General features: G+C 70.4%; 56 protein-coding genes and 1 tRNA gene (1 of these 57 cut by a window edge). 30 read left to right on the top strand and 27 right to left on the bottom strand.

Going from position 1 to position 54375, the window contains the following annotated elements; genetic code table 11:
- Positions 1 to 238 precede the first annotated feature (238 nt).
- The 6 genes from AC4D2C_RS04395 (at position 239) to AC4D2C_RS04370 (ending at position 4400) form a co-directional block, all read left to right on the top strand.
- Complete coding sequence (locus AC4D2C_RS04395) at positions 239 to 673, top strand: DUF2243 domain-containing protein (protein WP_490912895.1); 435 nt, start codon at positions 239 to 241, stop codon at positions 671 to 673.
- A complete protein-coding gene (locus AC4D2C_RS04390; RefSeq protein WP_490912894.1) occupies positions 666 to 1499 on the top strand; it encodes a cytochrome c oxidase assembly protein in 834 nt (277 codons plus the stop codon). The genes AC4D2C_RS04395 and AC4D2C_RS04390 overlap by 8 nt, the downstream gene beginning before the upstream one ends.
- Positions 1500 to 1637: 138 nt before the next feature.
- Positions 1638 to 2072 (top strand): hypothetical protein, encoded by a 435-nt coding sequence (locus AC4D2C_RS04385; protein ID WP_490912892.1) that lies wholly within the window; start codon positions 1638 to 1640, stop codon positions 2070 to 2072.
- Between the two features lie 72 nt (positions 2073 to 2144).
- Positions 2145 to 3482, top strand: coding sequence for an alpha-amylase family protein (locus AC4D2C_RS04380; RefSeq protein ID WP_490912891.1), 1338 nt, complete (start codon positions 2145 to 2147; stop codon positions 3480 to 3482).
- Positions 3483 to 3576: 94 nt separating this feature from the next.
- Positions 3577 to 3837 carry a hypothetical protein gene (locus tag AC4D2C_RS04375; RefSeq protein ID WP_490908399.1) on the top strand — a complete coding sequence of 87 codons (261 nt, stop codon included), beginning with the start codon at positions 3577 to 3579 and terminating at the stop codon, positions 3835 to 3837.
- 104 nt (positions 3838 to 3941) lie between these two features.
- A complete protein-coding gene (locus AC4D2C_RS04370; RefSeq protein ID WP_490912889.1) occupies positions 3942 to 4400 on the top strand; it encodes a DUF5684 domain-containing protein in 459 nt (152 codons plus the stop codon).
- Positions 4401 to 4464: 64 nt separating this feature from the next.
- Here the strand turns inward: AC4D2C_RS04370 and AC4D2C_RS04365 are convergent.
- Positions 4465 to 4537 (bottom strand) — tRNA-Ala (locus AC4D2C_RS04365).
- A gap of 112 nt (positions 4538 to 4649) precedes the next feature.
- Between AC4D2C_RS04365 and AC4D2C_RS04360 the strand changes: the two genes are divergently transcribed.
- Genes AC4D2C_RS04360 through AC4D2C_RS04345 form a run of 4 tightly spaced genes read left to right on the top strand, consistent with a single transcriptional unit; the run spans position 4650 to position 9712 of the window.
- Positions 4650 to 6203 (top strand): DHA2 family efflux MFS transporter permease subunit, encoded by a 1554-nt coding sequence (locus AC4D2C_RS04360; protein WP_490912888.1) that lies wholly within the window; start codon positions 4650 to 4652, stop codon positions 6201 to 6203.
- Positions 6204 to 6239: 36 nt separating this feature from the next.
- Positions 6240 to 7727 carry a S10 family peptidase gene (locus AC4D2C_RS04355; protein ID WP_490912886.1) on the top strand — a complete coding sequence of 496 codons (1488 nt, stop codon included), beginning with the start codon at positions 6240 to 6242 and terminating at the stop codon, positions 7725 to 7727.
- A gap of 58 nt (positions 7728 to 7785) precedes the next feature.
- On the top strand, positions 7786 to 7908 hold the full coding sequence (locus AC4D2C_RS04350; RefSeq protein ID WP_490908403.1) for a hypothetical protein: 123 nt from the start codon (positions 7786 to 7788) through the stop codon (positions 7906 to 7908).
- A 28-nt stretch (positions 7909 to 7936) separates the two neighbouring features.
- A complete protein-coding gene (locus AC4D2C_RS04345) occupies positions 7937 to 9712 on the top strand; it encodes a glycoside hydrolase family 15 protein (protein WP_490912884.1) in 1776 nt (591 codons plus the stop codon).
- Positions 9713 to 9726: 14 nt separating this feature from the next.
- Here AC4D2C_RS04345 and AC4D2C_RS04340 read toward each other — a convergent pair whose 3' ends face one another.
- A complete protein-coding gene (locus AC4D2C_RS04340) occupies positions 9727 to 10227 on the bottom strand; it encodes a DUF456 domain-containing protein (protein ID WP_490912882.1) in 501 nt (166 codons plus the stop codon).
- Between the two features lie 129 nt (positions 10228 to 10356).
- On the opposite strand from AC4D2C_RS04340, the gene AC4D2C_RS04335 reads away from it, so the two are divergent.
- On the top strand, positions 10357 to 11394 hold the full coding sequence (locus AC4D2C_RS04335) for a YrzE family protein (protein WP_490912880.1): 1038 nt from the start codon (positions 10357 to 10359) through the stop codon (positions 11392 to 11394).
- Positions 11395 to 11496: 102 nt separating this feature from the next.
- Here the strand turns inward: AC4D2C_RS04335 and AC4D2C_RS04330 are convergent, their stop codons facing one another.
- The gene (locus tag AC4D2C_RS04330; protein WP_490912878.1) at positions 11497 to 12414 is read right to left on the bottom strand and encodes an SDR family oxidoreductase; all 918 of its coding nucleotides are present in this window, start codon (positions 12412 to 12414) and stop codon (positions 11497 to 11499) included.
- Between the two features lie 334 nt (positions 12415 to 12748).
- The gene (locus AC4D2C_RS04325; protein WP_490912876.1) at positions 12749 to 13552 is read right to left on the bottom strand and encodes an SGNH/GDSL hydrolase family protein; all 804 of its coding nucleotides are present in this window, start codon (positions 13550 to 13552) and stop codon (positions 12749 to 12751) included.
- Positions 13553 to 13652: 100 nt separating this feature from the next.
- On the opposite strand from AC4D2C_RS04325, the gene AC4D2C_RS04320 reads away from it, so the two are divergent.
- The 3 genes from AC4D2C_RS04320 to AC4D2C_RS04310 all read left to right on the top strand — a co-directional run bounded on the left by AC4D2C_RS04320 (position 13653) and on the right by AC4D2C_RS04310 (position 16345).
- Positions 13653 to 14525, top strand: a complete 873-nt coding sequence (locus AC4D2C_RS04320; protein ID WP_490912874.1) for an SDR family oxidoreductase — start codon at positions 13653 to 13655, stop codon at positions 14523 to 14525.
- Positions 14526 to 14529: 4 nt separating this feature from the next.
- Complete coding sequence (locus AC4D2C_RS04315; protein WP_490912872.1) at positions 14530 to 15147, top strand: flavin reductase family protein; 618 nt, start codon at positions 14530 to 14532, stop codon at positions 15145 to 15147.
- Positions 15148 to 15262: 115 nt separating this feature from the next.
- Positions 15263 to 16345: a fatty acid desaturase family protein gene (locus tag AC4D2C_RS04310; protein WP_490912871.1), complete on the top strand. Its 1083-nt coding sequence runs from the start codon at positions 15263 to 15265 to the stop codon at positions 16343 to 16345.
- Between the two features lie 51 nt (positions 16346 to 16396).
- Here the strand turns inward: AC4D2C_RS04310 and AC4D2C_RS04305 are convergent, their stop codons facing one another.
- From AC4D2C_RS04305 to AC4D2C_RS04290, 4 genes are all read right to left on the bottom strand, one after another.
- Positions 16397 to 17194 (bottom strand): anti-sigma factor, encoded by a 798-nt coding sequence (locus AC4D2C_RS04305; protein WP_490912869.1) that lies wholly within the window; start codon positions 17192 to 17194, stop codon positions 16397 to 16399.
- Positions 17181 to 17750: an RNA polymerase sigma factor gene (locus AC4D2C_RS04300; RefSeq protein WP_490912867.1), complete on the bottom strand. Its 570-nt coding sequence runs from the start codon at positions 17748 to 17750 to the stop codon at positions 17181 to 17183. The genes AC4D2C_RS04305 and AC4D2C_RS04300 overlap by 14 nt, the downstream gene beginning before the upstream one ends.
- A gap of 134 nt (positions 17751 to 17884) precedes the next feature.
- Entirely contained in the window at positions 17885 to 18598 is a 714-nt protein-coding gene (locus AC4D2C_RS04295; protein WP_490912866.1) for a class F sortase, read from the bottom strand.
- A 91-nt stretch (positions 18599 to 18689) separates the two neighbouring features.
- Positions 18690 to 19508: a DUF4397 domain-containing protein gene (locus AC4D2C_RS04290; RefSeq protein ID WP_490912865.1), complete on the bottom strand. Its 819-nt coding sequence runs from the start codon at positions 19506 to 19508 to the stop codon at positions 18690 to 18692.
- Between the two features lie 224 nt (positions 19509 to 19732).
- On the opposite strand from AC4D2C_RS04290, the gene AC4D2C_RS04285 reads away from it, so the two are divergent.
- Positions 19733 to 19963 (top strand): zinc-ribbon domain-containing protein, encoded by a 231-nt coding sequence (locus AC4D2C_RS04285; protein WP_490908416.1) that lies wholly within the window; start codon positions 19733 to 19735, stop codon positions 19961 to 19963.
- A gap of 18 nt (positions 19964 to 19981) precedes the next feature.
- Here AC4D2C_RS04285 and AC4D2C_RS04280 read toward each other — a convergent pair whose 3' ends face one another.
- On the bottom strand, positions 19982 to 20830 hold the full coding sequence (locus AC4D2C_RS04280) for an HpcH/HpaI aldolase/citrate lyase family protein (protein WP_490908417.1): 849 nt from the start codon (positions 20828 to 20830) through the stop codon (positions 19982 to 19984).
- 230 nt (positions 20831 to 21060) lie between these two features.
- Between AC4D2C_RS04280 and AC4D2C_RS04275 the strand changes: the two genes are divergently transcribed.
- The 3 genes from AC4D2C_RS04275 (at position 21061) to AC4D2C_RS04265 (ending at position 25622) form a co-directional block, all read left to right on the top strand.
- A complete protein-coding gene (locus AC4D2C_RS04275; RefSeq protein ID WP_490912864.1) occupies positions 21061 to 22425 on the top strand; it encodes an MFS transporter in 1365 nt (454 codons plus the stop codon).
- Between the two features lie 291 nt (positions 22426 to 22716).
- Positions 22717 to 24363 carry a thiamine pyrophosphate-binding protein gene (locus AC4D2C_RS04270; protein WP_490912863.1) on the top strand — a complete coding sequence of 549 codons (1647 nt, stop codon included), beginning with the start codon at positions 22717 to 22719 and terminating at the stop codon, positions 24361 to 24363.
- Between the two features lie 149 nt (positions 24364 to 24512).
- Positions 24513 to 25622: an SDR family oxidoreductase gene (locus AC4D2C_RS04265; protein WP_490912862.1), complete on the top strand. Its 1110-nt coding sequence runs from the start codon at positions 24513 to 24515 to the stop codon at positions 25620 to 25622.
- Positions 25623 to 25722: 100 nt separating this feature from the next.
- Here AC4D2C_RS04265 and AC4D2C_RS04260 read toward each other — a convergent pair whose 3' ends face one another.
- A complete protein-coding gene (locus tag AC4D2C_RS04260; protein ID WP_490912861.1) occupies positions 25723 to 26676 on the bottom strand; it encodes a helix-turn-helix transcriptional regulator in 954 nt (317 codons plus the stop codon).
- Between the two features lie 108 nt (positions 26677 to 26784).
- Here AC4D2C_RS04260 and AC4D2C_RS04255 point away from each other — a divergent pair, with 108 nt between their 5' ends.
- On the top strand, positions 26785 to 27261 hold the full coding sequence (locus AC4D2C_RS04255; RefSeq protein ID WP_490912860.1) for a VOC family protein: 477 nt from the start codon (positions 26785 to 26787) through the stop codon (positions 27259 to 27261).
- On the opposite strand, the gene AC4D2C_RS04250 is transcribed toward AC4D2C_RS04255, so the two are convergent.
- Positions 27245 to 27928, bottom strand: coding sequence for an LmeA family phospholipid-binding protein (locus AC4D2C_RS04250; protein WP_490912858.1), 684 nt, complete (start codon positions 27926 to 27928; stop codon positions 27245 to 27247). The genes AC4D2C_RS04255 and AC4D2C_RS04250 overlap by 17 nt on opposite strands.
- A gap of 169 nt (positions 27929 to 28097) precedes the next feature.
- On the opposite strand from AC4D2C_RS04250, the gene AC4D2C_RS04245 reads away from it, so the two are divergent.
- On the top strand, positions 28098 to 29288 hold the full coding sequence (locus AC4D2C_RS04245) for a glycosyltransferase (protein WP_490912856.1): 1191 nt from the start codon (positions 28098 to 28100) through the stop codon (positions 29286 to 29288).
- Positions 29289 to 29307: 19 nt separating this feature from the next.
- Here AC4D2C_RS04245 and AC4D2C_RS04240 read toward each other — a convergent pair whose 3' ends face one another.
- The 4 genes from AC4D2C_RS04240 to AC4D2C_RS04225 all read right to left on the bottom strand — a co-directional run bounded on the left by AC4D2C_RS04240 (position 29308) and on the right by AC4D2C_RS04225 (position 35156).
- The gene (locus AC4D2C_RS04240; protein ID WP_490912854.1) at positions 29308 to 30639 is read right to left on the bottom strand and encodes an AMP-binding protein; all 1332 of its coding nucleotides are present in this window, start codon (positions 30637 to 30639) and stop codon (positions 29308 to 29310) included.
- A gap of 52 nt (positions 30640 to 30691) precedes the next feature.
- Positions 30692 to 31408 (bottom strand): IclR family transcriptional regulator, encoded by a 717-nt coding sequence (locus AC4D2C_RS04235; protein WP_490912852.1) that lies wholly within the window; start codon positions 31406 to 31408, stop codon positions 30692 to 30694.
- 1 nt (position 31409) lies between these two features.
- Positions 31410 to 33323 carry an FAD-binding monooxygenase gene (locus AC4D2C_RS04230; protein ID WP_490912850.1) on the bottom strand — a complete coding sequence of 638 codons (1914 nt, stop codon included), beginning with the start codon at positions 33321 to 33323 and terminating at the stop codon, positions 31410 to 31412.
- Positions 33324 to 33557: 234 nt separating this feature from the next.
- Entirely contained in the window at positions 33558 to 35156 is a 1599-nt protein-coding gene (locus tag AC4D2C_RS04225; RefSeq protein ID WP_490912848.1) for an HNH endonuclease, read from the bottom strand.
- Between the two features lie 268 nt (positions 35157 to 35424).
- On the opposite strand from AC4D2C_RS04225, the gene AC4D2C_RS04220 reads away from it, so the two are divergent.
- The gene (locus AC4D2C_RS04220) at positions 35425 to 37086 is read left to right on the top strand and encodes a catalase (protein WP_490912846.1); all 1662 of its coding nucleotides are present in this window, start codon (positions 35425 to 35427) and stop codon (positions 37084 to 37086) included.
- Here the strand turns inward: AC4D2C_RS04220 and AC4D2C_RS04215 are convergent.
- Complete coding sequence (locus tag AC4D2C_RS04215) at positions 37076 to 37201, bottom strand: hypothetical protein (RefSeq protein WP_490913047.1); 126 nt, start codon at positions 37199 to 37201, stop codon at positions 37076 to 37078. The genes AC4D2C_RS04220 and AC4D2C_RS04215 overlap by 11 nt on opposite strands.
- A 421-nt stretch (positions 37202 to 37622) precedes the next feature.
- On the opposite strand from AC4D2C_RS04215, the gene AC4D2C_RS04210 reads away from it, so the two are divergent.
- The 8 genes from AC4D2C_RS04210 to AC4D2C_RS04175 all read left to right on the top strand — a co-directional run bounded on the left by AC4D2C_RS04210 (position 37623) and on the right by AC4D2C_RS04175 (position 45415).
- Positions 37623 to 39089: a fumarylacetoacetate hydrolase family protein gene (locus tag AC4D2C_RS04210; RefSeq protein ID WP_490912844.1), complete on the top strand. Its 1467-nt coding sequence runs from the start codon at positions 37623 to 37625 to the stop codon at positions 39087 to 39089.
- The gene (locus AC4D2C_RS04205) at positions 39082 to 39771 is read left to right on the top strand and encodes a GntR family transcriptional regulator (RefSeq protein ID WP_490912842.1); all 690 of its coding nucleotides are present in this window, start codon (positions 39082 to 39084) and stop codon (positions 39769 to 39771) included. The genes AC4D2C_RS04210 and AC4D2C_RS04205 overlap by 8 nt, the downstream gene beginning before the upstream one ends.
- A gap of 46 nt (positions 39772 to 39817) precedes the next feature.
- On the top strand, positions 39818 to 41356 hold the full coding sequence (gene hpaE, locus AC4D2C_RS04200; protein ID WP_490912840.1) for a 5-carboxymethyl-2-hydroxymuconate semialdehyde dehydrogenase: 1539 nt from the start codon (positions 39818 to 39820) through the stop codon (positions 41354 to 41356).
- Positions 41357 to 41388: 32 nt separating this feature from the next.
- Positions 41389 to 42468: a 3,4-dihydroxyphenylacetate 2,3-dioxygenase gene (hpaD, locus tag AC4D2C_RS04195; RefSeq protein ID WP_490912839.1), complete on the top strand. Its 1080-nt coding sequence runs from the start codon at positions 41389 to 41391 to the stop codon at positions 42466 to 42468.
- 19 nt (positions 42469 to 42487) lie between these two features.
- Positions 42488 to 43273 (top strand): 2-oxo-hept-4-ene-1,7-dioate hydratase, encoded by a 786-nt coding sequence (gene hpaH / locus AC4D2C_RS04190; protein ID WP_490912837.1) that lies wholly within the window; start codon positions 42488 to 42490, stop codon positions 43271 to 43273.
- Complete coding sequence (locus tag AC4D2C_RS04185; RefSeq protein WP_490912836.1) at positions 43258 to 44061, top strand: HpcH/HpaI aldolase family protein; 804 nt, start codon at positions 43258 to 43260, stop codon at positions 44059 to 44061. The genes hpaH and AC4D2C_RS04185 overlap by 16 nt, the downstream gene beginning before the upstream one ends.
- Positions 44062 to 44192: 131 nt before the next feature.
- On the top strand, positions 44193 to 44807 hold the full coding sequence (locus AC4D2C_RS04180) for a ClpP family protease (protein WP_490912834.1): 615 nt from the start codon (positions 44193 to 44195) through the stop codon (positions 44805 to 44807).
- The gene (locus AC4D2C_RS04175; RefSeq protein WP_490912832.1) at positions 44804 to 45415 is read left to right on the top strand and encodes a ClpP family protease; all 612 of its coding nucleotides are present in this window, start codon (positions 44804 to 44806) and stop codon (positions 45413 to 45415) included. The genes AC4D2C_RS04180 and AC4D2C_RS04175 overlap by 4 nt, the downstream gene beginning before the upstream one ends.
- Positions 45416 to 45441: 26 nt before the next feature.
- Here the strand turns inward: AC4D2C_RS04175 and AC4D2C_RS04170 are convergent, their stop codons facing one another.
- From AC4D2C_RS04170 to AC4D2C_RS04150, 5 genes are all read right to left on the bottom strand, one after another.
- The gene (locus tag AC4D2C_RS04170) at positions 45442 to 45813 is read right to left on the bottom strand and encodes a helix-turn-helix domain-containing protein (RefSeq protein ID WP_490912830.1); all 372 of its coding nucleotides are present in this window, start codon (positions 45811 to 45813) and stop codon (positions 45442 to 45444) included.
- A gap of 68 nt (positions 45814 to 45881) precedes the next feature.
- Complete coding sequence (locus AC4D2C_RS04165) at positions 45882 to 46643, bottom strand: ABC transporter permease (protein WP_490912828.1); 762 nt, start codon at positions 46641 to 46643, stop codon at positions 45882 to 45884.
- Positions 46640 to 47437: an ABC transporter ATP-binding protein gene (locus tag AC4D2C_RS04160; protein WP_490912826.1), complete on the bottom strand. Its 798-nt coding sequence runs from the start codon at positions 47435 to 47437 to the stop codon at positions 46640 to 46642. Before AC4D2C_RS04160 ends, AC4D2C_RS04165 begins: the two co-directional genes overlap by 4 nt.
- Positions 47434 to 47793: a DUF1048 domain-containing protein gene (locus tag AC4D2C_RS04155; protein WP_490913039.1), complete on the bottom strand. Its 360-nt coding sequence runs from the start codon at positions 47791 to 47793 to the stop codon at positions 47434 to 47436. Before AC4D2C_RS04155 ends, AC4D2C_RS04160 begins: the two co-directional genes overlap by 4 nt.
- A gap of 2 nt (positions 47794 to 47795) precedes the next feature.
- Positions 47796 to 48125 (bottom strand): PadR family transcriptional regulator, encoded by a 330-nt coding sequence (locus tag AC4D2C_RS04150; protein ID WP_490908442.1) that lies wholly within the window; start codon positions 48123 to 48125, stop codon positions 47796 to 47798.
- 208 nt (positions 48126 to 48333) lie between these two features.
- On the opposite strand from AC4D2C_RS04150, the gene AC4D2C_RS04145 reads away from it, so the two are divergent.
- Positions 48334 to 48786 (top strand): hypothetical protein, encoded by a 453-nt coding sequence (locus AC4D2C_RS04145; RefSeq protein ID WP_490912824.1) that lies wholly within the window; start codon positions 48334 to 48336, stop codon positions 48784 to 48786.
- On the opposite strand, the gene AC4D2C_RS04140 is transcribed toward AC4D2C_RS04145, so the two are convergent.
- The 6 genes from AC4D2C_RS04140 to AC4D2C_RS04115 form a co-directional block, all read right to left on the bottom strand.
- Entirely contained in the window at positions 48746 to 49072 is a 327-nt protein-coding gene (locus AC4D2C_RS04140; protein WP_490912822.1) for an L-rhamnose mutarotase, read from the bottom strand. The two genes, AC4D2C_RS04145 and AC4D2C_RS04140, sit on opposite strands and share 41 nt — an antisense overlap.
- Before the next feature lie 25 nt (positions 49073 to 49097).
- Positions 49098 to 50564: an arabinose isomerase gene (locus tag AC4D2C_RS04135; RefSeq protein WP_490912820.1), complete on the bottom strand. Its 1467-nt coding sequence runs from the start codon at positions 50562 to 50564 to the stop codon at positions 49098 to 49100.
- 110 nt (positions 50565 to 50674) lie between these two features.
- Complete coding sequence (rhaS, locus tag AC4D2C_RS04130; RefSeq protein WP_490912818.1) at positions 50675 to 51742, bottom strand: rhamnose ABC transporter substrate-binding protein; 1068 nt, start codon at positions 51740 to 51742, stop codon at positions 50675 to 50677.
- 60 nt (positions 51743 to 51802) lie between these two features.
- Complete coding sequence (locus AC4D2C_RS04125; protein WP_490912816.1) at positions 51803 to 52891, bottom strand: ABC transporter permease; 1089 nt, start codon at positions 52889 to 52891, stop codon at positions 51803 to 51805.
- 100 nt (positions 52892 to 52991) lie between these two features.
- The gene (locus AC4D2C_RS04120; RefSeq protein ID WP_490912814.1) at positions 52992 to 54038 is read right to left on the bottom strand and encodes an ABC transporter permease; all 1047 of its coding nucleotides are present in this window, start codon (positions 54036 to 54038) and stop codon (positions 52992 to 52994) included.
- Positions 54035 to 54375, bottom strand: the 3' portion of a protein-coding gene (locus AC4D2C_RS04115) for a sugar ABC transporter ATP-binding protein (RefSeq protein ID WP_490913038.1). The gene runs 1180 nt beyond the window's last position; 341 of the gene's 1521 nt are visible here — the last part of the coding sequence; its start codon lies beyond the right edge, outside the window; the stop codon is at positions 54035 to 54037. The genes AC4D2C_RS04120 and AC4D2C_RS04115 overlap by 4 nt, the downstream gene beginning before the upstream one ends.

Genomic DNA, 54375 nt, shown 5'->3' with positions numbered 1-54375 from the left:
GGCTGGATCCGGTGCGGATGCCGGTTCTCGGGCTCTTCGTCGTGATGCTCCTCATACCTCCCGGCACGCGCCGCGGAACCGGTGCCCGCCCCGCGAAAGAGGTGGACGGCGTGGGCGCACCGCTGGCAGGCTGGGAGCGTCCCACCCTCCGACGACGGGGAACCCCATCGCTTCGTCCACCAGACCACCGGCCCCTGCCGAGCAGCACGGCGCCCCGCTCCGGCGGCGCAACGTGCTGGTGGGGGTCCTCTTCGGGTGCGGCATCATCGCCTTCGTCGACGAGGCCGTGTTCCACCAGCTCCTCCACTGGCACCACTTCTACGACCGCTCCACGCAGGCCGCGGGGCTCGTGTCCGACGGCGTGTTCCACGCCTTCAGCTGGTTCGCCACGGTGGCCTCGCTCTTCCTCTTCGCGGACCTGAGACGGCGCGGCGCCCTCTCCACCCGGCGGTGGCTGGCAGGGATCCTGATGGGTATCGGTGCGTTCCAGCTGTACGACGGCCTGGTGCAGCACAAGCTCCTCGACCTCCACCAGATCCGCTACGGGGTGGACCTCCTCCCCTACGACCTTGCGTGGAACGGCGCGGCCGTCGTGATCCTGGTCGCGGGGGTACTCCTGCTCCTCGCCGTCCGGAGGGCCGAACGCCGGGGTGTCCGCGCCGGCGATGGCTGAGGTCCCCCACCACCCGGGCGCCGCGGCGGCCGCGGACACTCTCGGCGCCTTCGCGCTGGACACCGCCGTCGTGCTCGTGTGGCTCGGGCTCGCCGTCGCCTACCTGCTCGCCGGGCGCGCGGCCGCCCTGCGCGGACGCATCGACTGGCCGGCCCGGCGGAACGCCGTCTGGCTGGCCGGCTGCGGACTGGGCCTCGCCGCCGGCGCCGGCCCCCTCTCCCGGGCGGCCGAGAGCAGTTTCACCGCGCATACGGCGGTCCACCTCCTTCTCGGGATGCTCGTACCCCTGCTGCTGGTCCTCGGCGCACCCGGGACCCTCCTGCTCCGGTCCGTACCGGCACGGACCGGACGGCGCTTCACGCGGCTCGCGCGGTCGGCACCTCTGCGGCTGGCCGCCCATCCGGTGGTCGCCGCGCTGATCGTCACGGTGCCCATGGCCCTGTACTGGGATGCCGATGCTCTCGCCCTGCTCCATCACCCCGTGATCGGCCCCCTGCTGCACGTCCACTTCGTGGCGGCGGGCGCCCTCTTCGCCTACGCCGTCGTGGGCGTGGACCCGAATCCGCACCGAGCCGCGGCATGGGTCAGGGGTGGCGCGATCGCCGGGACCATCGCGGTGCACGCCGTGGTGGCGAAACACCTCTATGCCGCAGCGGGCTCCGGCTCCTGGCCGGCCGGCGCGGAGCAGGCGGCGCAGCTCATGTACTACGGCGGGGACGCCGTGCACGTCCTGCTGCTCGGCGTGTTCTGCGCCCAGGTCTACCGGGAGGCCGGGCGAGGCCTGCGGCGCACGGCCCCGTCCGGCTCGCCTGGGCGCAGTGCGTAGCCCTGCGGGTAGGGCCCGTCCCGACCAGGGATCCGGCGCCCCGATCCGGAGTGGACAGAGGAAGCTCAGTCCGCATATAACTAGTTTACCGAACTAATCAGGTGTGGTTCCTGTTTCTGATCGAAAGGTGAGACAGCCATGACGCAGACCATCAGTGATGCTATCGGCGCCGGAGATGTCGCCATCGGGTCACCCCTCCACTGCGGCGAACCGATGACACTGCGCGAGACCTCCTACCGGGGATCGTCGTACGGCCTGGTACCGCAGCCGGCCTCCGGGTTCGACGTCGAACTCGTCTGGGCCTGCGCGTGCGGGTTCCAGCTCTCCCCCGAGGAGCCGAAGGAACTCGCCCACCCCCTCTCCCCCGTCCTGCTCCGCGTCGCCGCGGCTGCAGCGGATGTCGAATACCTCCAGTGGCAGCTCGACCAGCGGACGGACGTGCTGGAGTCCGCGGTGCTGCAGGCCGCCGACGCCGGCGCGGCGATCATCGACATCGCCGAGGCAGCGCAGCTCCGTCCGGCCGACGTCCAGCAGCTCGCTGCAGGCGGTCACCTGCTCGCCGACGTAGGCTAGACGGCACGCAGGCCCCCGCGGGCCGGTCTCGTGCCCGCAACGGGCCCCGTGCGAGGGAAGGGCAGCATCGTCATGAACGAACCCCGATGGGTGGAGCACGCCCTCTGGTGGCAGGTGTATCCCCTGGGTTTCACCGGTGCCGAGAAGACCGCCACCCCCGACCCGGCCGACACCCACCGGCTGATGGCACTGGTGCCGTGGCTGGACTACGCGGTGGACCTCGGGGCGTCCGGGCTCGCCCTGGGCCCCGTCTTCGCCTCGGAGACACACGGGTACGACACCACGGACTACTTCCGGATCGACCCCCGCCTCGGGACCCTCGCGGATTTCGACACGCTCGTCGCGGAGGCGCACCGGCGCGGGCTGCGCGTCCTGCTCGACGGCGTCTTCAACCACGCCGGGCGCTCGTTCGGCCCGTTCCAGGACGTGCTGGCGCACGGGCCCGGTGCCGCTACGGCGCCCTGGTTCTCGCTGGAGTGGCCCCCGGGTGCGGGCGCCGGCGCCGAACCGGCGTACCGCGACTTCGAGGGCCATCACCATCTGGTGGCGCTCAACCACGAAGAGCCCGCCGTGGCGGACTTCGTCGTCGACGTCATGGAGTACTGGCTCGGCCGGGGCGCCGACGGCTGGCGTCTCGATGCCGCCTACGCCGTGCCGTCGCCGTTCTGGGCCGCCGTGACGGCACGGGTGCGTGCCTCGTACCCCGACGCCTACTTCGTGGGCGAGTACATCCACGGCGACTACGCCGCGGCGGTCCGCGACGGCGGGCTCGATTCCGTGACCCAGTACGAGCTGTGGAAGGCGGTGTGGAGCTCGCTGAACGACGCCAACCTCTTCGAGCTCGCCGCCGCACTCGAACGGCACACTACGCTTTTGGAATCCTTCGCCCCGCTCACCTTCATCGGGAACCACGACGTCACGCGGATCGCGAGCAGGCTCGCCGATCCCGGCCTGCTGGCGCACGCCGTCGTCGTCCTGCTGACGGTCGGCGGCACCCCGTCCGTCTACTACGGGGACGAGCAGGGCTACCGCGGCGTCAAGGAGGACCGGGCCGGGGGCGACGACGACGTGCGGCCGCTCTTCCCGGCCGGGCCCGGGGAGCTCTCCGGGGTGGGACGGCCCGCGTACGAGGTGCACCAGGAGCTCATCGGCGTCCGACGGCGCCACCCGTGGCTGCACCGCGCCACCACGGAGGTGCTGCACCTGTCCAACGACGCCCTCGTCTACCGCGTCTCCGACACCACTGACACCACCGACGCGCTCGTCGTGGCGCTCAACCTCGCGCACGAACCCCGATCCCTGGACGTCGCCGCCGGCTCGGTCCTCGCGGGGCAAGCCGCGGTGGACGCCGCGGCGGGCCGGATCCGACTGCCCGCACGGGGCTGGGCAGTCCTGGCCGCCCAGGGGTGAAGCCGTGACCCGGCTCCGGGATCCACAGCCCCTGACCTGACAGTGGGGGACGAGCGGAGGGATAATGGTGCCGGGCACAGCGGAGGAGGACGGCATGCACGCACAGGACCAGGACACCACGACGGTCGACTTCACGCCCTGGCCGCGGCCCGTGCCGTCGCACGTGCTCGGCGGCGTCAAGAAGCTGCTGCTCGTCACCGCGATCCTCGTGGGCCTGCACCAGCTGTTCCCTGCAACGAGCCTCGGCTCCTCCCTGAGCAGCACCTTCACCCTCCTCGTGGTGATGTCCTGGCTCAGTCCCCTCGCGCGGATCCTCGCGGCGCGGCCATGGGTGCGCAAGGCCCCCGAGGAGTAGGGAACGCGTCCCGGTCCGCGCGGTTCGTCCCGAATTCATTAAACAGCGGTACTGTTCGCATCATGACACTTACAAGCGTGCTTGCCTCCGGGATGCTCCCCGCAATGACCAGCACGACCACCACCACCGACCCCGCGGCCGCCGCGGGCGCCATGGCGGGCAGCCTCCTCGTCTTCGTGATCGGCTTCCTGATTATGGGCTTCGCCCTGATGGGAATGTTCAGGAAGGCCGGGGAACCCAAGTGGGCCGCCTTCGTCCCGCTCTACAACATCATCGTCCTGCTGAGGATCTCCGGCCTCTCGCCGTGGCTGGTCCTCCTCGCGTTCATCCCCGTCGCGAACATCGTGCTCGCCGTCCTGCTGTCCATCAACACGGCGAAGGTCTTCGGCAAGGGTGTAGGCACGGCTGTGCTGCTCTTCTTCTTCAGCACCATCGTGTACTTCGTCCTCTCGTACGGGGACGCGCGCTACCTCGGCCGCGACGCCGCCCGCCACCCGCTCGGCCAGGCCCCGCAGCAGGCCGGCGTCGACCAGTCCTTGAAGGCGGGTCAGTACCAGTCCTGATCCCTCCGACAACGAAGAAGCGAGGCCCCGGCGACGGGGGCCTCGCTTCTTCTTCCGGAAACCGTGGAGCTTAGGGGAATCGAACCCCTGACCTTTTCATTGCGAACGAAACGCTCTACCAACTGAGCTAAAGCCCCGTACACCACTTCCGAACACCAACACTGTACCTGCGGGAGCCCGCTTGGCCCAAAGCGATCCGGTGCGGACCTCCGGACCGGGAGCGTCAGGAGCCCGGCGTAGTCTTTCCCCATGTCCACCGACCCCTCCAAGGCAGCCGCTGCCCTGCCCCGGAACGACGACGTGAGGCCCTGGCCGGCGCTGTGGTCGCTCGTCATCGGCTTCTTCATGATCCTCGTCGATTCGACGATCGTCTCGGTCGCCACCCCCGCCATCATGGAGGGCCTCGGGGCCGGCATCGACAGCGTGATCTGGGTGACCAGTGCGTATCTGCTGGCCTACGCCGTGCCGCTGCTCGTGGCAGGGCGGCTCGGCGACCGGTTCGGGCCGAAGCGCGTCTACCTGGTCGGCCTCGTGGTCTTCACCCTCTCCAGCGCCTGGTGCGGCCTGTCCGGCACGGTGGAGGCGCTCATCGTCGCCCGCGTCCTGCAGGGCCTGGGCGCCGCGCTCATGACGCCGCAGACCATGTCCGTCATCACCCGCATCTTCCCGCCCGAGCGCCGCGGCGCCGCGATGGGCCTGTGGGGATCCGTCGCCGGCATCGCCACCCTCGTGGGACCGGTCCTCGGCGGCGTGCTCGTCGACACCGCCGGGTGGGAGTGGATCTTCTTCATCAACGTGCCGGTCGGCGTCGTGGGGTTCATCCTCGCCTCCCGCCTCGTCCCCACCCTGCCGACGACGTCGCACCGCTTCGACATGCTCGGCGTGTTCCTCAGCGCGGCCGGCCTGTTCTGCCTGGTGTTCGGCATCCAGGAGGCTGAGAGCTACGACTGGGGCATCATCGCCGGGCCCCTGTCCGTGTGGTCGCTGATCATCACCGGCCTCGTGCTGCTCGTGGCCTTCGTGGTGTGGCAGAAGGTCAACCGCGGTGAGCCGCTGGTGCCGCTGAAGCTCTTCCGCGACCGCAACTTCTCGCTCGCCAACATCTCGATCACCGCCATGGGCTTCGCGATCACCACCATGACGCTGCCTCTGATGCTCTACGCGCAGACCGTCCGCGGGCTCTCACCGACCCAGGCCGCGCTCCTGCTGACCCCCATGGCCGTCATCTCTGGCGTCCTCGCTCCGTTCGTCGGCAGGTACGTGCAGCGCAGCAACCCGAAGTACATCGCGATCGCCGGGTTCGCCGGCCTGTCGGTGTCCCTGTTCTGGCTGGGCTCCATCCTCACCCCCGACGTCCCGATCTGGCAGCTCCTGCTGCCGGTCTCGCTGCTCGGCCTCTCCAGCGCCGGCATCTGGGCACCGGTGTCGCTGACGGCTACCCGCAACCTCGCCCCGTCGCTCGCCGGGGCAGGCTCCGGCGTCTACAACACCACGCGCCAGATGGGCGCGGTCCTCGGCAGCGCCGCCATCGCGGCCATGATGCAGTCACGCCTGACGGCCAACCTCGATGGCGGCGGGATGAGCGCCACCCCGTCCGCAGCCCTGCCGGACGAGGCGAAGGCCGGGTACGCCCTGTCGATGGGCCAGTCGCTCTACCTGCCCGCGATCGTCATCGTCATCGGCTTCGCCGCAGCCCTGTTCTTCGCACGGCCCCAGCAGAACCGCGTGTGGGACCGGGATACGGGCGCCGTGGGCGTGGCGCCGTCGGACCGCCGGGAAGCAGCGACACCCGCCGATACGTAAGCCGTTGCCCCGGTGAACCGCCGGTAGTCTCGTGCCATGGCCGATGAGATGAAGGACACGCCCGAGGATGCCCCGAAGGACGCCGGGAAGGACCCGGTGAAGGACGCGTCGGACGACTTCGCCGTCCGTCACCACACCTCCCCGTCCGGCCTGGAGTACACGACCACCACCGGGCGGCTGGTCCTCCGGCGCGAGGAGACGAAGGACGGCAGGTCCGACGGCTTCAAGCCGAAGGCCGAGATCTTCATCGTCGCCTACACGAAGCAGGACGCCGAGCCGGGCCGTCCCGTGACCTTCGCCTTCAACGGCGGCCCGGGGTCGGCCTCGGTGTGGCTGCACCTGGGGCTTCTCGGCCCCCGCCTCGTCGATTCCGGTGACGTGGGGGCCATGACCACCGCACCGTTCGGGCTCGTCGACAACCCCGAGTCGCTGCTCGAGTCCAGCGACCTGGTGATGATCGATCCCGTCAGCACCGGGTACTCCCGTGTGGTGGAGGGCGAGAAGACCGACGAGTTCCACGCCTTCGTCCAGGACAGGGACCTGGTGGCGGAGGTCATCCGCCTCTGGACAACGCGCAACAACCGCTGGCTCTCCCCCAAGTACATCGTCGGGGAGTCCTACGGGACGCTACGCGCCGTCGCGGTGGCCGGGCGCCTTTTCGACGCGTACGGGATGGCGGTCAACGGGCTCGGGCTCATCTCGACGGTCCTCAACATGTCCACCCTTCGCTTCTTCCCCGGCAGCGATCTCCCCTACGCCCTGCACCTGCCCACCTACGCGGCGATCGCGCACTACCACGGCCGCCACGGTGACCGGGAGCTCGCCGAGGTGGTCCGCGAGGCGGAGGAGTACGCGGCGCGGGACTTCGGTTACGCCCTGACGCAGGGCAACCGGCTGACTCCCCGGGAGCGGGCGGACGCCGTCGCGCGGCTGCACGCCATCACCACACTGGACGAGGCATTCATCCGCCGCACCGATCTCCGCTGGGCGTACCACGAGTTCGCCGCGGAGCTCCTGCGCGCGGAAGGACTCGCCGTCGGGCGCATCGACGGGCGGTTCGCCGCACGGCCCGAGCACCTGCAGTCCTCGGACTCCACCGACGATCCGAGCATCAGGGCCATCACGGGACCGTACTCCGCAGCCATGAACCACTATGTCCGCGCCGAGCTCGGGTACGAGAACGATCTCCCCTACGAGATCCTCACCGCCCGCGTGCAGCCATGGAGCTACCGCACCTTCGAGGGTGCGCCCGTGGACGTCTCGGGAGTCCTCGAGCGGCTCCTCGTCCACAACCCCGCCCTCCGCGTGCACGTCGACTACGGCTACCACGACGGCGCCACACCCCACTTCGCGGCCGAGTACGTATGGGCCCACATGGACCTCGACGACGCCGCCCGTGCCCGCTTCACGCACCACTACCACGAGGCCGGCCACATGATGTACCTCAACCCGATAGCACGGACGACGCAGCTGCGCGCGCTGAGGGCCTTCGTCCGCGAGGGACGGGACGGCCAGGAACAGTAAGTAGGATGATGAATATGTCCGGCAGTGACTGCCGCCGGCCCGACCGTAAGGACGCATCATGCTGAAGAAGATCCTCTGGGCTTTGGTCCCTGTCATCGCAGCCCGTCTGATGAACAGGAACCGTTCCGGGCAGCCGCCCCGCGCCAACAAGACCCACTACAACAGCAAGTACGGCAGGTAGCAGACCCCGGCACCGGGGACAGGGCCCGATGACCACCGAGTTCAGGGACGAGGACGGCTTCGCCGACATCCGTTCCTACGCTGCGATCGGTGACGGCCGGACCGTCGCCCTGGTGGCGCTCGACGGTTCCATCGACTGGTACCCGACGCCGGACCTCGACTCGACGCCGGCCTTCGCGCGGCTGCTGGATGTGGACGAGGGCTTCATGTCCCTCGCTCCTACCGACGGGTTCTCCGTGGAGCGGCGCTACGTGGACGGCACGAACGTGCTCGAGACGACGTACACCACGGCCTCCGGCAGTGTCCGCGTGACGGATTCCCTCAACACGGGCGTCGCAGGGAGGCTGCCGTGGGGGGAACTCGCCCGCCGTGTCGACGGCCTCACCGGATCCGTGGACATGGCGTGGTCGATCATGCCCGGCACGTGCTTCGGTTCCGCATCGCCGTGGCTCGACAACGGGCCGGATGACCCGGTGCTGCGGATCGACGCCGTCGGGCTCGGCATCCGCGGGCTCAATCATGGACCGATCCCGCCGCAGGGACAGTCGGTTGACGGCGCGTTCACCACGTCGGCGGGGTCCCGCCACCTCGTGGCCGTCATCTCGACGCACGGCGAGCCGCTCCCCCTGCAGGACCCCCGGACCATCGACGACGGCGTGGACCGCACCATCCGCAACTGGCAGTCGTGGTCCGACGAGTTCGCCTACGACGGCGACTACCGCCACGCCGTCCTGCGCAGCGCGCTCACGCTGAAGCTGCTGCTGCACAGCCCGTCCGGATCGATCGCGGCGGCCGCCACGACCTCCCTCCCGGAGAGCGTCGCGGGCGGCAAGAACTGGGACTACCGCTATGCATGGGTGCGGGACACCGCGTACACGCTGCACTCCCTCACGCGGGCAGGGCTCCGCGAGGAAGTCCACGCCGCGGTGTCGTGGATGCTCAAGAACCTGCGGACCCAGGGGTCGGACCTCGAGGTGTTCACCCGGCTGAACGGCGGGACCCCCGAAGGGACATCCCGTCCCGAGCTCACCGGCTGGCGCAACATCGGGCCCGTGGTGGACGGGAATCCTGCGGCGGGCCAGCTCCAGCTGGGTGTTTTCGGCGACGTGTTCGACATCGTCTGGCAGTACGTGCAGGCCGGCCACGTGCTGGACCCTGCGACCATGCGGCAGCTCGCCGACCTCGCGGACCTGACGTGCGACATCTGGCGGCGGCGCGACGCCGGCATGTGGGAGCTGCCCGAGGAACGCCACTACGTCACGTCGAAGCTCGGGTGCTGGAACGCGCTCCGCTGCGCCGTCCTGCTCGCCGAGCGCGGACAGCTGCAGGGGCCGGTGGAGCGATGGGCCGCCGAGCGGGACCGCATCCGCGACTGGGTGCACGAGCACGGCTGGTCCGAGGAGCGCCGGAGCTACATCTGGTACCCGGGCTCCACAGAACTGGACGCCTCGATCCTGCTGCATGCGATGAGCGGGTTCGACACCGGGCCTCGCATGTCCTCGACCATCGATGCCCTGCGCGAGGAGCTCGGCGCCGGTCCTCTCCTCTACCGCTACAGCGGCATGCAGGAGGAGGAGGCCACCTTCGTGGCCTGTGCCTACTGGATGGTGGCGGCGCTCGTGTCCGTGGGCCGCCGCGACGAGGCCGTCGACCTCATGGAGGAGCTGCTGCCCCTCGCGAACGACGTCGGCATCATGTCCGAGATGATCGAGCCGTCGGACAACTCGTTCATGGGCAACGTCCCGCAGGGGCTGAGCCACCTCGCGCTGATCGTGGCGGCCCTGTCCATCGCGGGCAAGTCCTAGGGCTCCGCAACGGCTCAGGGCGTCGCGAAGTAGACCCAGACGCCGATGACCCAGGTGGTGCCTGCGAGGCACGCCAGCGCCAGCTCCGCGAGGATCCCGAGACCCGTCGCCTTCAGGGCGTGCAGGCTCGAGGTCAGCGCGGCTCGGGCCTCCCGCTGCCGTACGTACTCGCTCGCGAACAGGCCGAGCGCGAAGCCGACGAACAGGCCGACGACGGGGATCAGGAACATCCCGGCGATCCCGGCGAGCACACCGATGGTCACGGACCGGCCCGGGATGCTTCGCTGCTTCAGCGTGCGTCCCGTGAGGACCAGTCCGGAAGCGAGGCCCGCGCCGGCGAGGGTGGTGCCGAGCGCGAAGACCACCCACCCCTCCGCGCTGGTCACGGTGAGCGCCCAGACGAGCAACGACACGATGATCAGGACGCTTCCCGGCAGCACCGGGACCACCACTCCTGCGATACCGACGGCGATGAGCGCACCGCACACCACTGTCATGAACACCTGTAGCTCCATGGCCCCAGTCTCGCATTCCGCCACACGACGCGTGTCCCGGGGCACGCCCGGCGCGGCCCCGCGTGGAATACTGGAGGGAATAGTAAGCCACCTTAGCGAGCCTGCGGGCCCGGAACACCAGGAGGACCGATGAGCACCTCGGCAACAGGGAACAACGACGGCGACGGCAGGAAAGCGGGCGATGGCGCCGATCCCACCGAATCGATGGACACCGGCCGCTCGGGCACCGGGGCGAGCAGCGTGGGACACGCCGACACCGGCGCGGCCGGGAGCACGCCCACCGGCGCCACGAGCACCGGCGGCGGCCAGGGCGACTACGTGCCGGGCGGCTACTCCGCCGACGACGACACCAGCGGTGACTATGTGCCCGGCATGTACTCGGACACGTCGGACACCCCGACGCGCCAGCAGGCGCAGGCTCCGATCTCCGCGTCCAGGGACGCCTCGCCCACGCGCGATCCCGAACCAAGGACACAGGAACACACGAAGGTGGTCCCCGTGACCGCCAGCAAGCCACACACCGGGTCCCGCGACGAGGCCCGGGGCCGCGACGTGCCGCGCGCAGCCGTCGCGGGTACGGGTGTCCCCAGCCTGGAGGACCGCAAAGTCCTCCACCAGCGCGAGAAGGAACACTTCGGGGGCATGAAGTTCGGATCGGCGTTCTTCGGCTGGCTTACCGCCACCGGGTTGTTCGTGCTCCTCTCCGCACTCGTCGGCGCGCTGGCCGCACTCTTCGGCGCCGGAGCCAATCTGTCGGTGGCGGACGTGGCGAGTGGCTCGGGAGAGGCGCAGACCACGGGCATCACGGCTGCCGTCCTCCTCGGCGTGATCCTGCTGGTCTCCTACTTCGCCGGCGGGTACGTCGCCGGGCGGATGGCCCGCTTCAGCGGCGTCAAGCAGGGCGTGGCGGTCTGGCTCTGGGCCCTCATCATCGCCGTCGTGCTGACCATCGTCGGCGTCATCGTCGGCAACCAGGCCAACGTCACCGAGCGCTTCCAGGGGCTCGGCGTGCCGTCCGCCCAGGACCTCACGGGACCCGGCCTGATCGGCCTCCTCGTGGTGGCCGCCGTGGCACTCCTCGGCGCGATCCTCGGCGGACTCGCCGGCATGCGCTACCACCGGAAGATCGACCGCACGGACTTCGACGCCCTCGACAGCGCCGGGTAAGGGCGCCGGTCAGGAACACCGGGCAGCAGCAGACCCGCAGGACACGACAGCCCCGGACTCGCAGGAGTCCGGGGCTGTCGTGGTGTCGGGCACTACTGCGGCTCAGGGCGAGGGCATCCCGCCGTTGACGTTGAGGGTCTCGCCGAGCACGTAGCTCGACTCCGAGGACGCCAGGAACACGTACGCGGGGGCCAGCTCGGTGGGCTGGCCGGCGCGGCCCAGCGGGGTGTCCTTGCCGAACTCCGGCAGGTCCTCAGCGGGCTGGCCGCCCGAGGGCTGCAGCGGGGTCCAGATGGGACCCGGCGCCACGGCGTTGACGCGGATCCCCTTGGGTGCGAGCTGCTGCGCGAGGCCCTTGGTGAAGTTGTTGATCGCGGCCTTGGTGCTCGCATAGTCCACGAGGGTGGGCGACGGCTGGTACGCCTGGATGGACGTGGTGTTGATGACGGCCGATCCGGGCTGGAGGTGCTTGAGCGCCTCCTTCGTCACGCGGAAGAACGAGTAGATGTTCGTCTTGTAGGTGTCGTCGAGCTGCTCGTCGGTCAGGTCCTCGAACGCTTCCACGGCCTGCTGCTTGCCGGCGTTGTTGACGAGGATGTCCAGGCCGCCCAGGGCATCCACGGACTGCTGCACGAGCGAGATGCAGTACGCGGGGTCCCTGAGATCGCCCGGCAGGCAGGCGGCGGTCCGGCCCTCGGCCTCGATGAGCTTCCTAACCACCTGGGCGTCCTCCTCCTCCTCGGGGAGATAGGAGATGGCGACGTCGGCGCCCTCCCGCGCGAAGGCGATGGCGACGGCTGCACCGATGCCGGAATCCGCACCGGTGACGAGCGCCTTGCGGCCCGTGAGCCGGCCCGTCCCACGATAGGAGGTCTCGCCGCGGTCGGCCTGGACCTCCATGTCCGCTTCGAGCCCGTGCTCCTCGATCTGGTCGGTCGGCGGCGTGATGCTCTCGAACCTGGTCACGGGGTTCTGGAAGGTGTACTGGTCGGTCGATCCTGCTGCGCTCTCGGAGGTCATGCGTGTTCTCCCTGTACAGAGGGTGTGTCCGCTGCGGCTCGCAGCCGCAGCGGACACACGGGTGGATGATCGGCGGCGCCGGTAAAGCTAAGCCTACTTATTACCCCGGGCGCGGGAAAGCCCGGGCGCTCCGCCGGGGCGGATCGGGAAAGGGTGGCGTGGCGCGGCGAAGCCGTCTAGGGGCGGCAGGGGCGGCCCTGTGCGGTCAGAAGACGACGGAGAAGAACCCGGCGCCGACGGAGAGGACCATCGCGACGATCAGGAGCCAGACGATCGGGGTGCGGAGCTTGCGTATGGAGTCCATGGTGCGCCCAGTCTAGCCGCCGGGCGGGTATCAGGCCGAGGCCGCCAGGCGTTCGCGTGCCAGGCGCTTCAGGCCGTCGGCCGGGCGGACGGGCTCCGGCCACCGAGGCTGCAGGTCGTCCCCGAGGGTGATGTTGCGCAGGCGCCGCCCGAACATCGGGACCACCCACTCCCCCAGCCAGGCCGTCTCCCGGCGGAACCCCGCCATGAACCCCGCATAGCCTTCACGCTCGGGCAGGCGGGGTGTCAGGGAATGCTCCACGCCGAGGATGCGCAGCACGTGGGCGGCGAGGTTCCGGTGCCCGGCCGGCGACATGTGCAGCCGGTCCGCGTCCCACAGCCCCGGGTCCGAGTACTCCTCGAAGCACCAGTAGTCCACCAGGACGGCGTCGTAGGTGCGGGCGATGCGCCGCACGTGGTCGTTGAACAGCCAGTTGCGGCGCTTCATGGGCTCGAAGACGGGGCTCAGCGGGATGTCGAAGCCGGTGAAGAGCAGGGGCTGCGCCCCGGCGTCCGCGAGGCGAGCGACGATCCTCTCGTACTCCCGCATGAGGGCTCCCATGTCGGTGCGCAGTTCGAGGATGTCGTTGCCGCCGGCGTAGAGGCTCACGAGCGTGGGTTCGAGGGCCAGCGCCCGTTCCACCTGTTCGTCGCGGACGTGGTGCAGACGCTTGCTGCGGATGGCGAGGTTGGCGTACTCCCAGTCCGGGTCCTGCCGGCCGAGCTGCTTCGCCACGCGGTCCGCCCATCCCCGCACCCCGTTCGGGAAGCGGGCGTTCCAGTCGCCGACCCCCTCGGTGAAGGAATCGCCGATCGCCACGAACCGTCCAGCCATTCGAGGGAGCCTAGCCCCGCCGGGCGACCCGGGGACGACGGCGGGGCCAACGCCCGGTGAACGCTGCGCCTGGAGGGGTGGAAATAATCTGCGCACCCCCGTGGCTGACACGGACATGGAACACAGCATCGCAGTCACAGGGTCGACCGGCGTCGTGGGCGGCAGCGTCGCCAGGATCCTCGCCGCCGAGGAGGTGCCGCTCGTCCTGCCGGTGCGATCGATCGACCGGGCGCAGCACCTCCCCGAGTCCGTGGTCCGGCAGGCCTCGTACGGGGACGCCGGGGCGGCACGGGAGGCCCTCGCCGGCGTGGACGTCCTGTTCATGGTGTCCGCCGCCGAGGCGCCGGACCGCCTCGCGAGCCACCGCACGTTCGTCGACGCCGCACAGGCGGCGGGCGTCCGGCACATCGTCTACACCTCGTTCCTCGGCGCCGCACCCGAGGCCGCGTTCCTCCTCGGCCGCGACCACTGGTACACCGAGGAGCACATCCGCCGGTCCGGCCTCGCCTGGACGTTCCTGCGCGACAACCTCTACCTCGACTTCGTGCCGGCGCTCGCGGAGGACGGCGTCATCCGCGGCCCCGCGGGTGACGGCCGGCTCTCCGCCGTCGCGCAGGCCGACGTCGCCCGCTCCGCCGCGGCCGTCCTGCGGGCACCGGACGAGCACGTGGGGAGGACCTACCACCTGACCGGGCCGGAGGCCTTCACCCTGGCCGAGGCGGCGGCCACCATCAGCGAGGTGACCCCCGCGACGGTGCGCTTCGAGGACCAGACCCACGAGGAGGCGATGGCGTCGCGGGCCCACCACGGCGCACCGCGATGGCAGGTGGAGGCGTGGGTCAGCACCTACACGGCCATCGCGCAGGGCGAGATGGCCGAGGTCTCGCCCGACGTCGAGCGCCTCACCGGGCGGCCACCCGTCAGCCTCCGCGATGTGCTCTCGGCGCAGCACGGGGGCGGTACCCGTGCGTAAGGACGTGGTTCCCGACCCCGCAAACAGCCGTGCGTTCTACAGGTTCCTGACCTCCGTCGTGGTCCCGCGTCCCATCGCTTGGATCTCGTCGACGTCCGCGGACGGCGTCGACAACCTCGCGCCCCACTCGTTCTTCACCATCGCCTCGGTCAACCCGCCGATCGTCCAGTTCACCTCCGTGGGCCGCAAGGATTCCGTGCGCAACATCGAGGCGACGGGCGAGTTCGTGGTCGCCTTCACGCCGGAGCATCTCTTCGAGGCGGTCAACGCGACCGGCACCGCCTTCCCGCCGGAGGTCAGCGAGTTCGACGCGGCCGGCCTCACGCGGGAGCCGAGCGCGACCGTGCGCCCGCCGCGCGTCCTCGAGTCCCCCGTCGCCCTCGAATGCAGGCTGCACCGGATCCAGGACATGGGCGACTGCACGCTGGTCTTCGGGGAAGTGGTGCACGCGGTGGTGTCGGACGAGGTGCTCGACGGCGCGCTCCCCGCGATCGGAGCCCTCAAGCCGCTCTCGCGGCTCGGCAGGAACGAATGGGGAACCGCCGGGACTATCCGCGCCATCACGCGCATCCCGCTCGAGGAATGGCCGGGACACTACACCCCGGCCACCGCGGCTCCGTGACCTGACTGTTACTTCTGCACAGCTGTTGCTCAGGGTACTGACATAGAGTGGGGAAATCTGCGGGTTAGCACCCCACCCCCGGGCTGGGAAGCCGACCGCGACCCCAGGGACCCCCATGAGCGTTACCGCCACCCCGCGCACCGTCCGCATCTCCAGGCCGAACGACGTCGTCGCCTCCTACTCCGTGCTGCTGAAGCAGGTCCGCAAGGAAGGCCTCCTGACGCGTCGTCGCCGGTTCTACGTCTCGGTGTTCGCGATCCTCGTCCTCGTGATGGGCGCGGCGTGGACCGGGTTCGCGCTCCTCGGGGACACCTGGTTCCAGCTCCTCGTCGCCGCCGTGCTCGGCGTCGTGCTCACGCAGGTCGCGTTCCTCGCCCACGAGGCCTCCCACCGCCAGATCTTCAGGACCCGCGGGGCCAACGACTGGTCCGGACGAATCCTCGCCGCCGGGGTGGTCGGCATCAGCTACGCGTGGTGGATGGACAAGCACACGCGCCACCACAACGACCCCAACACCCGCGGCAAGGACCCGGACATCGAGGTGGACACCATCTCGTTCCTCGAGGAGGACGCGGCGAAGGCCAGGGGCGTCCAGGCCTGGATCACGCGCCGCCAGGGCTACCTCTTCTTCCCGCTGCTCACCATGGAGGGCATCAACCTCCATGCCCGCTCGATCAGCACACTCTTCGCCCGCCGCACCATCAAGGGTCGATGGGTCGAGCTCGCACTGCTGGGCGCCCGCTTCGGCGCGTACCTCGGCGTCCTCTTCTGGTTCCTGCCCGTGGGCATGGCGTTCGCGTTCCTCGGCGTTCAGCTGGCCGTCTTCGGAATCTACATGGGGGCGAGCTTCGCGCCCAACCACAAGGGCATGCCCGTGGTGCCGAAGGACAGCACGCTCGACTTCTTCCAGAAGCAGGTGCTGACCTCGCGCAACATCCGCGGCGGATCCTTCGTCAACAACGCGTTCGGCGGGCTCAACTTCCAGATCGAGCACCACCTCTTCCCGGACATGCCCCGCCCGCACCTGCGCCGCGCCGCCGTGATCGTCCGCGAGCACTGCGAGCGCCTGCGCGTGCCGTACACCGAGGTGGGCGTCGCGGCGTCGTATGGCGCCGTGGTGTCCTACCTCAACCGTGTGGGCCTCGCCGCCCGCGACCCGTTCGACTGCCCGATGGTGAACCGCTTCCGCCGTCCCTGACCTCCTGGCAGGCCCTGCCGGGTCATGCTTCGGGCCCGGGCAGCGGCCCGCCTAGGTGGCCGAGGCGTCGATGGAGCCCCGCACCACGCTGACCCCCGAGTGCTCCGGGTTGCCGTCCAGCGGTTCGTCGGAGACATCGACCACGGGGAACTGCCGCAGGTCGATGACATCGGGCACGTCGAACGTTCCGTGGTCGCCGTCCAGGATCCCGATGCTGTACATCCGCGTGGCATCCGGTGCCAGGAGCCACACCTCGCGGAAGCCGGCGGGCGCGGTACCCGAGACGGTGACGTCGAGGCGCCGCAGGCCTTCGCCGGTCTCGGTGAGGACGGCCTCCCCGGACCCACTGAAATCGGGCAGCGGAGCCAGCTCCGTGCTCGCCAGGGTGCGCTCCCTGCCGTCCGGGGACTGCGCGGCCCACAGCACGCCTCCCCCGAAGGCGATCCCGACGACGGCGGCCGCGGCCAGCCACCAGGCGGGAACGGTCCGATTGCGCCCGGAGCGTGTGGGGCGCAACGGGGTCGCGCCGGGCGCCGGGTCCGGTGCTGCTGCGCCCTGCCGCGCAGGGGCGACGTGGCTGCCGGAGGGCTCAACGGTGACGACCGGATGCAGGCGGGCCGTCGTCGTCGTACCCGCGAGGCCGAGCTCCCGCGCCACGGCATCCCAGACCGCCGGGTCGGGCTGCTCGAGCCGCCCGGGGCCTCCGGACCGGGCGAGGACGACGACCTCCCGCAGGGCCGCGACCTCGTCGCCGCATGCGCTGCACGCGTCGAGGTGCTCGCGTGACCACTGGTCCAGCGGTTCGTCCAGCGCAGCGATACCGATGCTGTCCGGATCAAGGTGTCGCATTCCAGGCCCCCAATCGACTGCGCAGATGCGCGAGGCTCCTTCGGATGTGACTCTTGACGGTTCCCAGCGGCAGATCGAGCCGTTGTGCTATCTGCTGGTGTGTGAGGTCTTCGTAGAAGGCGAGACGAAGGATGGACTGCTGGGGTTCGCCCAGCAGGTCGAGCTCCGCATCGAGGACCACCCGGTCCGTCACAGCATCCACCTCCCGCGCGTGCTGCCTGGGGCTCTCCGGTTCGGCGATCGCACCGGAACGGGCCACCATCTGATTCTGCCTGCTCCTGGCCGCCAGCGTGTCCAGGATGACGTTCCTGCTGATCCCGAGGACCCAGCCGGGAACGGTGCCCGACTGGGGGTCGAAGCTGTCCCGGAAACGCCAGGCCCGCACGAACACGTCCTGGGTGATGTCCGCGGCCACCGCGCGATCACCCATGGACCGCAGCGCGACCGTGAACACGAGGGGCGCGAGACGCCGGTATGCGACGGTCAGGGCGTCCTCGTCGCCGGCAGAGAACTCCGCGTCGAGTTGTCTCGTCCACTCGGTGCTCGGAGGTGTCACGCCCTACTCCTTCACCGCGGTGCCGGGCCCAGCACCGCGCCAGGACCACGCGGCACACCTGCACTTCCGCGCCCCGCCGGGAAGATCCCGTGAGGCGGGGGATGCGGGGCAGGCCGACCGCGCGGGCCGTGCGTTCAGAGCGGTGAGGCTGTGAGGACAACATTATCCTCGTAGTCGCCCTTGTCCAGCAGCCATCGGCCTCCGCACGTGATGATCTTGAGCTGATGGGGTCCATCGCGCCGGAAGACCTCCGATCCGTCGAGCGTTGCCTTCGGGACGTTCCGGACGTCATCGACGCTGTACTGAAGCGTCCGGCCGTCCGCGAGGCCCACCGTGATCACGGTACCGGGGTCCACCTCCTTCAGCTGGGCGAAGGGCATCACCTCCGTCTGGCTGTCCACGTGGGCGGCGATCACGGCGTTGCCCGCATCGGCGCCGGGCGCCGGGCCGTACCGGTACCACCCCGCCTCCCAGAAGCTGTCCGGGATCTCCATGGCGTCGTTCTCGGCGATCCCCACCTCGACCACGCGGACGGAGATGTCGGTACCCGGGACGTCCAGGGACACGGGAGGAGGTGGTGCCGGCCGGAGGGCGGCGTCCGCCGGCTGCACGGGGATGGCGGAGGGGATTCCGGAGGGGATCCCGGTGCCCGCAACCGCATCCCCCCGGTTCCCCGGATCCGGGGTGCCCGGTACGCCCTGCGGAGGCGGGGTGGGAGCGAGGATGGGCGCGACGGGCGCTTCCGGCTCGGCCGACGGCAGGGAGCAACCGCTGATGACGGCGGCGGTCGCGATCGTGAGCGCAGTCAGGCGGGCTGCGGGGCGGCGTACTGGGCGGGGTGGGTGCACTTGTTCGTCCTGGTTCCTGGTTCTCGCGGCTCCGGGGACGGGTAGGGCGGGGTGCGCGGAGCCCGACGGCGTCCGCGCACCCCGCGCTCCGTCATGCCCGGGCTGCGCGCCTCCGGCTCACGGCGACCGCGCCGCCGAGCAGCGCGAGCAGGCCCGCGCCGATCCCGACCGCCGCGCCGGTGTCGTCCGTCCCGGCGGCCAGGCCGGACTGTCCGCCCGGGACGGCGCCCGGCGACGAGTGCAAGCCCTCGATGACCTGGGTGGCCAGCGCGAGGTTGCCCGCCTCGAGGCTTCCCCACGCGTAGACGATGGTCGAGGTGCCCTCGCCGAGTGTCAGGTCCGCCGGGCCGATCACGGGCTCGGTGGTACCCGCCGCCGCGACCGCCGCGGAGACCGTGCCGGGATCCGTGGTCAGCGTCGCCTCGCCCGGGTTGCTGAGGTTCGGCACGATCGGCGTGCCGCCCGCGAGGACGTCGACGGCCGGCGCGGCGGCCACGTGGCGCACGGTCAGGCGCGACTTGCCGGCCTCGACCGCGGAGACGTCATTGGTGTAGAAGTTGGCCGTCGGGGTTCCCGCGGCGTCGAGGTTGGCCGTGGCGGTGTAGTTGCCACCGGCGGCCAGGGTGACGTCCACGGGGCCGATCACCGGAGCGCTCGCATCGGTCGCGTCCGCCGCGGTGATGGCCAGCTGGTAGTCGCCGGCGGGCAGCGAGAGCGGACCCGCGAGCGTACCCGGCGTGAAATTGTCGAGGGTGAGGGCTCCGTTGACGTAGACGTCGACCGTGAGGTCGGGGACTCCGTGCAGCACGGACAGCGATGCATCGGACGACTCGGCGGCCGTCGCCGGGGCGGCAACAGCCGCCGCTCCTACGACCAGCACGGCTCCGACGGTGTACAGGCTTCTTCGCATGACAACTCCTTTGTGTCGTCCCCTGACGGGGCGCTTTTTGCTGACACCTGTATTACCGGGAAGCAGGGCGGGTTGGATGCACGAATGCAGGATTTTTCCCGACTGTTGTCCGGGTGCCGCCCGGACGCCGCGTACCGCACGGCATTCCCGGCCCCGGATTGCAAGCCCGGCGGAGGACGCCAGAGGGAGGCGCGGGCAGCGGCCGGACTGGATACGGTGGCAGGATGTTCTTCCTCTTCGGCCTCACCACGCGTGAGCACCTGCAGTTCACCCGATCCGCCGACTGCCGCTACTGCGGCCGGCACGCACCGCAGCAGGTCATCCAGCGCAGGACGAAGCTCTCGGTGTTCTTCATCCCGCTCATCACCCTCAAGAAGACCCGTCTCCAGGTCTGCACCAACTGCGGTGGCACGTCGGGCATCAGCGGCGCCGAGCAGCGGGCCCTCGCCTACTGAGCCCGCTGCCTGCGGGGACTAGGCGTTCCAGAGTCCGTACGAATCCGCGAGCGAGGAGATCTTCTGCGCCCGCGCCAGCCGCGGCAGGTAGGAGCCGTCACCCACCACGGCACCGGCGGCGTGTTCGCGCAGGAGCTCGGCGGCCCAGTTGATCTCCGACTCGCTCGGCGACAGGCCCCGGTTGATGGTGTCGGTGGCGTCGGTCAGGAGGCACAGCTTGCCGGTCATGCCCATGGACGCCGTGACCTTGCACGCCTCGAGCAGCTCATCGCCGAGGGCGCCGACGGTGGGACCGTCGATCGGGCCGGGAAGCTGCCCCACGCGCGAAGCGACCACGAGCTTCGAACGGGCATAGGCGAGCGCCATCGGATCATCCGAGGCTCCGGTGTCGCGCCGGAAATCGCCGACACCGAACGCGAGCCGGAACGTGCCCGGCGCGCTGGCGATCGCCGTCGCGTTCTCGATGCCGAGCGCCGATTCGATCAGCGCGAGCACGGGCGTGCCTGCCTGCAGGCGCATGGCCGTGTGCGTCACCTGCTCGGGTTTCTCCGTCATGGCCAGCATGACGCCGCGCAGACCGGGCGCCTTGGACAGGGCCGCGAGGTCGTCGGCCCAGTACTCCGTCTCGATGCCGTTGACCCGCACCCACGCCGTCATGCCGGTGGACAGGGCCTCGACCACGCGCTCACGTGCCTCGGACTTGCCCGCCGCGGGGACGGCGTCCTCCATGTCGAACACCACGGAGTCGGCCTCGGACGTGAGGGCGGGGATGAACGTGTCCTCGGAAGCCGCAGAGGCCAGCAACCAGGATCGTGAGAGCTTGGCGGGAAGCGCTGCCGCGCGGCTGTTTCTGAGGAAGGTGGCCATGCCCAAACACTACTGAGGATCGTCGCGGGTTATCCAACGGACATTCGAGGCATCGTGGGAACACTACGACCAAAAGGACCTACGAAGGGCTCCGGAACCCTTGACCCTCCACCCGCGCGCAGCCTAGCATTCGTATACGATTTTGTGCCCGGCGGCGAGGACTGCGGCGTCCCCCCCCTGGGAGTAGGGCACACGAGTAGCCACGCACTGCAAAAACAAGGGAGTTTTTCATGGCACTAGCGTCAGAGCGTCCGGACGCCGAGTCCCGGGACGGCATGAGCGCCGCGGACCGGAAGGTCCTCGCCGGCACGATGGTCGGCACCACGATCGAGTGGTACGACTTCTTCATCTTCGCCCAGGCCGCCGGCATCGTCTTCGCGGCACTGTACTTCGGGCCACTCGAGGGTGAGAGCCCGGGCCTCGCCCAACTCGTCTCATGGGCCACGATCGGCATCAGCTTCTTCTTCCGGCCCCTCGGCGCCGTGATCGCCGGTCGGCTCGGCGACAAGGTCGGCCGGAAGAAGATGCTGGTGTTCACCCTGATCCTGATGGGATCCGCCACCGCCCTGATCGGGCTCCTGCCCACCTACGCCCAGATCGGCATCTGGGCTCCGATCCTGCTCATGCTCCTGCGCATCCTGCAGGGCTTCTCCGCCGGTGGCGAGTGGGGCGGCGCGGCGCTCATGGCCGTCGAACACGCCCCCGTGGACAAGCGCGGCTTCTGGGGCGCGTACCCGCAGATCGGCGTCCCGGTCGGCATGATCCTCGCCACCCTCGTGCTGTTCCTGCTGCGCAGCTCCATGTCCCCGGAGGACTTCCTCGCCTGGGGCTGGCGCATCCCGTTCCTGCTCAGCGTGGTGCTGATCGTCGTCGGCTACTTCATCCGCGCCGCCGTCGCCGAGAGCCCAGTATTCAAGCGCATGATCGAGCGCAAGCGCGACACCGCCACTCCCCTGCGCAACCTCCTGAAGACCAACAAGAAGCAGGTCGTCCTCGCGGCGGTCATCTTCATCGGCAACAACGCCGCCGGCTACCTCGTGATCGCGTTCCTCTCCTCCTACGCCCAGCGGGCCCTCGGCATGCCGGCCGCACCCGTGCTCCTCGCGACGCTCCTGGCGTCCTTCGGCTGGCTCATCTTCACGCTCTACGGCGGCATCCTGTCCGACCGCATCGGCCGCGTGCGCACCTTCCAGATCGGCTACGCCCTCATCTTCGTCTGGATGATCCCGATGTTCATGCTGATCGACACCCGCAGCATCTGGGCCTACGGCATCGCCATCTTCGTCCTCACCATCGGCCTCGGGCTGTCCTACGGCCCCATGTCCGCGATGTACGCCGAGATGTTCCCCGCCAACGTCCGCTACTCCGGCATCGGCATCGGCTACGCCCTCGGCGCGATCCTCGGCGGCGCCTTCGCCCCGCTGATCGCCGAGGCCCTGCTCGCGCAGACGGGGTGGTCCGGGTCCATCGGCCTCTACATCATGGGCCTCTGCGTCATCTCCTTCATCGGCGTCACCCTGGTGAAGGAGACCAGGGGCGCGCCCCTGGAGGCGGGGAAGGACGCCGTCGGCTCCGGCGTGGGGCGCCACTCCTGACCGTTCGCAGGTTCGAAGGATGCCCACCGGCCGGCCGCACCGGGCCGGTGGGCATCCCCGCGGCCGCCCACCGAGGAGGCGGTACGGTGGGCGGCGTCGGGCGGCCGCTGCGGCACCGCCGCCTCCCCGCGGCGCCCGCTATAGTGACTGACGTCGGGCGCACCAGGGCGCCGTGCCTGAAAAAGAGGCAATAAGGGCATCGCCCGAGGCACATACGGAACCCACCCATCCAGTCCTCCGGGTCGACCGTGTGCCACAGCCACCGGGGACTTCGCCTGCAAGGACTTCCCGATGCCCACCGTCTCCGCTCGAATCGTCTCCGCGCTCCTGCCCGCCACCACCGAGGTCTTCGGCGTCATGGGTAACGGCAACGCGCACTTCCTCGACGCCGTCATGGCGGCGCCGTCGCTCCACTTCACCGCCGTGCGGCACGAGGCAGGCGCGGTCGCCGCAGCGGACGCCTACCATCGGGCCAGCGGCCGACTCGCCGTCGCCACCACCACGTACGGGGCCGGATTCACGAACGCCCTGACCCCGCTGGCCGAGGCCGTGCAGGCGGACATCCCCCTGGTGCTCGTGGTCGGTGACGCCCCCACCACCGGCATGCGCCCCTTCGATGTGGACCAGTGCCTCGTGGCCAAAGGGCTCGGCGCGACGACCTTCACGGTCTCGGCCGCGCATCCCGGGGCGGCGACGACGGCGGCGATCGAGCACGCCCTCCGCTATCGGGAGGCCGTGGTCCTCGCGATCCCCTACGACCTCGCCGCGGCCGACGCTCCGGACGAGGACCCCGCCGCGACACCCGCCCCTGCTCCGCTCGTGCAACCCTCCGCGGCGGACATCCAGCGTGCTGCAGCCCTGCTCTCCACCGCCGAGCGGCCCCTGATCCTGGCCGGCCGCGGCGCCTGGCTGAGCGGTGCCGGCGAGGCAGCGGCACGCCTCGCCGACCACCTCGGCGCCCTCGCCGCCACCTCCGGCCTCGGCGCGGGACTCTTCGGCGACGATCCGGCCGCCCTCGGGATCGCCGGCGGTTGGGCGTCCGAGCGCACGGCGCAGCTGATCGGGCAGGCCGACGTCGTCCTGGTGCTCGGTGCGCGGCTCAACCAGTTCACGATGCGCTTCGGCCACTCCTTCCATCCCGAGGCCCGCGTCATCCAGGCCGACGTCACCGCCGGCCCCACCTCGCCCGCGGTCACCGACTTCCTCCACGCCGATGCGCGGCTCACCGCGGAGGCCCTCCTCGCCGCCGTCGGCCCCCGCGAGGAAGCACTGAGGTGGAGCGACACGGCCGCCGATGCCGCCCTGAACGCCCACGATGCCCGCGAGGACGGCGACGTCGCCGCCCCCGACGGCCGCCTCGACCCGAGGAGCCTGTGCCGGGCGCTCGACCGGATGCTGCCCACCGACCGCACGATCGTGCAGGACGGTGGCCACTTCATCGGCTGGGCCCCCGGCTACCTCCGTGTCCCCGCACCGAACCGGCTGATCATGGTCGGCACCGCGTACCAGACCATCGGCCTCGGCTTCCCCAGCGCGGTCGGTGCCGCCCGCGCCCTGCCGGACTCCACCGTGGTCCTGTGCACGGGCGACGGCGGCGCACTCATGGCCCTCGCTGACCTCGACTCGTTCATCAGAACGGCACGTCGGGCCGTCATCGTGGTCTTCAACGACGCCGCCTACGGCGCAGAGATCCACCAGTACGCCGTCCGCGGCATCGACTCCGGCCCCATGATGATCGACGAGGTGGACTTCGCCGCCGTCGCGGCGGCCTTCGGCGCCCGATCCGCCACGATCGCCGCGCTCGAGGACCTCACCGCCGTCGAGGGCTGGCTGGACTCCGACGACGACGGCGTCCTGCTGCTCGACTGCAAGATCTCGCAGCAGGTCGTGGCGCCCTACATGCAGGAGATCGTGGCGGTGGCGACCGGCGGACAGTGAGGCGGAGAACCGTCTCCGTCAAGGGGGTCCCCGCGACGCCGGGGTGCCCTCGGCCGAAGGCCCTGCGGCGTGCCCCGACGTTATAGTGGCCGGACCAGGAGCCGGCAGCGGCTGCCGGCTGCGCCCACGAACCGCTCCCGAGGAGCCCCATGACCCACGAGACCACCCCGACCACCCCGACCACCGGCGCGCAGCCGTCGGACGACGCGGCGAAGACCGTCCTGGTCGCCGGAGCCGGCGGGGTCATCGGCCGCCACGCCGCGGACGAGTACGCCCGGCGCGGCGCGCAGGTGCGGGGGGTGAGCCGACGCCCCGTCACGGGCGCCGGGTGGGATCACCTGCCCGTGGACCTGCTCGACCGGGAGGCAGCGCGTGCCGGGCTCGAGGCCGCCCGTGACACCACGCACCTGGTGTTCGCCGCGTACATCGAACGGGACACCACCGCCGAGCAGATCGAGGTCAACTCCGCCCTGCTGACGAACACGCTGGACGGCCTCGCCGACGCCGGCGCACCGTTGCGCCACGTCACCCTCTACCAGGGCGGCAAGGCCTACGGGGCGCACCTGGGCTACTTCAACACCCCCGCCAGGGAACGCGACGCGCGGTTGATCCAGCCGAACTTCTACTACGACCAGGAGGACATCCTCCGGGCCGCCGGCGCCGAGCGCGGTTTCCACGCCACGATGCTGCGTCCCGAGGGCGTGGTCGGCTACGCCATCGGCAATCCCATGAACATCCTCATGGTCATCGCCGTCTACGCGAGCATCTGCCGTGAGCTGGGCCAACCGCTGCGCTTCCCCGGCACCCATGCCGCCTACGACGCCCTGTACCAGGTGACCGACGCCTCGCTGCTGGCCCGCGCCACGGTCTGGGCCGGAGCGGAGCCGCGCGCGGCCGGCGAGGTCTACAACATCACCAACGGGGACCAGATCCGCTGGCGGCACCTGTGGCCGGTGTTCGCCCGCCACTTCGGGATGGACTACGCCGAGCCGCAGCCTGTCCCACTGGCCGAGGCGATGCCGCACCACGAGGAGCTCTGGCAGGGCATGGTGACGAAATACGGCCTCGTGCCTACCCCCTTCGAGGACCTGGCCGGCTGGGCCTTCGGCGATTTCCTCTTCCGCTCGGGCTTCGACAACGTCACCTCCACCATCAAGGCCCGGCAGCACGGCTTCAGCGACTGCCTGGACACGGAGGACCGGTTCCGCGAGCTGTTCGACCAGCTCGCGGCCGCGAGGATCATCCCGCCGCTGGGCTGAGGGTGTGGCAGCCGTCGGCCGGCCTCTCCCGGTCGGTTCGCTGCAGGGACTGCCCCTCAGGGCCGGGGCAGGGCGGGCGGGCGTCGGTCGCTCCGGCAGCTCACCCTCCACCCCGTCCCCGGTCCGCCGCTTCGAGCCGGGCACCGAGATCCCGCGCCGCCGCGTGGAGCGCCTCGGGGCCCACGACGGTGAACGGCACACCGAAGCGGACCACGGACGCGAGGACCCCGTCCCACGACCAGGAGCCGATGCTCACCCGGCAGGAGCCCTCGGTGAGCTCCTCGACCATGCCGTCGCCGGCGAACGGCGCAACCTCCCGCAACGGCAGGTCGATGACGACCTCACCCACGCACGGCCACTGATCGACGGTGTCCGAGCCCTTGAGCCGTGCGGACAGATACGTACTCGCGTCGGCGGCCGGGAGGTCTCGCGGCGTGAACACTGCGCCGGCCGGGGTGCGGGGGGACATCCGGTCGAGGCGGTAGACACGCCAGTCGTCCCGGTCGAGGTCCCACCCGATGACGTACCAGCGGCCGTTCCGGGCCACGATCGCGTGCGGCTGGCACCGCCGCGGCTCGCCCTCGCGGTCATCGAACCGCAGTGTCCTGTGCTCCCGGACAGCGGCGGTGACCGCTTCGAGCACGGCCGGATCCACGCGGACGCCTGGCGTGTCCGCTCCGCTGAACCGGATGCCGTCGATGCGGTGCCGCAGCCGGGAGGGCATGACTTGGCGGATCGTGGCGAGCGCCCGCTTCGCCGCCACGTCGAGGTCGACGCCGGAGGCCGGCGCGTTCTGCAGCGCGACGGCGACCGCGACGGCCTGGTCGTCGTCGAACAGCAGGGGTGGCAGGTCCGATCCCGCCGCCATCCGGTAGCCGCCGTCGGGCCCCTTGATGGCGCGGATGCGGTAGCCGAGCTCCCGCAGCCGGTCGACATCACGGCGGACCGTCCGCGGCGTCACGCCCAGGCGCTCCGCGAGGACACTCCCGGGCCAGACACGCTGCGCCTGCAGGACGGAGAGCAGCGCCAGCAGCCGTGCGGAACTTCCGGTCATGTCCATCAGTATGCGTGCAGTAGAGGACCGCACCTGACCTCTTCTCCCGCCATAGTGGTTCCCGGCCGGCATCCCTGCCGGTCGATCACCAGGGAAAGAGCACACCTCATGAGCATCAAGACCACCACGCACCTGAACTTCCGCGGCACCGCACGCCCGGCCCTCCACTTCTACCAGGGCGTGTTCGGCGGCCGCCTCGATCTGGCCACCTACGGGGACTTCGGGATGCCGCAGGACGCGCCCGGATCCGACAGGGTGGTCTTCGGGCAGCTCGAGAACGAGGACGGGTTCCGTGTCATGGCGTACGACGTGCCGGGGCAGGACGCCGACCCGGCGGCGACCGCGGGCACCACCCGCCGCGAGCACGGGACCACCGTCACCGACCGCACCTTCTTCCAGTCCGTGCGGGCCGGGACCCTCGAGGAGGTCACCGCCTACTGGGACGCCCTCGCCGACGGCGCCACGGTCGTCGAACCGCTCGCCGCCTCGGCCTGGACGCCGGGGTTCGGGATGCTCACCGACCGCTTCGGCGTGACATGGGTCCTCGACGTCGAACCCGCAGGCGGGGTCACGGACCGAGTCTGACGTCGTCGCCCTGGAGGTCGGCCCGAAAACCGTCGCCCTCCACGGTGACGTCCCGGAGCACCAGGCCCTCCGGCAGACCCTCGATCTCGTGCTCGATGGTCACGAGGCTCCGCACGATGGCGGCGGTGGGCCCGGACAGGAAGTCCGGCCCGCCGACGTCGATCGACTGCGGCTCCATCACGAGCCGTCCCGCCTCGACCTCGACCGTGCCCGTGGCGGTGACGCGCACGTCGCGGCCGAGCGTCTCGACGGTGCGGACCACGGTCGCCTGGCCGCCGTCGGCGGCCCGCACTTCCGCGCCGCCGCCGAGTTCGCCGGCCACGACGTCGAACGGCACGGTCGCGTCCACGGAGAGCCGGGCGGCAACCAACCCGTCGGGCCCCGCGATCACGTCCTGTCCGACGGCCCGGACGTCGCGGAGCGTGGAGCCCTCGGACACCACCGTGCCGGCGTCCAGCGTCAGATCACCCAGCCACACCTCGTCCGCGCGCAGATCCGCGGGAGCCTCCGTCTCCGGCGCGGCACCGGGCGATGACGGCGCCGGCCCGGCGTCGCCGCCGTCGGCCGGGTCGCTCACCACCCACCAGAGGATCACCACCGCGACCGCCAGGAGGAGGAGCATCCCCAGAGCACCGATCAGCCAGTCCTTCGCGCGCGTCCACCTCATCAGGACAGTCTGATGGCTCACCGCCCCGGGCCGGCGCTCCGACACCGGCGCAGTCGGCCTGGTATCCCTGTCCCGGCGATCCGGCCACTCTGGTCACCGGTCGTCCCGGCGGCTATCGTCGTTCGTCCGGGGCCGCAGCGCCCGGGCGGGCCGTCCGGGAGGGGATGACATGAGGATACTGCTCGTGACCGCGGGATCCCGGGGAGATGCGGAGCCGTTCGCAGTCCTCGCGCGGCATGCGCAGGCCGCCGGTCATGCCGTGCGTCTGGTGCTTCCGGACAACTCAGGGGTAGACGTCTCCGGGCTGGATGCGGTGAGCCTCGGGGTCGACTACTCGGGACTGATCCAGCAGCAGGGCGTCTCCCTCGCGGCGGTGCTCCGCTCGTACCGCTCGGTGGTGCGGCCGGCCATGCGCCAGGTCCTCGTCGGATCTGCGCGGGCCGCACTCGACGCCGTTCCGGACGTGCTCGTCGCCCACCCGAAGATCCTGTCCGCTCCACTGATCGCGGACGGCCTCGGCATCCCGTTCGTCTGGGTCGAGCTGGTCCCCGCGATGACGCCGACGGCGGCGTTCCCGGCGGCGGGGACCGTCACGCGGAGCCTCGGCCCGTTCAACCGGCTCACCTACCAGGCCGCGGCCGGTGGCGCGGCCATGTTCCGACAGGACCTGTCGGACGTGGCGAGGCTGGTCGGCGGGCAGGGGTCGGCTCGTCCCCCGGCTTCGGCGACACTCATGCCCATCAGTCCCGCGATCCTGCCGCGGCCCGCGGACTGGCCGCCGGGCGTCCACCTGACCGGTCCGTGGCGTGCGGCGGCACCGGCCGCGATCCCCCACGAGGTGTCCGACTTCATCTCGGCCGGCGGTTTCGTGTACGCGGGGTTCGGCTCCATGGTGGCCGGCGATCCGCTCGCCCGGGCACGGGCGGTGGTCAACGGTATCCGCGCCACCGGGTCCCGCGCGCTGCTCGCCACGGGCCTCGGCGGGCTGGCACTACCTCCCGACGTGGCCGGAGCCGACGTGCTGGTCACGACGTCGGTACCCCACGACGCCGTCCTGCCGCGGGCCGCAGCGGCCGTCCACCACGGGGGCATCGGGACGGTCCAGGCGGCGACGGCGGCCGGCACCGTCTCGGTGGTGGTGCCGTTCATCGCGGACCAGCCCTTCTGGGGCGCGAGGCTGCACGACAGCGGTCTGGGTCCCGCGCCGATCCGGCGGCGCGCACTGACGTCACCCCGTCTTGCGGACGCCCTCAGGCAGGTCGATCAGTACCGCCCGGCCGTACGCGACGCGGCCCGTGCCATGGCGGCCGAGGACGGGACGGCCACCGCGCTGGCCGTCCTGGAGGACCTGCACCGCTGACGACCTGCTGCGCCGCACCTCAGCCGCGGGGCCGCAGGTCGTAGATCCGCCGAAGCTTCCCGCTGGAGCGCACCAGCGATCCCTGCTCCACGACGGCGACGGCGCACGTGGAGCCGATGTGCGTCTTGATCAGGTGCCGGAGCTTCTCGGCGGCCGCGTCGGCGTCGACCGCGCTGACACCCTCCCGCGGCTCCACCCGGACGGTCAGCTGGTCCATCCGCTGCCCGTCCGGTCGGGTCAGTTCGAGCTGGAAGTGCGGGCTGAGGGCCGGGATGCCCAGTGCCAGCTCCTCCACCTGCGTGGGGAAGAGGTTCACGCCGCGCACGATCACCATGTCGTCGCTGCGCCCGGTGATGCGCTTCATACGGCGCATGCCGGGGCGGGCGGTGCCGGGCAGCAGGCGCGTGAGGTCGTGGGTGCGGTACCGGATGATGGGCAGCGCCTCCTTCGTCAGGGACGTGAAGACGAGCTCGCCAGCCGTACCGTCGCCCTGCACCTTCTCCGTGAACGGGTCGATGATCTCAGGGCGGAAGTGGTCCTCCCAGACGTGCAATCCGTCCTTGGACTCCACGCACTCGCCCGCGACGCCTGGGCCCATCACCTCGGACAGGCCGTAGATGTCGCACGCGTCGAAGCCCATGCGCCCCTCGAGTTCCTGCCGCATGCCTTCCGTCCACGGCTCAGCGCCGAGCACGCCGGTCTTCAGCGTGGTGGAGGACGGGTCGATACCGGCCGCGGCCATGGTGTCGAGGATGGTCAGCAGGTACGTGGGCGTGGCGAGGATGGCGTCGGGCTCGAAGTCCCGGATGAGCTGGACCTGCCGCTCGGTCTGGCCTCCGGAGATCGGGATGACGGTGCAGCCGAGGCGTTCCGCGCCGGCGTGCGCGCCGAGGCCACCCGTGAACAGGCCGTACCCGTAGGCGTTGTGGACCTTCCACCCGGCCTTCACGCCGGAGGCGCGCAGCGAGCGGGCCACCAGCGACGCCCACCGGTCGAGGTCACCGGCGGTGTATCCGACGACGGTCGGCTGGCCGGTGGTGCCCGATGACGCGTGGACGCGCGCCACCTGCGACTGCGGCACCGCGAACATGCCGAACGGGTAGGTGCTGCGCAGGTCCTCCTTGGTGGTGAAGGGGAACTTCGCCAGGTCCGTCAGCTCGCGGAGGTCGTCGGGGTGCACACCGGCGTCGTCGAACTTCCGCCGGTACAGGGGCACGTTCGCGTAGGCGTGCACGAGCGTGGCCCGCAGCCGCTCGAGCTGCACCGATTCGAGGTGGTCGCGCGACCACGTCTCCTCCGCGTCGAGCGTGGCGGGGTCCGCGGCCGAGGCCCGGAGGGGAAGGGTGGTCATGGCTGCTCCTTCGCAGGGTGGATCGGGGGACGGGTGACGCCGCGGGCCGGCATCAGAGGACGGAACCGACGGCGCGGGCCGCCTCGGCCACGCGGGCGCCGATCTCCTCGACGGGCCGGTCGCTGCGGAGGTAGACGGCGGCGAGGGCTGCGGGCAACTGTCCGCGCACGGCGATGGGGGCCGCCACGGAGCCGACGCCCGGGATGACCTCGTCCCGACTCACCGCGTACCCGGCGGCGGCCGCGGCCCTCGACGCCTCCCGGTACGGCTCCCCCGGAGCGAGACGTTCCCAGCGCGCCTCGGTCAGGGCGGACTGGATGGCGATGCCCGGCGCTCCGGCGTCGAACCGGTGACGGGAGCCCGGCCGCTGCACGAGCGTCCCCTCGCCGTGCGGCGGCTCCACGGCCACGAGGGTGACGCAGTGGCTCCGGTCCCACACGGCGATGAAGGCGGTCATCTGCAGCTCGGCCGCGACCGCCGTGAGGACCGGCAGGGCCGCCGTCTGCAGCCTCGGCGCCACTCCCCGGGCCAGGCTCGCGAGGCCGGGACCGGGCTGGAACCGCCCGCCCGCGTCCCGAACCACCAGGGAGTGCTCCTCGAGCGTCCGCAGGATCCGGTAGGCGATCGATCGGTGGACGCCCAGCGATTCGGCGATCTCCGCCGTCGTCCGCCCCTCCGGCGCCTCGGCGAGGATCTCCAGGGTGCGGAGCCCGCGCGAGAGAGTCTGGGAGGCGGGAGCCGCCGCCGTCGTTCCCTCCGCCGTCCCCATATCAGGCGAACGCCCGCCCGGCGGCCCGACCGGACCCCGCCAGCAGCGGGGCGAAGAAGGCAGCAAGGCCCGTGGTGTCCGCCAGGGGCAGCACGTGCGCCACGTACTGGTCCGGGCGGACGACGACGACGGCCCCGGCCCGGGCGATGCCGCGCAGGTCGAAGATGTCGGCGGAGGGATCCGCGGCGTACACCTTCTCGTAGTCGGTGAGCCCGAAGGGCCCGGTGGCGGGCTTGAACTCCGGCGGCACGCGCCCGATGTCCACCCCGGTGTGGTCCTGCTGGTAGATGACCTTCACGTCGAACCAGGCGTCCCGGTCGGCGCCGCCCGGCATCGCGGCGAGCGGCGAGGCCGGGGACCTTCCGATCCACGCGGCGAAGTCCGCGACGCCCGACGCCTCCCCCGGCTCGGCGGGGTCGGCGAAGACGTAGATGCGCCAGCGCCCGTCGGCCGTCGCATGATGGCCGAGGTGCAGGGGGACACCGTCGCACACCCTGACCACCGGCGCGGACTTGAAGCGCTTGCCGATCGGGAACCCGCCCGCCAGGTCCTGGTGCGCGGGCTCGGCGACGAGCAGGGACGGTGCGTACTGGGTCCGGAAGCCGGCGGGGAACTCGGCGGTGCTGACGTAGAAGTCCTCGAGTTCGGACGGGTCGGCGAAGTCCTCGGGCTTCCGGGCCATGAGCGCCGACCACTCCCTGTCGAACTCGATGAGGTCCTTCGCCACAACCTGGCGCTCGGCGGAGTACGTGGCCAGCAGGGCCTCGGGGCTGCGCCCCTCGAGCACGTGGCCGAGCTTCCAGCCGAGGTTGAAGCCGTCCTGCATCGAGACGTTCATGCCCTGGCCGGCCTTGGCGCTGTGGGTATGGCAGGCGTCGCCGGTGATGAAGACGCGCGGTGTCCGGGTGCCCAGGTGTTCCGGCAGGACGTCGTCGAACCGGTCGGTGAGGCGGTGGCCCACCTCGTACACGCTGTGCCAGGCGACGTTCCTCACGTCGAGGGTATAGGGGCTCAGGATCGTGTTGGCCTTCGCGATGATCTGCCCGATCGTGGTGCTGCGGATGGTCCCCTTCGTCGCCGGGTCCACTTCGCCGAGGTCCACGTACATGCGGAACAGGTGGCCGCCCTCCCGCGGGATGAGGAGGATGCTGCCGCCGGACCCCGACTGGATGGCGCACTTGCGGCGGATGTCGGGGAAATCGGTGACGGCGACCGCGTCCATGACACCCCACGCGTGGTTGGCCTGGTCACCGGCGAGGCTGCAGCCGATGGCCTGGCGAACCCTGCTGCGGGCGCCATCGGCCCCCACCACGTACCTGGCGCGGACGGTGCGCTCCTCGCCCTCGTGATCTCCGGCGGTACGCACGAGGGTGACTGCGACGGGGTACTCCTGCGCGTCGTCGACCTCGAGTCCGGCGAACTCGAAGCCGTAATCGGGCTCCATCCGCGTGGGCGAGTTCTTCATGAACTCGGCGAAGTAGTCGAGGACGCGCGCCTGGTTGACGATCAGGTGGGGGAACTCGCTGATGCCGGTCTCGTCGTCCTCGGGGCGTGCCGTGCGGATGATGCGGGAGGAATCGGCCGGGTCCGGCTTCCAGAAGGCCATCTCGACGATCCGGTAGGCCTCCTCGGTGATGCGCTGGGCGAAGCCGAACGCCTGGAACGTCTCGACGCTGCGGGCCTGGATGCCGTCGGCCTGGCCGATGGGCAGCCTGCCCGGGCGGCGCTCCACGATCCGCGTGATGATGCCCGGGAACTGCGAGAGCTGCGCGGCGGTGATCATGCCGGCGGGTCCGGTGCCGATGATCAGGACGTCGACCTCGTCGGGGAGCTCCTGCGGACGGTCGAGACCGACACCTGCTGCGGGCTGGATCCGGGGGTCGCCCGAGACGTAACCGTGGTGGTGGAATTGCACGGGCTGTCCTCACTTCGTCGTGGTGGTGCCGCTGCATACAACTACTGCGTTCGATAATCGAACGCCGAGTTCTACTATCGTGACGCCGATGCTAGCCCGGGCAGGAGCAGGACTCAAGGGTGCGGATCGACGACGCCGGCCTCTGGTCCGAGGATGCCGTATGGCACTACCCGTTCCAGATACGCGCACGCGGACGCGGACGCGAGGAGATCGTCGCCCACTCTGCGGGGTGGATCAGGCGAAAACGAGGTCGACCCGTCGGGAGTAGCTGGCAGGGTGAGGAACAGGTGACGCTTGATGGTCCGGCTCGTGGCGCGTCGAGCCCCGCGGGCGAACGGTTCCAGCGCCTTGTTGCTCCCGGTTCTCGTGGTGACTGCCGGGCAGGGATGGTGCGGTGGATCGGTAGGTGTGACCGGTGGGGGTGCGGAGCTCGATGGTGTGCCGGGCGCCGGGTCCAGCCCCTGCGGCCGGGGTGGCTTTCCAGCCGGGGAGTTCCTTGGTGTGGTTGCACGCCTCGCAGAGCCCTGCCCCGTTGGACAGACTCGTGGGCCCGTCATCGTGCCAGGGCACGATGTGGTCGTAATGCCGGATCGGCGCATCACAGTACGGCGTCCGACACGAATCATCCCGGGCCCGAATGAAGCGACGCTGCCCCGGCGTGAACAGCCGGGCCTTCGAATCGACGGCAACCAGGTCTCCGGCGCCCGGAGCGGTGTACAGCCTTCGGAGCCACACCTCGAACCCCTGTCGGGAGTCCTCCCGCCGAACGGAGCGCGGCTCCTGTCCTGATCCCGATCCGGGCTCGGCTCCGGCAGAGACTCCGGCCGGGAGTCCGGCTGCGTGCCCGTTGGGCTGCTCGGTCAGGATCGTCCGTGCCCATGCGGCGGGCACGATCCCGTATCCGGGCACCCGGGCCGGCTCACTGTCGCCCTGGAACAGGGCCCGGTCGGTCATGATCAGCTGCACCTCGACCCGCGACACCCCGCCCGGTACCCCGGTGACCCGCTCGACCAGGGCATCGGCCATCACCTGGCCCCGACCCCGCTCATCGCCCTGAGCCCGGCACGTGTCGGCGTACCGCGTGAGCTCGGCATGCACCGCCACCCCCTCGGTCACCGGCAGCAGGGCCGTCAGATAGGTCATGGTGTCCGGTGCCGGGCGCAGACTCACGCACCGGTCCCTCGCCGCACGGGCCGCCCGCCCGACGACCGAGCGGGGATCCCTGCGATACGCCGCCGCCCGCGCGGCAGCGACGATCCGCCGGGTCCCGGCCCCCTCGAACACCCCCGTCTCAGCGCTGAGGTCCTCATCGACCGCGCACCGATCCGCCGCCGACAGGCACGCGGTCTCCCGCACCAGCAGCGCTGCCCGCCACTCACTGACCTGTCCCGATTCCAGGGCCGTGAGCGTATGCGGCATCTCCGTCACCAGCGCCCGCGCAAACCCCACAAGCATCCCGCCCCGGGCCGGGGACTCCCGCCGGGCCAATGCCACCTGCGCCGCCACCCCCTTGCCCCGCTCGGCGGCCGGCACACCGGCCGCCGCCTGGGCCGTGCGCTCGGCCCGGTCGAAGGCGACCGTGGTCCGGGCCTGCCGGGCAGAGACCAGGGACTTCAGATCCTCACACGCCCTGATCTCCTCGATCGACTCCGCACCACCGGACCCAGGCGCAAGAGACGCCAACGCACCGATCAGATCCCGCACCGAGGTGATCCTCACGAAACCCGACGGGACAGCGGCGGCACCGCAGCCACGGGTGGACGGCGCAGCGATGCCCCGCGACGCAACACCGAGACCGGCGGGTTCACACGGAGCATCCTTGCTGCTGTCCATACCCCATGTTCCCGCCCACCACCGACACTATGAGGTCCGCATGTCCCGTCGTTGGACGCGGATTCCCGACAGATCAGAGCCCACCCCGCATCCGGATCCTCCCGCCTCGACGATCGAGAATCGCCTCCAGCCCGGGCCACGGATCACCCGCTCTAGCACGTCTTGTCCGGGCAGGAAATTGATGCCACCGGTGGATGCACAGACGTAGCGTTGTTGTGAACTGCTCGAAAAGAACCGTCCTTGAGAGCCCGCCGTGAGGAGCACCCCCATGACCGATGTCGCCAACCAGCCACCTGCCGAAGGGGACGACCGCGCCGTCCTGACGAACCGCCAGGGCCACCAGGTCTACGACAACCAGAACTCGCGGACCGTCGGCGCCCGCGGTCCGGCCACCCTGGAGAACTACCAGTTCCTCGAGAAGATCAGCCACTTCGACCGCGAGCGCATCCCGGAGCGTGTCGTGCACGCCCGCGGATTCGTCGCCTTCGGTGAGTTCGAGGCGACTGGCATGTGGGGCGACGAGCCCATCGCCCGTTACACCCGCGCGAAGCTCTTCTCCGAACCGGGCAAGAAGACCGATGTCGCCATCCGCTTCTCGACCGTCATCGGCGGCCGTGACTCGTCCGAGGCCGCCCGGGATCCGCGCGGCTTCGCCGTCAAGTTCTACACCGAGGACGGCAACTGGGACCTCGTGGGGAACAACCTCGCCGTCTTCTTCATCCGCGATGCCATCAAGTTCCCCGACGTCATCCACTCGCTGAAGCCGGATCCCATCACCTTCCGGCAGGAACCGGCCCGCATCTTCGACTTCATGTCGCAGACCCCCGAGTCCATGCACATGCTCGTGAACCTCTTCAGCCCCCGCGGGATCCCGGCCGATTACCGCCACATGCAGGGCTTCGGCGTGAACACCTACAAGTGGGTCAATGCGGACGGCGACACCAAGCTGGTCAAGTACACGTGGCAGCCGCGCCAAGGCGTGAAGAGCCTGACCGAGCAGGATGCCGCGAACATCCAGGCCACGGACCTCGGCCACGCCTCGAAGGACCTGCATGAGGCCATCGAGCGCGGCGACTACCCCAAGTGGGACCTGTACGTGCAACTCATGGACGACGGCGATCACCCGGAACTCGACTTCGACCCGCTCGACGACACCAAGACGTGGCCCGAGCAGGACTTCGAGCCCAAGCTCGTCGGCACCATGACACTGACCCGCAACGTCTCGGACCACCACAACGAGAACGAGCAGATCTCCTTCGGCACGGGCGTCCTGGTCGACGGACTGGATTTCTCCGACGACAAGATGCTGGTGGGCCGCACCTTCAGCTACAGCGATACCCAGCGCTACCGGGTGGGCCCCAACTACCTGCAGTTGCCCGTGAACTCGGCGAAGAACGCCCCCGTGCACACGAACCAGCGCGGCGGGCAGATGTCCTTCGGGACCGATCTCGCGCCGGGGCAGAACCCCCACGTCAACTACGAGCCCTCCATCACGGGCGGGCTCCGTGAGGGCCAGTACCCCACACATGACGAGCAGGGGCCGGAGATCTCCGGACGCCTGACGCGCAAGCGGATTCCGCTCACCCAGGACTACCTGCAGGCGGGCCAGCGGTACCAGCTGCTCGAGCAGTGGGAGAAGGACGACCTGGTGGGCAACTTCGTCACGCTGATCGGGCAGGCCGCGCGCGCGGTGCAGGAACGCATGGTCTGGCACTTCTACCTGGTGGACGACGAACTCGGAGCCCGCGTCGGTGAAGGCCTGGGTATCGGCCTCGACGAAATCAAGGACCTGCCGCCCCTCGCGAGCCAGACCCTCTCGGAGGACGAACTGGATCGCCTGAAGAACCTGGGCAACAACGGACCGCGCGATGTCGAAGGACTCACCATGACGCACTGCGTGCCCAACGAGCACGTGGTCGTCACCCGCTGATCCCGTCTCGGCACCTCCGGTCTCCGCCGACGGAAGGATCCCAGGTGTCGTGATCGAGCACCGCTGCGACGGCCTCGATCTCGACGAGCTGGTGGTCGTACCCGAGGACCGTCACACCCAGCAGTGTGCTCTGCGCGTCATGGTCTACGTCCTCGGATGGGCAGCTGGCCGACGCCGGCGCCGATGACGTCGTCGGCGTCGGCGTCGATGGCCGTTCCGCAAGCTTCCCCCGGGGGACGTGCGTGCGGCCCTCACACTTGCGGAGAGATCGAACGGTACAGTCGCGGCGGGGGATCATTCTTCGGGATCATCCTCGGCCCTCTCGCCATCATGCAGGCGAACAAGGCCGAGCGGCTCGGTGCACGCGCAACAGCAGGGAAGGTGCTCGGCATCATCTGCACGATCTTCGGCATCATCTCCATCATCTTGACTGTGCTCCACTTCGTGTAGGTCCCGGACTCCGCCGCACCCTTGACGGGCCCTCCCACCCCTGCCTAGGCTTCGTATACGATTTCGTACTCGACGAGGAGCCGCGGGTGGAACAGGTCGACGAGGGCACTCTGGCCGCCGCCCGCAAGGTCATCGCGGTGCACATCAACTACCCCAGCCGGGCCGCCCAACGGGGCCGTACCCCCGAGCAGCCCTCGTACTTCCTGAAGCCGTCGTCGTCCCTCGCACTGTCCGGCTCCGCCGTCGAGCGCCCCGCCGGCTGCGAACTGCTCGGGTTCGAGGGTGAGATCGCGCTCATCATCGGGACCCCTGCCCGCAGGGTCTCCCCCAGCGAGGCGTGGAGCCACATCGGCTGGGTCACCGCCAGCAACGATCTCGGCGTCTACGACCTCCGCTATGCCGACAAAGGCTCGAACCTGCGTTCCAAGGGCGGTGACGGCTTCACACCCGTAGGTCCCGGCCTCCTGCCCGCGGACTCCCTCGACCCCGCCGCGCTCACCCTCCGCACCTGGCACAACGGCACCCTCGTCCAGGACGACACGACGGCCGATCTCCTCTTCCCGTTCACCCGGCTCATCGCCGACCTGTCGCAGCTGCTGACCCTCGAACCCGGCGACATCATCCTCACGGGCACGCCGGCCGGAGCGTCCGTCGCCGTCCCCGGAGACGTGCTCGAGGTCGAGGTCGGCGCCGGCGCCCTGTCCACCGGACGCCTCACCACCCGCGTGAGCGAGGGCACGACGCCGCTGGCCGAGTTCGGTGCCCGGCCGAGGGTCGACGACGTCCAGCGTGAGGAGGCCTACGGATCGCGCGAGGCGGCCGGACTACCGGCACCCGAGCCGGCGACCGCGCTCACCCCGGACCTGAAGGTGAAACTCGAGAGCGTCTCCACCGCCACCCTCTCCTCCCAGCTCCGCAAACGCGGCCTGGACAACGTCAGCATCGACGGACTCACCTCCACGCGGCCGGGACGGCGCGTCGTCGGGCTCGCCCGTACCCTGCGCTACGTGCCGAACCGCGAGGACCTGTTCAAGCAGCACGGCGGAGGCTACAACGCGCAGAAACGGGCCATCGACACTGTGAACGAGGGTGAGATCCTCGTGATGGAGGCCCGCGGCGAGAAGGGCACCGGCACCATCGGGGACATCCTCGCCCTCCGGGCCGAGGTGCGTGGCGCCGCGGCAATCATCACGGACGGCGGTGTCCGGGACTTTGCGACGGTCGCCGCGATGGACATGCCCACCTACTACGCCAACCCGCACCCCGCCGTGCTCGGGCGCCGCCACATCCCGTGGGACACCGACATCACCATCGCCTGCGGCGGCACCACCGTCCAGCCGGGCGACATCATCGTCGCCGACGCCGACGGCATCCTCGTGATCCCGCCGGCTCTCGCCGTCGAACTGGCCGAGGACGCGATCGCGCAGGAGCGCGAGGAGACGTTCATCGCCCGGATGGTCGCCGAGGGGCACGGCGTCGACGGACTGTACCCGCTGAACGCCGCCTGGCGGGCGCGGTACGAGGAATGGGAGGCGGGGCAGCGCGATGACTGAGGTGACCGGGACCACGCACAACGCGGGCGCGGAGGGCAGCAAGTCGCAGCAGGCCTATGCCGCCGTCACGGCGCGGATCGTCGACGGCACCTATCCACCCGGGCACCGCCTCGTCCTCGCCGCGATCGCGCAGGACCTCGGGGTGAGCGTGGTGCCCGTCCGGGAGGCGATCCGGCGCCTCGAAGCCGAGGGCCTGGTGACCTTCCAGCGCAACGTCGGCGCCACGGTCGCGGGGATCGACCCCACCGAGTACCTCTACACGATGCAGACCCTGAGCCTCGTCGAAGGCGCCGCGACGGCCCTGTCCGCCCCCTTCATCCGCGCGGGGGACGTGGCCCGCGCGCGCTCGGTCAACGAGGAGATGCGCGCCTGCCTGGAGCGCTTCGACCCGGTGCGCTTCACACGGCTCAACCAGGACTTCCATGCCATCCTCTTCGAGCACTGCCCGAATCCGCACATCCTCGACCTCGTCCACCGCGGCTGGAACCGCCTGGCATCGCTGCGGTCCTCGACCTTCCGCTTCGTCCCCGGCCGCGCACGCGACTCCGTGGCGGAACACGAGGGACTGCTCCGCCTGATCGAGGAGGGGGCCGACGCTGACGCGATCGAACGCGCGGCCCGCTCCCACCGCAGTGCCACCCTCGACGCCTACCTGGTGCACGCCCAGGACACCCGCGCATGACGTCCCAGCCCCTGATTCCGCCCAGAACCACCGTGAGGACCCACCGATGACCACGACCGGCGCCGTGACCGAGCAGTACGTCCCCGAGGGCCTGCCCTCCTCCATCCACCACTACATCGCAGGGCGCTTCGTCGACTCCGTGAACGGTGCCACCTTCGACGTGCTCGACCCCGTGTCCAACACCCCGTACGCCACCGCAGCGGCCGGGCAGCAGGAGGACGTCGACGCCGCGGTCGCCGCGGCCCGCGACGCCTTCACGAACGGGCCCTGGCCCCGCATGAAGCCCCGCGAACGGGCACGGATCCTCAACAAGATCGCCGACGCCGTCGAGGCCCAGGAGTCCCGGCTCGCCGAGCTCGAGACCTTCGACACCGGGCTGCCCATCACGCAGGCCAAGGGGCAGGCGCTGCGGGCCGCGGAGAACTTCCGCTTCTTCGCGGATCTCATCGTGGCGCAGTTCGACGACGCCATGAAGGTCCCGGGCTCGCAGATCAACTACGTGAACCGCAAGCCGATCGGCGTCGCCGGGCTCATCACGCCGTGGAACACGCCCTTCATGCTGGAGTCCTGGAAGCTCGCGCCCGCGCTGGCGACGGGCAACACCGTGGTCCTGAAGCCCGCCGAGTTCACGCCCCTCTCCGCCTCCCTGTGGGCGCAGATCTTCAAGGACGCCGGCCTGCCCGACGGCGTGTTCAACCTCGTCAACGGACTCGGCGAGGAGGCCGGCGACGCCCTCGTGAAGCACCCGGACGTGCCGCTGATCTCCTTCACGGGCGAGACCACCACGGGCCAGACGATCTTCCGGAACGCCGCGGCCAATCTCAAGGGACTCTCCATGGAGCTCGGCGGGAAGTCACCCTGCATCGTCTTCGCCGACGCGGACATCGACGCCGCGATCGACTCGGCCCTCTTCGGGGTGTTCTCCCTCAACGGTGAACGCTGCACCGCCGGCTCCCGCATCCTCGTCGAGCGCCCCGTGTACGACGAGTTCTGCCAGAAGTACGCCGCGCGGGCAAAGGCCATCGTGGTCGGCGATCCGCACGACCCGAAGACCGAGGTGGGCGCGCTCGTGCACCCCGAGCACTTCGAGAAGGTCGCCTCCTACGTGGAGATCGGCAAGACCGAGGGCCGGCTCCTCGCCGGCGGCGGACGCCCGGAGCACCTCCCGGAGGGCAACTACATCGCCCCGACGGTCTTCGCCGACGTCTCCCCCGACGCCCGGATCTTCCAGGAGGAGATCTTCGGCCCCGTCGTCGCCCTCACCCCCTTCGACACCGACGCCGAGGCCCTGGAACTCGCGAACAACACACGGTACGGACTCGCGGCCTACGTATGGACGACCGACCTCACCCGCGCCCACACCTTCGCGCAGAGCGTCGAGGCGGGCATGGTGTGGCTCAACAGCCACAACGTCCGCGACCTCCGCACCCCCTTCGGCGGGGTCAAGGCCTCCGGTCTGGGCCACGAGGGCGGCTACCGCTCCATCGACTTCTACACCGACCAGCAGGCCGTGCACATCACGCTCGGCACCGTCCACACCCCGAAGTTCGGCAGCATCGAAGACTCCGCAGCCAACGAAGGCTGACACCCCGCCCGCTCGACGAAGAGAGAACCACCATGGCCCAGCCCATTCCCACGCCCTCGGTCCCCGCCCCGGACATCGTGCGCTGCGCGTACATGGAGATCGTGGTCACCGACCTCGCCCGCTCGCGGGAGTTCTACGTGGGCGTCCTGGGCCTGCACGTCACCGAGGAGGACGAGAACGCGATCTACCTGCGTTCCCTCGAGGAGTTCATCCACCACAACCTCGTGCTGCGGAAGGGACCGGTCGCCGCCGTCGCCGCCTTCGCGTACCGCGTGAAGTCCCCCGCCGAGGTCGACGCCGCCGAGGCGTACTACCGCGAACTCGGCTGCCGCACCGAACGCCGCGCAGGCGGCTTCACCAAGGGCGTCGGCGACTCCGTGCGCGTCGAGGATCCGCTGGGCTTCCCCTACGAGTTCTTTTACGACGTCGAGCACGTCGAACGCCTCACCCAGCGCTACGACCTCTACTCGGCCGGGGAACTGGTGCGCCTGGACCACTTCAACCAGGTCACCCCCGACGTCCCGCGCGGGCGTGCGTACCTGGAGGACCTCGGCTTCCGTGTCTCCGAGGACATCCAGGACTCCGACGGTGTCACCTACGCCGTGTGGATGCACCGCAAGCAGACCGTGCACGACACCGCCCTGACCGGCGGCAATGGTCCCCGTATGCACCACGTGGCGTTCGCGACCCACGAGAAGCACAACATCATCCAGATCTGCGACAAGATGGGCGCCCTGCGCATCAGCGACCGCATCGAGCGCGGACCCGGGCGCCACGGCGTCTCCAACGCCTTCTACCTCTACATCCTCGACCCGGACGGGCACCGCATCGAGATCTACTGCCAGGACTACTACACGGGCGACCCGGACAACCCGACCATCACGTGGGACGTCCACGACAACCAGCGCCGCGACTGGTGGGGCAACGCCGTCGTGCCGTCCTGGTACTCGGAGGCCTCCCTCGTGCTCGACCTCGACGGTACCCCCCAGCCCGTCGTGGCCCGCGAGGACAGGAGCGAGATGGCCGTGACCGTCGGCGCCGACGGCTTCTCCTACACGCGCAGGGACGACGACGGCGCGGCCGAGGGCTTCAAGCTCGGCACCCAGCTCTGAGACCCGCAGGAGGACACCGATGCTCGACCCACTGACCATCAGCCGGATTGCCGACGAACTGCTCGACGCCGCCCGCACCCGAACCCCGGTGCCGTTGCTGACCGCGCGGTACCCGGACATGACGGTGGAGGATTCCTACGCCGTGCAGCGGGTCTGGCGGCAGCACAACGAGGACGCCGGACGGACGCTCGTAGGCCGGAAGATCGGGCTCACGAGCAGGGCGATGCAGGCCGCCACGGGGATCACCGAGCCCGACTACGGTTCGATCTTCGACGACATGGTCCTCGAGACCGGCTGCTCGGTGGAGTGGGAGCGCTACACGAAGCCCCGGGTCGAGGTGGAACTGGCCTTCGTGCTCAAGGATGATCTCGCCGGACCGGGCTGCACGATCTTCGACGTCCTCAACGCGACCGACTACGTGGTGCCGGCGCTGGAGATCCTCGACTCGCGCATTGAGATGCAGGGCCGGACCATCGTGGACACCATCTCCGACAACGCGGCGATGGGCGCCATGGTGGTGGGCGGACGCCCGGTGCGGCCGGACGCCGTCGACCTGCGGTGGGTGGCCGCGATCCTCTACAAGAACCAGGTGGTGGAGGAGACGGGCGTGGCCGCCGGGGTCCTCGGCCATCCCGCGGCCGGCGTCCACTGGCTCGCCAACAAGATCGCCGCCCACGGCGATGGGCTGAAAGCCGGCGACATCATCCTCGCCGGGTCCTTCACCCGACCCATGTGGGTGGACCGGGGCGACACCGTCCACGCCGACTACGGAGCACTGGGAGCCGTCACATGCCGCTTCATCTAGCCCCACCGTTCGCCGACGCGCTGGCCGCGGCCGACCGGCCGTTCGCCGGCATGTGGGTCTGCTCGGGCAGCCCTCTGGTGGCCGAGATCTGCGCCGGTGCCGGGCTGGACTGGCTGCTGGTCGACGCCGAACACAGCCCCAACGGCCTCGAGTCCATCCTCGCCCAGCTCCAGGCCGTCCACGGGTACCCCGTCCACACGCTCGTCCGGCCGCCCGTCAACGACACCGTGCTCATCAAGCAGTACCTCGACCTCGGCGTGCAGAACCTGCTGATCCCCATGGTCCACGCGGCGGCCGACGCCGAGGCCGCCGTCGCGGCGACCCGCTACCCGCCCGACGGCGTCCGCGGCGTCGGGTCGGCGCTCGCCAGGGCCGCCCGCTGGAACCGTGTCCCGGACTATCTGGCCTCCGCGGGGTCGACGATCAGCGTGACCGTGCAGATCGAGTCCACCGCAGCCGTCGAGGCCGTGGAGGACATCCTCGCGGTCGACGGCGTCGACGCGATCTTCGTCGGACCCTCCGACCTCGCCGCCTCCATGGGACTCCTCGGCCGGCAGGAACACCCGGACGTCCGCGCCGCCGTCGAGCACTGCCTCGCAGCAGCCCGGCAGGCCGGGAAACCGGCCGGGGTCAATGCGTTCAACCCGACCGCGGCGCAGGACTACCTCGACGCAGGCGCCCGGTTCATCCTCGTCGGCGCCGACGTCGCCCTCCTCGCCCGCGGCTCCGAGGCCCTGGCCGCCACCTTCGTCCCCACGGCCGACGGCGGAGCCCCGGGGAGCTACTGATCCGACGGGAACCCCTCCCTCAGCCCGCGGTGGACCTACGCCACTGAGCCTCAGTCCCGCGCAGCGCCCAGCAGATCTGCCTCCGGCAGCACGCCCTTGTCCGGCCACGGTGCCGGGACGAGGGTGGGGTCATGACCGACGAACGCAGACCCACATCCCTCGACGACACCCTGACCCAGCAGCTCATGAGCCACCGGATCCTGCTGCTCGGCTCCGAACTGGACCAGGAGGGCGGCAACCGGCTGTGCACGCAGCTGATGCTGCTCTCCGCCGAGGACCCGCAGCGGGACATCAGCCTGTGGATCAACTCCCCCGGCGGGTCCGTGCCCGCGATGCTCGCGATCCGCGACATCATGCGCCTCATCCCGAACGACGTCTCCACCGTGGTCCTGGGCCTGGCCCTCAGTGCCGGGCAGTTCCTCCTCAGCGCCGGCACGCACGGCAAGCGGTTCGCCCTGCCGCACGCCCGCGTGCTGCTGCATCAGGGCTCCGGCGGTATCGGCGGCACCGCGATGGACATCGCCATCCAGGCGGAGGACCTGCGGCACACGCGGGACACCGTGCTCGGGCTCATCGCCGCGGACACCGGTCAGCCGATCGGGCGCGTCACCGCCGACTCGCTGCGCGACCGCTGGTTCACGGCGGCCGAGGCGCGGGAGTACGGGTTCGTGGACCGGATCATCGACCACCTGGACGACATCCGGCCGGGCCGGCGCCCCGCGGTCAGCCTGGGCGGCGTGCGATGAGCAGCTACACCATCCCCTACGTCACGGTGCGCCACGGCAACGGATCGCAGCAGACCCTCGACATCTACAGCAGCCTGCTGACCGAGCGCATCATCTACCTCGGCACACCCCTGGACGACGGCGTGGCCAACGCGCTGATCGCGCAACTGCTCCATCTGGAGTCCGCGAGCGCGTCGCTGCCGATCGACCTGTACATCAACTCGCCCGGCGGGTCCATCAGTGCCATGCTCGCCGTGTACGACGCGATGCAGTACGTCACGCCCCCGGTCCGCACCACCTGCATCGGCCAGGCGACCTTCACCGCGGCGGTGCTCCTCGCCGGGGGTGAGCGCGGCGCGCGCTCCATCCTGCCGCGGGGACGCGTGGTGCTGCACCAGCCGACGATCGACACGGGCAGGGGCACCATCCCCGACCTCATCCTCGAGGCCGACGAGGTGGAACGGATCACGGCGCTCCTCGACGAACTCCTCGCCCGGCACACCGGGAAGACGGTGGAGGACATCCGGCGGGACACGGACCGGAACCTCGTCCTCGACGCCCGGCAGGCCGTCGGCTACGGGGTGGTCGACACCGTGGTGGAGTACCGCAAGACGGACCCGCCCGGGTAGGGACGAGCAGTTCCATCCAGGCCGGCTCAGGCGGCGAGGTGGACCTGCGACCCTCCGCCCCGGGCCATCCGGGTGGTCGCGTGGGAACTCAGGGTCCGCACCGTCACGCCGAGCGAGCGGGCGATGGCCGCGAGGATCTCCGACGAGGCGTCCTTGCGGCCCCGTTCGATCTCGGAGAGGTACTGCGGCGAGATGGCCGCCCGGCCGGCGACGTCCGTGAGCCGCTCGCCGCGGTCGAGCCGGAGGTCGCGCAGCACGTCGCCGTAGGCCTCGCGCAGCAGGGGCTCGCGCCCCGGGCGGGTGTCCTCCGGGGCCTCGCCCGGGCGGTCCGTCCGCGGCGGGGCCTGCCGGCGTCGTCCGGGGGTTGCAGGTGACGGAAAATACAGGATCTCGCCCATGCAGCCTGACTGTAGCCGCGCGCAGGGCCGCGTGGGGGCCGCTCTGCTCAAAGCAGAGCGGCCGGGTACTAGCTCGTCCTCCGCCGGTACGTCGCGATGGCGACGGCGTAGGCGGCGGCGAGGAGCGCGGCGCACCACGCGAGCGCCGTCCAGAGGTCGCCGTCGAGCGGCCGGCCCGCGAACAGGTCCCTGATCGAGTTCACGATCGACGTGACCGGCTGGTTCTCGGCGAACCAGCGGACGGGGCCGGGCATGGTCTCCGTCGGGGCGAAGGCCGAGCTGACGAACGGGAGGAAGATCAGCGGGTAGGAGAACGCGCTCGCGCCGTCCACGGTCTTCGCGGACAGGCCCGCGATCACCGCCATCCAGGTCAGGGCGAGGGCGAAGAGCACCAGCATGCCGAGCACGCCCAGCCAGGCGCCGGGGCCCGCCGTCGTCCGGAAGCCCATGAGGAGGGCGACGCCGACGACGATCGCGAGGGAGACGAGGTTCGCGACGAGCGAGGTCAGCACGTGCGCCCACAGCACGCTGGACCGGGCGATGGGCATGGACTGGAAGCGCTCGAAGATGCCGCTCTGCAGGTCCAGGAACAGCCGGTACGCCGTGTATGCCACGCCGGAGGCGACCGTGATGAGCAGGACGCCCGGCAGCATGTAGTTGACGTAGGAGGACGTGCCCGTGTCGATCGCCCCGCCGAACACGACGACGAACAGGACCATGATGGCGACGGGCATGACCGCCGTCGTGACGATGGTGTCGAAGCTCCGGGTGATGTGGCGCAGCGACCGGCCGGTCAGCGCCGCGGTATCGCGGACCATGTGGGTGCTCATCGGGATCCCCCTCCGGCCTGCTCGTCCCTGCCCGACGGGGTGGTGCCGATGATCGCGAGGAACACGTCCTCGAGGGTCGGCTGCTTCTCTACGTACTCCACCCGGGCGGGCGGGAGGACCTGCCGGAGCTCCGCGAGCGTACCGTTCGCGATGATCCGGCCCTCGTGAAGGATGGCGATGCGATCGGCGAGCTGCTCGGCCTCGTCCAGGTACTGCGTGGTCAGCAGCACGGTGGTGCCCTGCCCTGCCAGTTCCCGGACGGCACGCCACACCTCCAGCCGGGCCTCCGGGTCGAGGCCCGTGGTCGGTTCGTCGAGGAAGACGACCGGCGGGCGGCCGATGAGGCTCATGGCGATGTCCAGGCGGCGGCGCATCCCGCCCGAGTAGGTGGCCGCCTTCCGGTCCCCCGCGTCGGTGAGGGCGAAGCGCCGCAGCAGGTCCTCGGCGATCTGCCGAGGATCCTCCAGGTGCCGTAGCCTCGCGACGAGCACGAGGTTCTCGCGGCCGCTGAGGATCTCGTCGACGGCGGCGAACTGCCCCGTGAGGCTGACGGATTCCCGGACGTCCGGCGCCTGGGCGGCGACGTCGAAGCCGTTGACGGCGGCCGTCCCGGTGTCCGGGGCGAGCAGCGTGGACAGGATCCTCACCAGGGTCTTCTTGCCGGCGCCGTTCGAGCCGAGCAGCGCGAAGATGCTGCCGCGGGCCACCTCGAAGTCGACGCCGCGGAGGACGTGCAGGTCCTTGTAGGACTTGGCGAGGGCCGTCACGCGGATCGCCGGAGCCTCGGCGGTCATCCCCGTTCCTCCGCCTCGGCGCGGTCGATGGCCTTCGCGAGCCGGTCCCGTTCCTTCCGGATCCAGCTCCCGCCGCCGTAGTTCTGCATGAACTCCTCGGCGAACTCCACGGGGTCGGTCCCGACGACGTCGCGCAGCGGGGTGCCTGCGGCGACGCTCTGCTCGAAGAGGTCCGCGAGGTCGGTGACCATCGCGATGAGGCTGTTGCCGTCACTGCTCGGTCCGAGGTGGAGCAGGTAGCGCTCCAGCGCGAGGGCCGCCTCCCGGTAGCCGTCGGGCAACTGCCGCACGCGCTCCCTGTACTCCCGGTACCGCTTCTTGTCGCCGAGATCCCCGACGATCTTCTCGATCCACATGGTCACCGTCCTCCTTCGCGGAGCTGTTCGAGCCGTTCGGAGAGGAAGCTCCAGGTCCTCCAGAACTCGTCGAGGTATTCCTGCCCCCGCGCATTGAGGGAGTAGACCTTGCGCGGAGGCCCCTTCTCGGAGGGGACCTTCTCGACATCGACGAGTCCGCGCTGTTCCGCGCGAATCAGGAGTGCATAGATGGTGCCCTCGGCGATGTCCGTGAAGCCCTGATCCCTCAGCCACGCAGTGATCTCATAGCCGTAGGCCGCCCTGCCGGCCAGGAGGGCGAGGACGATCCCTTCGAGGGTGCCCTTCAGCATCTCCGTCGCCTGCTTGCCCATGGGCCCCTCCCGCTACCTAGTGCTGCTTGATACTGGTACAAAGTAACACTGGGTACCGGTAGCTAGCAAGAGGGAGTAGTAGAGCGATGATCAGCGGCTGCTGCCGGGCGGACGCATGACAGCCGTCCGGGCCGGGGCCTCGGCCGTCCGGCCTGCTCCGCGGCTCCGACCCTGGCCTCGGGGCCGCCGGACTCGCTACGATCCGACCATGACCCGAACTCACCTCCCGCCGGCAACCCACCAGCGGCCGGCAACCCTGGCGGCCGCTCTCCTCGCCGTCGTCGCAGCATTCCAGGCCGCCCTCGCCCTCGGCGCACCGTGGGGAGAAGCGGCGTACGGAGGCGCTCACCGGGGTGCGCTGCCGGCGAAGTACCGCGCATCGAGCGCCGTGGCCTCCCTGGCCTACGGCGCGCTCACCCTCATCACGCTGGGCAGGGGTCCGGGCTCGACGGCGAGGCGCCGGATCCTCTCGGGAGCCTCTGCCCTCATGATGCTCGGCACCGCCATGAACCTCGCGTCACGGTCCCGCCTGGAACGGGCGCTGTGGACGCCCGTGGCGGGGACGCTCGCCGTCACCCTGCTGCGGACGGCACGCAGCACCCCGACGGAGGATGCCCGCCCTACAGCTGGTCCTCGAGGTGGAAGACCTCGTCGAGCCTGAGCATGCCCTCATCGGGACGGCCCTCGAGGGCCACGAAGAACGGCGCCATCTCCGCCTGCCACCGCGCATTGACCTCCGTGTCTGCCATCGCGGCCTGGGCCGCGGCGAAATCCTCGCACTCCACGTATCCGATCAGCAGGCCGTCCGGGCGCAGGAACAGCGAGTAGTTGGTCCACCCGGTGTCCTTGAGCGCCCGCGCCATCTCGGGCCAGATGGCCGCATGTCGTTCGCGGTACTCGGGGATGCGCTCGGGCCGGACCTGCAGCTGGAAGCACACGCGTTCCATGGTTCTCCTCTCCATCTCCGGGGCCTCAGAGCGCCACGTGGCGGTGCTCGACGCCGAGGAGGGACGCCGCGGCCCTGACATCTGCTGCGCGGTGGCCGGCGCAGAGGGCCCAGTGGTGACCGATGCCCGTCTGGCTCCACTCGTCCACCCACAACCCGGGGTCGCCCCCGAAGTCCACGCGCGACGTCGTGTTGCCGATGGCGAGCAGCGGGCCGGGCACCACGGTGCCCTCCGAGGTGACGAAGACGTAGGAGCCGTCCGGGTCCTGGCCGATGCCGAAGGTGGTGACGGGACCGTGGCGGACGTCGAACTCCACCGAGACGCCCCAGCCGCGCTTGCCGTGGTAGACCCCGAGTCCCCGCAGCAGCGGGTCGGCGGCGCTCACGGCGAGGTGGGCCGGACCGTCGTGGCCCATCTCCACCACGTTGTCGAGGAAGTTGAGGGCCTGGATCTCGGTGAAGGAGCCGCCGGCCCCCATCGCCTGCGCGGCGACCATCGCGATCGAGGTCCGCAGCTCGTACTCGCCCGCCATCGGGACACCGCGGGCCGTGAGGATCGAGGCGCCGAGGATCATGCCCGCACCGAGGCGTTCGTGCTGTTCCCCCGCGAGCCCGCGGTGGTAGTAGGCGAGGGAGTCGAGGTCGAACTCGGTGACGAGCCGGTCGAGCCCCACGGAGACCTTCGCGCCCCACGCGAAGTCGTCGTCGTCCACGGAGCGGTCCACGGTGAACAGGGTCCGGGCGAGCGCCATGCGTTCGCGGACCTGCTCGTCCGTCACCTCGCCGACGAACTCGCGCAGGTCGTCGAACTCGACCACCTCCACGTGTGAGCCGAACGTCGTCGACACAGTGGTGAGGTCGGTCGAGACGTCGAGCATGCCCGGGTAGACGTGCCCCATGAGGCCGTGGCGGGCGTGCCGCAGCCTGCCGCGGACACCGGCGGCGTGGACCCACTGGTTGATGCGCTCCCACGCGGACTCCTGCGTGAGGTACCCGGAGACCGAGCGGAACGGGATGCCCGCCCGCTTGAACACATTGGCGACCTCGGGCACGGGGCACTGCCCGCAGTACGCGAGCCACTTGCCGGTGTCGAAGTTCGCGTGGTCCATGGCCTCGGTGGGCTGCAGGTCGATCACGAGGACCGGCGTCTGCGAGCGCTGAGCGATCGGCAGGACCATCGAGGAGGTCAGGTAGGTGGTGAGGAAGATGACGATCAGGTCGCAGTCCGCCCGCCGGAGCTCCTCGGCGGCCCGTGCCGCCTCGCGGGCGTCCGACACGAACCCGACGTCGGTCACGTCGGCGTCGAGCGCGTCGAAGCGGGAGGTGACGTACCGCGCCGATTCCTGCAGCTGCGGCAGGAGGTCGGGGAACTGCGGCCAGTACGCACCGAGGCCGCCCGAGACGAGTCCGAGGCGCGTGGGACGCCGGCGGACCGGTTCGAGCAGGCCGGGTAGGGCGAGCGGCGCGGACGAGACCGGGGAGTCGGTGGTCATGGTTGCTCCTGGGGCGGTCGGGACGAGGAATGAAGGAGGAGTGGAGGAGGAACAGGACGGGGATCACACGCGAGGGCGGGGCGCCCGCCAGGAGCGCCCCGCCCGGGTGACTAGAAGTCGTAGTCGCCGATGTTCTCCGCGCTGAACACGGTGGGCGGACCGACCAGCACGATCCCGCCCTCCGTCACCTCGCGCTCGCCGAGCTCGCCGGCTTCGAAGGTGTCGCCGACCTCGCCGGTGATCGAGCCGTCGGCCAGTGCCTTGCCGGCGAAGGCCGCCACGTAGCCGAGCTGTGCCGGGTCCCAGAGGGCGAACTCGGTGACGGTGCCGTCCTCCACGAACGGCCGCATCTCGTTGGGCAGCCCGAGCCCCGTCAGTGCCACCTTGCCCTTGTACTCCGACGTGGAGAGGTACCGCGCCGTCGCGGCGATGCCCACCGTGGTGGGCGAGATGATGCCCTTCAGGTTCGGGTAGGCCTGCAGCAGGCCCTGGGCCTCCTGGAAGGACTTGGTGTCGTCGTCGTCGCCGTAGACCTTCGCGACGAGCTCGATGTTCGCGTACTCGGGGTTGGAGGCGAGCTCCTCCTCCATGAACTTGATCCACTCGTTCTGGTTGGTGGCGTTGGCGGTGGCCGAGAGGATCGCGACCTCGCCCTCCCCTCCGATCTGCTTCGAGATGAGCTCGAGCTGGATCAGGGCCACGTCCTTGGCGTTGACCTGGCTGACGAAGAGATCGCGGTAGTCGGGGTTGGTGTCGGAGTCGAACGCGACGATCTTGGAGCCCGCGGTGCGGGCCTCCTCGAGGGCGGGGCCGACGGCATCGGGGTCGTTGGCGGCGATCACGATCACGTTGGTGCCGCGCTGCGTCTCCGCGTTGATGAAGGACACCTGGCTGGACGCACTGGCGTCGAGCGGGCCGACCACCTCGGACGAGGCGAAGCCGGCCTCCGTTGCACCGTCCTCGCCACCGCCCAGCACCACGTCGGTGTAGGGGTTGTTGAGCTGCTTGGGGATGAACGTGATCGTCTGCTCGCCGTCCGACCCGCTGCCGCCTTCAGCGCCGCCGCCGCCGTCGGTGGCCGCACCGCCACCGCATGCACTGAGGACCAGCGCGGCGCTCGTCGCGAGAGCCGCGAACGCCGCCCGGCGCCGGGTGGATCCGGAATGAATAAACCTCATTGTTTTTCCTTTCGAAGGGCGCTGGAGACCAGACGCCGGGTTCGACCTCAGGGGGACGGCCTAAGGAAGTGGTGCTGCGCGGACCTGCCTCGCATGGCGGGCCCGCTGGACGGCGGCACCGATGGTCGGTGCCACCACGGAGAGGATGAGCAGGGAACCCGTCACGATGATGAGGACCACCTCGGAGACGCGGTCCAGCTTCAGGGCGTAGTTGATGGTGCCGATCAGCAGCACGCCCGCGAGGACGCCGGGGATCGATCCCTTGCCGCCGAAGATCGAGACGCCGCCCAGCAGCACGGCGGCGATGACCGCGAGTTCGAGTCCGCTCGCGTTGTCGCTCCGGGCGCTCGAATACCGGAGCGTCCAGTAGATGCCGGCGAGCGCCGACACGATCCCGGTGGCCAGGTAGAGCAGGAACTTCGAGCGGGCGACGTCGATCCCCACGAAGGTGGCGGCCTCCTTGCTGTAGCCGAGGGCGAAGAGCCCGCGCCCGAACGGCGTGAAGTGCAGCACGACGGCGAACGCGATGATGAGCGCCACCACGCCCACCATCACGGTGGGGATGCCCGTGCCGCCGATCTTCGAGGTGACGAAGGACGTGAGCCCCGGCGGGAAGTTCGCCACCGCGTTGTCTCCAATCACCACGAGGGCGAGGCCCCGGAACAGGGCGAGCGTGCCGATGGTGACGGCGAGTGACGGCAACCCGAGGTAGGCGATGAGCACCCCGTTGAATGCGCCGGCCACGAGGCCCGCGAGGACGCAGATCACGAGGACCAGCGCGATCGGCATGCCACCCTGCCAGAGCACACCCATGAGTGCGCTGGTGAGCCCTGCGATGCTGGCCACCGAGAGATCGATCTCCCCCGAGATGATCACGAGCGTCATCGGCAGGGCGATGAGCAGCGTGGGGATCACGTCCAGGAGCAGGAAACCGACCGTGACCGGCGAGGCGAAGCGCGGGATCACGATGCTCGCGTAGAGCACGACGACGACGAGCACGTAGATCATGATCGCGTCGCGTCCGAGCAGGATCCGCGCGGCACCGGTGCGGCCCTTGGGGACGGCGAGCACCTTGGTGGTGTCGGCCCGCCCTGCAGCCGGCCGGCGTGCCGTCTTCTCCTCGGAGGTCCTGGTTCCTGGGGCGGCCATGCGCGTGCCTTTCTTTGGAGAGCCGGTCTCCGGCCGATCCCGTGCGGGCTGGACGGAGGCGTCGGAGCCGGCCGCCGGTCCTGGCTGGGCGTCGAGTCGGTCAGACATTGCGCGCCTCCGCGATCCGGAGCTTGCGGGCGGACCGCACGCTGGCGAGGCGGTCGATGACGACGGCGGCGAGGATCAGGATGCCCACGATGGCCTGCTGCCAGAACTTGTCCACGCGCAGCGCCGTCAGTGCGCTGGTGATTGTGGTCAGCAGGAGTGCCCCGATCGCGGCCCCGACCACGGTGCCGCTGCCACCGAAGATCGCGACACCACCCACCACCGCCGCGGCGACGACGTCGAGCTCGAGGCCGGAGCCCGTGGTCGCCCCCACCGAGTTGAAGCGGCTGGCGTACAGCACGCCGGCGAGGCCGGCGAGCAGGCCGTTCACCACGAAGGCGAGCAGTACCCGGCGCGTGACCGGGATGCCGAAGAGGCGCGCCGCATCGGGGTCGGAGCCGATGGCGTAGAGATCGCGGCCCGGCCGCGTGCCCAGCATGTACACCGCGACGATCCCGACGACGACCACGGCGATCAGCGTGATCACGGGGAACCCGAGGACGGTGTCCACGGAGAGGTTGCCGAACGCCTCGGGGCGGTCACCGGCGAAGTACTGGGTGCCGCCCGCCCAGGCGTTGTTGATGCCGCGGAAGATGTAGAGCGTGCCGAGCGTGATGACGAGGGCCGGGACCTTCGCGATGGTGATCAGCAGGCCGTTCAGGGCCCCGAGGACCGCACCGAAGAGCATTCCGAGGAGGAACACCGCGATGATCGGCAGGTTCGGGGCGGCCACGAAGATGCTGCCGGTGCCGAAGGCCACGAGGCCGAGGATGGAACCGACGGACAGATCGATGTTCCGGGTGATGATCACGAGCGTCTGGCCGACGGCGAGGATCATCAGGATGGTCGCGTTCAGCAGCAGGTCCTTGATGCCCTGCTCGCTGAGGAACAGCGGGTTGAGCGCCGCGGTCACGGCGACGAGCACGACGAGGGCGAGGATCACCGGGAGTTCGCGGAGCCTGAGGAAGGAGGCGAGCGCCGAGGGACGGGAGTGCCCGGGGGTGGGGTGCGCGGGGGCCGCGCTCTTGCTGTCGAGGCTCATCGCGAGGACTCCAGGGATGCGGTGGCGGCGTGCATGACGGTCTCTGCCGTGGCCTCGGCGCGGTCGAGGCGGCCGGTGATCCGGCCCTCCCGCATGACCAGCACGCGATCCGCCATGCCGAGCACCTCTGGGAGCTCGGAGGAGATCATGAGGATCGCGATCCCGCGACCGGCGAGTTCGGAGATGAGGCGGTGCACCTCGGCCTTGGTCCCGACGTCGATGCCGCGGGTGGGCTCGTCGACGATGAGCAGCTTCGGGTCCGTGGCGAGCCACTTCGCGAGGACCACCTTCTGCTGGTTGCCGCCGGACAGGGTGGAGACGGCGTGTTCGGGCGAGC

The organism is Arthrobacter sp. TJ-240 (assembly GCF_058269195.1).
This window is presented reverse-complemented; position numbering and strand designations above follow the sequence as displayed.

Excerpts from the sequence above, each read along its gene's own strand:
- AC4D2C_RS04390 (WP_490912894.1), top strand. The coding sequence starts at position 666 with ATGGCTGAGGTCCCCCACCACCCGGGCGCCGCGGCGGCCGCGGACACT.
- AC4D2C_RS04385 (WP_490912892.1), top strand. The coding sequence starts at position 1,638 with ATGACGCAGACCATCAGTGATGCTATCGGCGCCGGAGATGTCGCCATC.
- AC4D2C_RS04380 (WP_490912891.1), top strand. The coding sequence starts at position 2,145 with ATGAACGAACCCCGATGGGTGGAGCACGCCCTCTGGTGGCAGGTGTAT.
- AC4D2C_RS04375 (WP_490908399.1), top strand. The coding sequence starts at position 3,577 with ATGCACGCACAGGACCAGGACACCACGACGGTCGACTTCACGCCCTGG.
- AC4D2C_RS04370 (WP_490912889.1), top strand. The coding sequence starts at position 3,942 with ATGACCAGCACGACCACCACCACCGACCCCGCGGCCGCCGCGGGCGCC.
- AC4D2C_RS04360 (WP_490912888.1), top strand. The coding sequence starts at position 4,650 with ATGTCCACCGACCCCTCCAAGGCAGCCGCTGCCCTGCCCCGGAACGAC.
- AC4D2C_RS04355 (WP_490912886.1), top strand. The coding sequence starts at position 6,240 with ATGGCCGATGAGATGAAGGACACGCCCGAGGATGCCCCGAAGGACGCC.
- AC4D2C_RS04350 (WP_490908403.1), top strand. The coding sequence starts at position 7,786 with ATGCTGAAGAAGATCCTCTGGGCTTTGGTCCCTGTCATCGCAGCCCGT.
- AC4D2C_RS04345 (WP_490912884.1), top strand. The coding sequence starts at position 7,937 with ATGACCACCGAGTTCAGGGACGAGGACGGCTTCGCCGACATCCGTTCC.
- AC4D2C_RS04340 (WP_490912882.1), bottom strand. The coding sequence starts at position 10,227 with ATGGAGCTACAGGTGTTCATGACAGTGGTGTGCGGTGCGCTCATCGCC.
- AC4D2C_RS04335 (WP_490912880.1), top strand. The coding sequence starts at position 10,357 with ATGAGCACCTCGGCAACAGGGAACAACGACGGCGACGGCAGGAAAGCG.
- AC4D2C_RS04330 (WP_490912878.1), bottom strand. The coding sequence starts at position 12,414 with ATGACCTCCGAGAGCGCAGCAGGATCGACCGACCAGTACACCTTCCAG.
- AC4D2C_RS04325 (WP_490912876.1), bottom strand. The coding sequence starts at position 13,552 with ATGGCTGGACGGTTCGTGGCGATCGGCGATTCCTTCACCGAGGGGGTC.
- AC4D2C_RS04310 (WP_490912871.1), top strand. The coding sequence starts at position 15,263 with ATGAGCGTTACCGCCACCCCGCGCACCGTCCGCATCTCCAGGCCGAAC.
- AC4D2C_RS04305 (WP_490912869.1), bottom strand. The coding sequence starts at position 17,194 with ATGCGACACCTTGATCCGGACAGCATCGGTATCGCTGCGCTGGACGAA.
- AC4D2C_RS04290 (WP_490912865.1), bottom strand. The coding sequence starts at position 19,508 with ATGCGAAGAAGCCTGTACACCGTCGGAGCCGTGCTGGTCGTAGGAGCG.
- AC4D2C_RS04285 (WP_490908416.1), top strand. The coding sequence starts at position 19,733 with ATGTTCTTCCTCTTCGGCCTCACCACGCGTGAGCACCTGCAGTTCACC.
- AC4D2C_RS04280 (WP_490908417.1), bottom strand. The coding sequence starts at position 20,830 with ATGGCCACCTTCCTCAGAAACAGCCGCGCGGCAGCGCTTCCCGCCAAG.
- AC4D2C_RS04275 (WP_490912864.1), top strand. The coding sequence starts at position 21,061 with ATGGCACTAGCGTCAGAGCGTCCGGACGCCGAGTCCCGGGACGGCATG.
- AC4D2C_RS04270 (WP_490912863.1), top strand. The coding sequence starts at position 22,717 with ATGCCCACCGTCTCCGCTCGAATCGTCTCCGCGCTCCTGCCCGCCACC.
- AC4D2C_RS04265 (WP_490912862.1), top strand. The coding sequence starts at position 24,513 with ATGACCCACGAGACCACCCCGACCACCCCGACCACCGGCGCGCAGCCG.
- AC4D2C_RS04260 (WP_490912861.1), bottom strand. The coding sequence starts at position 26,676 with ATGACCGGAAGTTCCGCACGGCTGCTGGCGCTGCTCTCCGTCCTGCAG.
- AC4D2C_RS04255 (WP_490912860.1), top strand. The coding sequence starts at position 26,785 with ATGAGCATCAAGACCACCACGCACCTGAACTTCCGCGGCACCGCACGC.
- AC4D2C_RS04250 (WP_490912858.1), bottom strand. The coding sequence starts at position 27,928 with ATGAGGTGGACGCGCGCGAAGGACTGGCTGATCGGTGCTCTGGGGATG.
- AC4D2C_RS04245 (WP_490912856.1), top strand. The coding sequence starts at position 28,098 with ATGAGGATACTGCTCGTGACCGCGGGATCCCGGGGAGATGCGGAGCCG.
- AC4D2C_RS04240 (WP_490912854.1), bottom strand. The coding sequence starts at position 30,639 with ATGACCACCCTTCCCCTCCGGGCCTCGGCCGCGGACCCCGCCACGCTC.
- AC4D2C_RS04235 (WP_490912852.1), bottom strand. The coding sequence starts at position 31,408 with ATGGGGACGGCGGAGGGAACGACGGCGGCGGCTCCCGCCTCCCAGACT.
- AC4D2C_RS04225 (WP_490912848.1), bottom strand. The coding sequence starts at position 35,156 with ATGGACAGCAGCAAGGATGCTCCGTGTGAACCCGCCGGTCTCGGTGTT.
- AC4D2C_RS04220 (WP_490912846.1), top strand. The coding sequence starts at position 35,425 with ATGACCGATGTCGCCAACCAGCCACCTGCCGAAGGGGACGACCGCGCC.
- AC4D2C_RS04205 (WP_490912842.1), top strand. The coding sequence starts at position 39,082 with ATGACTGAGGTGACCGGGACCACGCACAACGCGGGCGCGGAGGGCAGC.
- hpaE (WP_490912840.1), top strand. The coding sequence starts at position 39,818 with ATGACCACGACCGGCGCCGTGACCGAGCAGTACGTCCCCGAGGGCCTG.
- hpaD (WP_490912839.1), top strand. The coding sequence starts at position 41,389 with ATGGCCCAGCCCATTCCCACGCCCTCGGTCCCCGCCCCGGACATCGTG.
- hpaH (WP_490912837.1), top strand. The coding sequence starts at position 42,488 with ATGCTCGACCCACTGACCATCAGCCGGATTGCCGACGAACTGCTCGAC.
- AC4D2C_RS04185 (WP_490912836.1), top strand. The coding sequence starts at position 43,258 with ATGCCGCTTCATCTAGCCCCACCGTTCGCCGACGCGCTGGCCGCGGCC.
- AC4D2C_RS04180 (WP_490912834.1), top strand. The coding sequence starts at position 44,193 with ATGACCGACGAACGCAGACCCACATCCCTCGACGACACCCTGACCCAG.
- AC4D2C_RS04175 (WP_490912832.1), top strand. The coding sequence starts at position 44,804 with ATGAGCAGCTACACCATCCCCTACGTCACGGTGCGCCACGGCAACGGA.
- AC4D2C_RS04170 (WP_490912830.1), bottom strand. The coding sequence starts at position 45,813 with ATGGGCGAGATCCTGTATTTTCCGTCACCTGCAACCCCCGGACGACGC.
- AC4D2C_RS04165 (WP_490912828.1), bottom strand. The coding sequence starts at position 46,643 with ATGAGCACCCACATGGTCCGCGATACCGCGGCGCTGACCGGCCGGTCG.
- AC4D2C_RS04160 (WP_490912826.1), bottom strand. The coding sequence starts at position 47,437 with ATGACCGCCGAGGCTCCGGCGATCCGCGTGACGGCCCTCGCCAAGTCC.
- AC4D2C_RS04155 (WP_490913039.1), bottom strand. The coding sequence starts at position 47,793 with ATGTGGATCGAGAAGATCGTCGGGGATCTCGGCGACAAGAAGCGGTAC.
- AC4D2C_RS04150 (WP_490908442.1), bottom strand. The coding sequence starts at position 48,125 with ATGGGCAAGCAGGCGACGGAGATGCTGAAGGGCACCCTCGAAGGGATC.
- AC4D2C_RS04145 (WP_490912824.1), top strand. The coding sequence starts at position 48,334 with ATGACCCGAACTCACCTCCCGCCGGCAACCCACCAGCGGCCGGCAACC.
- AC4D2C_RS04140 (WP_490912822.1), bottom strand. The coding sequence starts at position 49,072 with ATGGAACGCGTGTGCTTCCAGCTGCAGGTCCGGCCCGAGCGCATCCCC.
- AC4D2C_RS04135 (WP_490912820.1), bottom strand. The coding sequence starts at position 50,564 with ATGACCACCGACTCCCCGGTCTCGTCCGCGCCGCTCGCCCTACCCGGC.
- rhaS (WP_490912818.1), bottom strand. The coding sequence starts at position 51,742 with ATGAGGTTTATTCATTCCGGATCCACCCGGCGCCGGGCGGCGTTCGCG.
- AC4D2C_RS04125 (WP_490912816.1), bottom strand. The coding sequence starts at position 52,891 with ATGGCCGCCCCAGGAACCAGGACCTCCGAGGAGAAGACGGCACGCCGG.
- AC4D2C_RS04120 (WP_490912814.1), bottom strand. The coding sequence starts at position 54,038 with ATGAGCCTCGACAGCAAGAGCGCGGCCCCCGCGCACCCCACCCCCGGG.